Source organism: Pseudomonas sp. CG7 (genome assembly GCF_023701885.1).
Taxonomy (GTDB): Bacteria; Pseudomonadota; Gammaproteobacteria; order Pseudomonadales; family Pseudomonadaceae; genus Aquipseudomonas; species Aquipseudomonas zanjanensis.
Genome location: NZ_JABAEE010000011.1, coordinates 1 through 57,671, shown reverse-complemented (window position 1 = coordinate 57,671; position 57,671 = coordinate 1). Strand labels below are relative to the sequence as shown.

Genomic DNA, 57,671 nt, shown 5'->3' with positions numbered 1-57,671 from the left:
TGGCCTGCTGCTGGGCGTTCCTCTAGCGATCGCCACCGCCTCCATTGCAGTGGCGCCGACCAGCATGATCGCAAGCATGGCGGTGGTGTTATTTGTCGGTGGCACACTACTGCGTCGGGCCAAACGGGCTCGCCCCGAGACCTGGTTGTACCGCAAGCTCGAATGGACACTCGCCAGCCGTTGGCGCCTGGGTCGCAGCAGTTTGATTCTCCACTCCGGCGCCTGGACGGTCCGTCGTTCGCGTCGACTGCGCCCTGCCCTGTCCCGGTGGCAGCCATGAGCCGATTTCGGAACAAGGTGGACGCCCAACAGGCCCATATCTTCAGCCTGCGTCTGGCGGTAATGATCCTCGCCTTGGTCTGCGCCGGACTCTGGTATGGCTGGCGCTCGGCACCGACCGATCTGACCGTGCATGTACCACCGGATCTGCGCTCGGGCAGCACCCGCAAATGGTGGGATATCCCCTCAGAGAATGTTTATGCCTTTGCCCTGTACATCTTTGGTCAGCTCAACCGCTGGCCCTCGGATGGCGAGAAGGACTATCGCCGCGCTATCTATGGCTTGCAGTCTTATCTGACACCCTCCTGCAAGACCTTCCTCGACGGCGACTACGAATACCGCAAGGCCGCCGGCGAACTCCGCCAGCGGGTGCGTGGCGTCTACGAAATTCTGGGCCGAGGCTATAGCGAAGATCCGGAACTCAGGGTCAAGCAACTCGATCGCGACAGCTGGCTGGTCACCCTCGACCTCAACGCCGATGAGTACTACGCCGCCGAACCGGTGAAACGGGTTGTGGTGCGTTATCCATTACGCGTGGTGCGTTTTGATCTGGACCCCGAACGCAATAAGTGGGGGCTGGCACTGGACTGTTATCAGGGCACGCCGCAAAAAATCGCTCTGCCTGGAGGTGAGCCATGAAGCGGATTTCTACCCCGGGGCTCGCCATCGTACTGATGCTATGGGGAGCTGCAGCGCAGGCCGTCGAGTTGATGCGCTGGGAACGCCTCCCTCTCGCAGTCCCGCTGGTGATCAATCAGGAACGAGTGGTCTTTATCGATGAGGATGTTCGAGTCGGCCTGCCGTCAACTCTGACAGGCAAACTGCGTGTGCAATCAACCGGTGGCACGCTGTACCTGCGCGCGTCCGAAGCCATTGCACCTACGCGATTGCAACTGCAATCGGTCGCGACGGGCGAGATCATCCTCTTGGACATCGCAGCCACGCCTGGCGATCAACAGCTGGAGCCCGTGCGTATTCTCAAGAATGCTTCGGTGCAGGCTGCTGAGGCAGAATCTAAAAGCGTCCCTCTTCCAGAACGTACGCCAATCCCAGTCGCTTTGACGCGCTACGCCGCGCAAAGCCTGTACGCGCCGCTACGCACCGTGGAGTCCCTGCCTGGTGTGCGTCGCGTCCCGCTCATGCTGCGTACCGAACTGCCAACCCTGCTGCCAACCGAAAACGTGTCCAGCACACCCATCGCCGCCTGGCGATTCGGCGATTACTGGGTGACGGCGGTGAAGTTGCGCAATCGTGGTTCAGAGACGGTGCAACTCGATCCACGTCGACTGCAGGCCAAGCTATTCGCCGCGGCTTTCCAGCATGCTTTTCTCGGACCTGTCGGCAGCGCTGAAGACACCACGATCGCCTACCTTGTCACCCGCAGTGCCGGCCTTGAGCAAGCCGTGCTGTTCCCGGCCGTTTCGCGAGGTGCTGGCGATGAAAGCTAACGCCTTGCTCAAATGGCTGGTACCGGCTGCGCTGCTGGGCGTGGTGTTGATTATCCTGAAAACTTGGGTCGCGGGTGGCAGCAGTTCCTCTCCAGAGAAGTCGGTTGATCAAGGCAATCTTCAGTTATCCGCCGAGCAAGCCAAGTCGCTCGGTATTGCGGGCGATACCCCCCGCGATACGGTCGCCACCCTGGTCGGCCAGGTGAAGGCCATGCGCAGCGACATGCTCGGTTTGAAGAAACACAACGATTCGTTGTTGACGGAGAACAACCGCCTGCGCGAGCGGGAAAACAGTGTTGATTCGCGTATCCAGACGGCGCTTGGCAGCGTGACTCAACAGGTCGACGAAGGTCGCCGACAAGCCAACGAGGCTCGACTCAAAGCGGAACAAGACAGTCGCCTGGCCCGTGGTGTGCTGACGCAATTGCAGGAGCAGCTGTCGGGGCTGACCGACAAAGACAAGGATATGCCTATCGGACTGGGGGTTGAGCCGGGCGACGGCGCCCAATTTGAACGGCAGCATTCTGCCAATGATGCACTGCAGTGGATTGAGCCCTCGGATGCTCTGTCCACCGCCCCCCAGGGCAAAACCAAGACCGCGTCCGCTCTGAGTCTGCCTACTGCCTTCAGCTCATTGGAGGGCTTGAAGGACAATGCCATCGACCGCAGCCAGAAGCAGTTACGCGAGGTCACCAAGGGTGAACGTGACCTGACACGCTCCGCTGATCGTACCGAAGGCGCGAAGCCGGTCTACACCATTCCAGAAAACGCGACATTGATGGGCTCGGTCGCCATGACCGCGCTGATCGGCCGGGTCCCGGTGGACGGCACCGTGAATGATCCCTACCCCTTCAAGGTGCTGGTTGGTCCGGAGAACCTGACAGCCAACGGCATCGACCTGCCGGACGTCGCAGGGGCCGTGATGAGCGGCACAGCCTCCGGCGACTGGACCCTGTCGTGCGTACGCGGACAGGTCGAGTCAATTACCTTTGTGTTTACCGACGGCACCATTCGCACGGTGCCTCAGCCGAAGGCAGTAGCCAGTCGCAATGCCACCACCACCCAGAGCTCAAACACCGACAAGATTCGTGGCGGACTCGGTTACCTGTCCGATCCGTATGGCATTCCTTGCATTGCCGGTGAGCGCCGCTCAAACGCTCAACAGTACCTCGGCAGCCAGAGCTTGATCACGGCCGCTGGCGCCGGTGTCGCCGCCTTGCTCGGGGATGAGCAGAACAACAGCAGCGTGATCAGTTCGGGCGGCAGTACGCTCGGGGTCGCCAGCAGCAGTGGCAATAGCGCGCTGAATTCAATTCTCAGTGGTGGGGTAAGCGACATCCGGGAGTGGATCAACAAACTCTATGGCGAGACCTTTGCTGCCGTATACGTGCCACCGGCCGCCCAAGTCGCGCTGCACCTCGACCATGAGATCACCATCGACTACGAGCCCAAGGGCCGGAGCGTTCGCCATGAAAAAGACCATGCCTCTCTGCCTGACATGGATTAGTGTGTTTTCCTTGGTCCTGACAGGGTGTTCCACTGACAAGGACACGCTGCTGCCCCATGGCGAGCAAACCATGCTGGACATCTGGAACGGTGCAGGGTCGCAAGGCACTCAGCAGCAACTGCTGGATGCTCGGCAGCAGTTACGCCGCCCGCTGGCTCAGGCAGATGTCTCCGCGGCTCTCCAGGAACCGTACACGCGCACAGCGGCGAACGAGATCCGCAACTTGTTCCCTCGCCTGCCCAATCCCGATCTGGTGCTGTACGTGTATCCGCACCTGAGCGGTACCGAGCAGGCACCGATCCCAGGTTACTCCACCGTCTTTCCGTTCTACCAACGGGTGCAGTACGCATTGCCGGGTGAACGTCAAGAAGACCTGTAGTGCGTACCGCCGATTCGGGCAAGCGCACTTCTGCGTGGAAGGCCTGGCGCAACCCATTGCGCCCTCGAGCGACCCTGGCCGATGAAGCTGCACTCTACGCGCACAACCCCAGCTTCACCGATCACCTGCCTTGGGTCGAGTACCTCGACACCGAGCAGTGTTTTCTGCTCGATGACAATCGCTCGGTGGGCGCGGTGTTCGAGTTGCTGCCCATCGGCACTGAAGGGCGCGAACCCGATTGGCTTGTGACAGCCCGCGATGCCCTCGAAGACGCCCTGCAGGATAGCTTTGACGAACTGGACCAAGCGCCTTGGGTGGCGCAGTTTTTCTGCCAGGACGATAACGATTTCACCCCCTACCTGACGCGGCTCACCGATTACATTCAAGACAGCGCGCGAGGCACGGTCTTCACCGAAACGTTTTTGGAACTCAGTCGTCGTCACCTGAAGGCCATCGCCAAGCCGGGAGGTCTGTTCGAGGACAAGGCCGTCACGCGCCTACCCTGGCGCGGCAATAATCGACGGGTGCGCCTGGTGATCTATCGCTGGATTGAGTCTGGCGCCGAGGAGATGGGACTCAGTCCAGTGCAATCCCTGCAGCAGGCTTGCGAACGTATCGTGGCTTCGTTGCAGGCATGCGGGGTGCAATCGACGCGAGTCGATGGCCAAGGTCTGTATGCCTGGTTATTGCCCTGGTTCAATCCGGCACCCAGGCTCACCGACGAAGACCCCGAGGAATTCTACCGCCGCGTGGCCTATCCGGAGTCGGGCGACGGCGGGTCGCTGGAACTGCCCTTCGATCATGACTTCGCCGAGAGGCTGTTCTTCAACGAACCGCGCTCGGATGTCCAGCACGGGCTCTGGTTTTTCGATGATCAACCCCATCGGGTCATGGTGGTGGACAAGCTGCGCCGAGCGCCCTTGATTGGTCAACTCACCGGAGAAACTCGCAAAGGTGACGCGGTGAATGCACTGTTCGACCAGTTACCCGAAGGTACAGTCATGAGTCTAACCTTGGTGGTCAAACCGCAGGATGTACTTGAGGAGCAGTTGAACCGCCTGGCGCGCAAAGCCATCGGTGAAAACCTGGCCTCGACCCAGACCCGTCAGGATGTCGAAGAGGCTCGCGCGGTCATCGGCCGCCAGCACAAGCTGTACCGGGGAACCCTGGCCTTCTACGTGCGTGGTCACGATGAACAGCAACTGCACCAGCGCTCGGTCAGTCTGGCCAATGCACTACTGGGTGCGGGCCTGCAGCCGGTACGTGAAGGCGACGAGGTTGCCACCTGTAACAGTTATCTGCGTTGGTTACCGATGGCCTACAACCCGGCCCGCGACACGCGCAACTGGTACACACGCCTGATGTTCGTCCAGCACCTGGCAAACCTGGTCCCGGTGTGGGGTCGCAGCACCGGCACCGGCCACCCGGGCATCACCCTGTTCAATCGTGGTGGCTCGCCGTTGAGCTTTGATCCGTTGTCTCGACTAGACCGGGCTATGAACGGCCATCTGCTGCTGTTCGGTCCGACCGGCGCCGGTAAGTCGGCCACCCTGGTCACCCTGCTGATGCAGGTCATGGCGGTGTACCGCCCTCGCCTGTTTATCGTGGAGGCCGGCAACTCATTCGGCTTGCAGGGCGACTACTTCGCAACGCAAGGCCTGTCGGTCAATAAGGTCCAATTGAAACCTGGTACCGCGATCAATCTCACCCCGTTCGCCGATGCCTGGCGCCTGGTCGAACAGCCGGATCAGGTGGCAAGTCTGTCGATCGATGAGTGGGACGATGAGGTAATAACCAGTCGCGAAGCCCAACGTGATGTTCTCGGAGAACTAGAAATCACCGCCCGCCTGATGATCACCGGCGGCGAAGCCAAGGAAGAAGCGCGCCTGAGTCGAGCCGATCGCAGCTTGATCCGCGAGTGCATCCTAGATGCGGCACAGACCTGTGTCGCAGCGGAGCGCCAGGTACTGACCCGCGACGTGCGCGACGCGTTGCTGCGCGTCGCCGCCGACCCGCACTTGCCAGAGAAACGTCGCGAGCGTGCCCAGGAAATGGGCGAGTCCATGGACCTGTTTTGCCAGGGTTGCGAGGGTGAACTGTTCGATCGTGAAGGCACGCCTTGGCCAGAGAGCGATGTGACCATTGTCGATCTGGCCACCTACGCTCGCGAAGGCTACGAGGCACAGATGTCCATCAGCTACATCAGCCTGATGAACACCGTGAATAACCTTGCCGAACGAGACCAGTACCTGGGCCGACCGATCATCATGGTCACCGACGAGGGCCATATCATCACCAAGAACCCGCTGCTGGCACCCTTCGTGGTCAAGGGCACGAAGATGTGGCGCAAGCTCGGCGCGTGGTTCTGGCTGGCGACGCAAAATCTTGCCGACTTCCCCACCGCCGCGCAGACCATGCTCAACATGATCGAATGGTGGATTTGCTTGAACATGCCGCCCGCGGAAATCGAAGAAATCGCACGGTTCAAGAAACTCACGCCGGCACAGAAAGCCTTGCTGCTCTCCGCCAGTAAGGAGCCGGTGAAATACACTGAGGGGGTCGTGCTATCGAAGAAGCTCGAGACGCTGTTTCGGGCCGTGCCGCCAAGTCTTTATCTCGCCCTGGCCATGACGGAGCCCGAGGAAAAAGCCGAACGCTGGACACTGATGCAGAGCACCGGCTGCTCGGAACTGGAGGCGGCTTACCGGGTAGCTGAACGGATCGATAGGATGCGAGGAATTAAGTGAAACGGAGCTGATCCTAGGTTTCGATCAACCCGGCAGCAAATCCTTGAAAACCTTCTCCACGTAGGCTTGCATGAACCAGTCAGGGATCTCATCAGCCCTGAACTCAAGGTCAGTCCCGTCTGTTACTTCAGCGAGCAGCACCAGATCAGCGCCGGAGTTATCAAAGATATAAGCCCGGTTCGAGGCTGCGATGGCTGCTGGCAATAGGTTCAGGCAACGACCGTAGCGCTGCACAATTTTTTCCGTGGGGACTGGGTGCCCACCTGCCGCAACACGGTTCTTGACCCTGTTGATATTGATGTCAGGATCTTCAGTGGCGACAAAGTAGAGGTAGGTTCGATATCCCGACGCTTTTGCCTTAAGCATAAAAGCGACTTTGTCCTCGCTAGACATCACCGTTTCGAAGGTGAAAGACAACTGGGCTTCAAGGAGCTTGTGCCGCATGAAATCAGAGAGCACGGAAGCAAAATAGGAATTCATCGCGACGGACTGGAAATTCAGGCCGTTATTGCTGAAGTCTATATTGGATGCCTCTTCAACGAGCTGGGTCGACCGAATCAGTCGGTGCGCCTTGATAAAGCCGAGAACCTCGTCGCCTTCGACTTCCAGTTGAAAATCGCTGAATTCCAGGCGTCCGCCCTCTTTGGCAGCCTTTTCGATTTCATCCGGGTTGATGTAGATCCCGATCAGGTGGGAAGGGACGGCACTTTTCATTGTGCTTTTACCGGAACCATTAGGGCCGGCAAACACCCTCAGCCGAGGGACGGTCATGAGCAGCGGTGCACCTTGATAATCCCGCCCAAGGTCACTTTATGCTTGGGCTTGGCCACTCGAATAACCTTGTGCTTACCGTCGGCAGTCGTCTCAACGAGCTTGCCGTCCATCACTTCCATCACGCTGCGTCCGGCCGCCAGCGCGTTGATATAGGCCGTATTGATCGCACCTTCAGCCATGGCTGGGATTTTACCCTCCAGTCGGCTCACCAGATCGTCACTCAACACTTGGTCGGCTTTCATATCGCGCTCCACGTTCTCAGAGCGTGCAGAATCTGCACTTATCAGAATCCCAGCTACGTAAATCTGTTTGTCACAGACCAACGCCACTTCTGTCAGATCTCCATTCTAGAGGAATGGAGCCTGGAACCATACCTTCCAGTAAATTTTCCCGTGTAGGCCATATCGTCAGGGTTGGAGCCGCACGGCTACGGTGAAACGCCTTGAAGCCGTTGCTGAACTCTCAATAAAAATCCTGCTTCGAAAGCATCCTGAGATTCTCCTGCCGGACAAGTCTTCCGAGACTGCGCCAGTTCCCACCACAGTGGTACGTCACCGGGTGTATTAAGCCAGGCCTGGGCGCATTGCACGCCACGTTCGATCATAGGCGCAAATTCGCTGCCCCACGGTGTCAAAAGGCTCGGGCAGCCGTCCGCCGCCGGAATTGAAACGTAATTTTCGTCCATAGACACCTTAGCTTTCGATTATTTATTAATGCTCGGTCTGTTCTAAGCAGCATAGAAACAAAATTGACACTCGGCTTAAGCATCAAAAAAGCCCGAATCAGAGCCAATGTAGACTATATCCCGTGGATTGAGAGTCCCTCAAGGCGCAGTTTGCGCGCATGACTCAAGACTTCGAACAGCTCCGTCTGCAACTCGCGGAAAATATCCGCTCGATGCGACGCGTGAAGAACCTTACCCAGGAGCAATTGGCGCTCATGGCCGAGGTGGATCGTACCTACGTGAGTCAAATCGAACGAGGGGTAGGCAACCCGTCGTTATTGGTCCTCTGCAAACTCGCCAACATTTTCGAGATCAAAACGGATCAGTTGCTCATTGAGTCTGACGTGCTTGCTCGTACACTGAGCGCTGAATGACCCTCTGCTGATCTAGAAGATCGCTATAAACCGACAATTCTGCGTTCGGCTTTCTCACTGACACCCCTCTCTCAATTATTGAACCTGTCCAGGCCATACACCCAGAGCCTGGATCATGTCTGCTGCCTGCCCGCATATTTCGCCCCAGAAGTTACATCCTTTAGTGCTGAGCATTCTGCTGGCATCGGGGCCAAGCGTAGCGCTGGATACTGGCAGCATTACCGCCTCCGTGCTCTCTCCGGACTGCCTCGAATACAAGGTCGTCGGCATCTGCTTTTGGTTGCTCTGCACACCCTTCGGCTGCACCGTGAAAACCTCAACCAAAGTTCGTCATTTCATTCCTGAGCTGGTGGTCTCCAGCTATGCCACCACCGGTGCCAATCCTTGGACCGAGATGGCCGCACTCTCCTCTCCCATCAGCGGTGCGGAAGGCGGTGGTAACCTGATCACGCTAAACACGCGACGTGACAACCTGCCTCGTTTCAAAAACGTTGATGGCATCGGGCATCCCGGTGGCTGGGCCGCCACGCAACTTGCCTCGCAATCCGGCTACGCCTGCGCCAGCGGTGCCACTGCGTTCATGCCCTACTACCTGAGCACTTTGGACTCACTGGCCTGGCGTCATGGCATCCCGGAAAGCCTTTATCCCGAGTCGCTCTTACCGGGAGTCCGTGAGATCGGTCGTCAGCTCGCGGGAAACATGTGGGGCAACGTCTATCCCCGGCAAGGATTTTTGGTGCAACCCGACGACTTCAAAGCCGCTGCGGTGATGGCGCAGCGCGCGGGTGACGTCATGACCCGCAACGGGCTACCGCACGTGTATGTCCCGCTCACACCCGTACCACGCGATGGTTATTGGCCGCCTGGCCCAATCGTTGAAAACGACGCTTCGACCCACAAATGGCAATTGCTCTCCCCCTTGGTTCAACCCACATGCGCCATCTTCCCCAGCGATCCGGTGCAGAGCGCGGATGGCGGCTACGCCTGGTCGCTGTGGCGTCCTTATAGCTGCTGCAAGCGTGAGGGACAGACCTTCCTGTTCAGCATCAACTTCGAAGGTGGTGCTGCATGAGTCGGCTTCTTGCAGAACCATGGTTAAGCCCGATGACTTTGTTGCTCTGCGGACTGCTCGCCGTGACCACGCATGCCCACGGAGCCGAGGACGATTACCGCCTAGGCACTCAAGGCGAAGTACTGGACGACCGGGTGATGTACACCATCGGTGGCGGCTCGGCAGCGGGCTCGCCGAGCTCGCTCTATCGCCCCAACGGGCTCGGTGTCGGCGCTTCATGGCGAGCGAACATGATGTGTGGAAACATGAGCCTCACCAACACCCTGCAAAACCAGCTGAACGGCGCTACCGAAGGCTTCCAGCAGATCATGGGCAGCATCGTGCAGAACGCGACCCAGGCGGTGATGTCGCTGCCGGCGTTGATTATCCAGCGCGCCAATCCCGGCCTCTATGAGTTGTTGAGCAACGGGGTGATGCAAGGAAGAATCGACTTCGACCGTTCCAAGCTGACCTGCCAGGCGATGGCCGAGAAGATGGCGGACAAGGTCGGTCAAGCCGGCTGGGGCGCATTGGCCAAGAACCAGGAGATGCAGGGCAACCTCGAACAAACCGGAGGTGATGCGGTGGCCGCAGTGAAGAACACCGAGGCCCGTAACGGTAACAATGGAGTGTCCTGGGTCGGCGGGCAGAAGGCTGGAGGTAGCGGACAAACACCCATCCGGGCAACCTCCGATGTGGTGCGGGCGGGCTACAACCTGCTGCATAACCGGTCGGTGGATGACAGCACCTCGATCAGTAGCAGTGATTGCCTGGGCGGCGCTATTTGCCAGGCATGGACCTCACCCCAAGAGGAATCCGAATGGGCCGTTCGAGTGTTGGGCGAGACCGAAGTCGCGACCTGCGACACCTGCGAAACCCTGCGTGCGACCGCAGGCAGCGGGTTGACGCCGCTGATCCAGGAGGCCTACAGCGAACGCCTCCAGGCCCTGCAAGGGCTGCTGTCGGGTTCACTACCGCCTACCCCAGACAACCTGGCGAAAGCCTCCAGCCCGATGCTGCCGGTCACCCGCGGTGTGATCGAAGCCCTGCGCGACGATCCTGATCAGGAACTCCTGGCGCGGCGCCTGGCCAGTGAGACGGCCTTGTCCAGTGTGCTCGACAAAGCGTTGCTACTACTGCGCACCCTGCTGGCGGGCAGTCACGAGCCGAACATCGCTTCCGCCGAACCGGCACAACCCGCCTTGACGAACAGCATCGACACACTGGAGCGCGAGATACGCCTGCTACAAACCGAGTTGCACGTCCGGCAGATGCTCACAACCAATAGCGCCAGCCTCGTGCTCGATCGACATGCCGGAGGTGCCGATGCGTCGCGCACCGTCGAGCAAGGCGACCCCGAACCTGGCCGACTCAACGACGCTGACGCCAGGCGCAAGTGAGTCATGAAACGCTCACCGCTACTAACTTTGCTTTCGAGTCTGGGGATTGCCGCAATGATGATCCTGATCGCCGCACTGGTTGCCTGGATCGGCCGCACTGCGCTGGGTAGTTTCGAGATCTGGCAGCAAGCCTTGGAATCGATACGGCCTTACCTGCGGTGGTGGCGTGCCCTGCTTTACGGCGTCCTCTTAGCACTCTGGTGGGACCTGCTAAGGCGCTACCGAAATCGACCACAGGACCGATTGCGCGTGAAGCGCGCCGGGACATTAGGGCTCTTGCTCTTTACCTGCGTCGAGCTCACTCGATTGTGAGGTAAGAACCATGCTCATGAGCACCAACAGCTACCTGGAGTTTTACCTCTCCCTCCTGGCATGGATCATCAACAACGGTATCTGGAACGTCCTGTCCGACACTGGACTGTTCGCCGCACCCTTCGGCGCGATCATCTTGCAAGAGTGGTTGTCGGCGCGTCAGCAAGGCGCGGATGAAGGCAACAAGGGTTTGCTCTCTGTACCGCGGATAGAGAACCGGCTGTGGCTGGCCTACATCGTCGTCTTGTTCGGCTGCGCGCCGGTCTTTCCATTGAGCCTCACGTCAATGACGTTCGATGATGCAGCGAGCCAGCGCTGCGGTATCAGTGTGGCTAAGCCAGCAGAAACCGCCTGGGGGATCACCTTCAATACCATCGGCGAACGGTCCGCCAACGTGCCAATTTGGTGGTTTCTGGTGCACGCCTTGAGCAAAGGGGTGACGGCGGCGGCAACCGGCTCCATCCCCTGCGCACCGGATATCCGGCAGATCCGCATGGAGATCGACAGTTCGCGCATCGATAACCAGGTTTTGCTACAGGAAATCGCCGACTTCACTCGTGACTGCTACGGCTACTCCCGCTCTCGGCTGTTCACCAATCGTCCGCAGCTGGACAAACAGCAAAGTCATGATGCGTCCTGGATCGGCTCAAGCTATTTTCTCGACACCCCGGGTTACTACGACACCGATCGCTCACGGACACCGCGAGGCAGTTGGCCCTACGATGAAACCCGCGATATTTCCTTGCCACGGCTGGAGAATGGCGCGGGCTACCCCACTTGCAAACAATGGTGGAGTGACAGCGGTATCGGGTTGCGAGCACGATTGATCGAGCAAGATGACCCTTCGCTGCTGACTCAGCTGAATGGCTGGTTGACTGGTCGCTCAAGCAACGAGATCGAGGATGCCACCCTGCGCGAACTGGTCCGCCCGCGCCAACAGGCGATGTCCATGTCGCCCGGACAGGTGTACCAGGATTATGGCTCCAGTGCCCGCGGTGGGTCGAGCAATCAGGGGCTCAATAACCTGGCGACCAACACTGGGCTAGCCCTCGGCTCCTTCAGCAACTTCCCGGCAATGAATGCACTACGTGCCGCCCTGCCGATGGTGCAGGCTTTCCTGATCATGGGCGTCATCATCAGTTTGCCGCTGATCCTGCTGGTCAGTACCTACCAATTGAAAACCGTCATGACGGTGACGTTCGCGCTGTTCACGCTGCACATGCTGACCTTCTGGTGGGAGTTAGCCCGCTGGGTCGACTCCAGCATGCTCGATACCTTGTACAACCAAGTCTCGGCGTCCAATCAGGTGCTGTTGTCGCTGCCGACATCCGGATTTATGGATGGAACCGTCACGGCACAGGTGATTGAGTATGTGATGGGGGCGATGTTCATCGTACTGCCGATGGTCTTTCTAGCCGCAATGAGCTGGGCTGGGTATAGCGTAGGTTCAGGTGTAGAAGGAATGCTCAGCCGGGGAACCCAGGCTGCGCAGACAGCGAGTTCTAACGGGACCTCTCAGTTGATGAGCGGAGCAAGAATAGTTTCAGGTAAATCGGGCTCAAAATAACCAGGGAGGTTACTTCAGTGAACCCCATTTATCGTACCGCTCAGGCCAAGACGCTCTGTGAATTGGATCATCGAGATCATCAATATCTGGAGTGTCTGAATCTTGAACTGAGATAGCCGCTAATGCGACGAATGTGCACACCAGCAGAAACAACCAAAAGCTAACAAAAAGAAGTGCACCGAACAGGGCCACCTGGGCAAGCAGAAAGATCCCGCGAACGAGTAAATTACCCGCAGGCAAACCTGCCGTCACTGCACGCTTGGCCACACGAGACTCAAACCCTTTCAACCTGCGATAACCACGTTTGGCGAACATACCGCATGCATATGCCCAGCGGTGTGCGCGGGAGATTGGAAGTGGCTGCTGAGCCGGCATGGTTGCGCCCTCTTCTGAGCGTGTTCCTGTGGAAATCGAGATTACAGACTACTACTGAAAAACGCCCATGCTTAACCGTTTATCAGCTTATTCGGTCGAAAACTCTTCACTGGAAGACAGAAGACGCACCTCGTACAACAGCGCCTCTAAGGCCGTTGACCCATCCCAATCATCCAGCTACATAGAGGATACGGATCGCTGTTATCGACAGCACCTTCCCAGGTAGCCAGAGCCTTTGAGGCTACGTCACTCCGGTGATGGTTCCCCCCAAGTGCGATTAGCGTTCGGTGGCTCGCACGGTCACGCTTCACGGTGATGAACGCCTACTGCTCTCCCGAGCGTCTTTCGAGCCCGGCTCGTCCTAACCCCTCTTGTTTTTCTTCAACCCACCGCGGGAAATTCTTTCCCCTATGGGACAGGTTTCTTCGCGCTATCAACGGAGGCACCCCATGTCCGACTCACTCACAAGCGAAGCACTGAACACTCTGCACTTGCCCGTTGTGTTCACTCCAGACGCGTGGCAACACGCAGTACTGCTCGATGGTTCAAATTATTCTGAAAAACTGCAGCTCGATAGGCTGAGCAACATCGTACGCGCAGCCTTCAAAGCACACCTGGCCGATCCAAACGCACCCTACGTGGTGTTTGAGGTAGCCAAGTTCGTCTCAGCGAGTGATGCAGAACATAAACCATTGCTGCGACTGAGCCTCAGCCTACTTCAGGCATCAGACCAGCCTAACGCCTTACTGATAGCGCTTGCGGAAGAGCAGCAACGCTAAACGCAAACGGCCATACACGGCCACTGATCCAACTCAGGCTATACGCAGTCCTGCACCAATCCAACCAACACCCACCGGGGAACCCTCCCCGACGGGAAAGGCGTTCCTCCGTTTTCTACGAGGAAAATGCCATGCGCAATATCTACCAAGACGTGACTGACAAGATCGTTACCGCGTTGGACCAAGGCGTAGCGCCCTGGATCAAACCCTGGTCCTCAAGTGGCTCAACTGACGTCGGTCATCACCAACCCTATCCCATCAACGCCGTCACGCAGCGTCCCTATTCGGGCATCAATTTACCGTTGCTCTGGGCCGAGGCCAGGTTGCAGGGGTTTACTCAAGATCGCTGGCTGACCTTCAATCAAGCCAAAAAAGCCGGCGGGCACATTCGTAAGGGTGAGCACAGCACCCTGGCAGTGCTCTACAAGCCGATGGAGCGCGAGAAACAAACCGAAGCAGGCCAACCCGTACTCGATGAAAACGGTCAACCAAAAGTCGCTCACTTTGGCATTCTCAGGACGCATTTTCTGTTCAACATCGAGCAAACGGAAGGGCTCGAAACGCTTAATGAAACCGTGCTCGAGACGGAACCGAGCGATCCCGTATTCCCCAACGCTGCTGCGGAAAGTTTGTTGCTAAGTTCGGGCGCAAATATCATTCATCGATTTGCCGACGAAGCCTTTTACCACCCGATCAGGGATCTCATCCAACTGCCGACAAAATCGCAATTCCACGATCAAGGTGGATACTACGCCACACTTCACGAGCTGACGCACTGGACCGGACACCACTCTCGATTGAAGCGCGAAGGCGTGACCTCACCTTGCCCATTCGGCTCGCCAGACTATGCATTTGAAGAGTTGATCGCCGAAATGGGTGCCGCTTTTTTATGTGCCTACGCCGGTATACAGGGAGAGCTTCGGCACGAGGGCTACATCGATTCCTGGCTCGGCCTGCTCAAGGCTGACAACCGCGCCATCTTCCGCGCCAGTGGCCAGGCACGATGCGCTTCGGAGTATGTGCTCAACCTGGAGCAGCAACAGAAGCAGATGGTAATGGATAACTCGCGATGCATGAACGATGGAGCTTGATCGTTACCTCACTGCTGCAAGCGCTTCACAGGGTCCAACACGAGTTGGACCCTTTTTCTGTTCCCAGAGAAAATCCCAGCACCGTGGAGTTCTGACGCAGAGAACGGGAGGTACTTCCATAACCGCAGAACGCCGTTACGTATCCAGGTTCTCCGCCAGGTAATCCACCAGCTCGAGTGGACTTCGGCTGTCGATCACCTTGTAGATCAGATCACGTTTGCTGCGTGGTAGCTTCTTGACCACGCTCTTCGCCGAGGCCCTGACGGCTTCGTCTGTTCCATGGATACGTGCCGCGAGCAGCAGTATGAGCGTGGCGTCAGTGAGGTTCATGGCAAGACCCGATAAAATTCGCACCGCAGTGTACCGACACTTGCCTTTTTCGCACCAGCACACGCATCCAACAAAACGGCACCAGGACAAATCGATATTCCGATTGCCGCACAAAGGGAAACGCGTCAAAAGGACCGGTAAGGGTTGGAAGGGAATGGGGAGTCAAGGGTAAGAGCCCTATCCGAAAAGGCTAAAAGGCCACTGACTCTGCCAGTTCCCAGGAGGACCATGATGCTCAGTCTGTTTCGGCACAAAAGCCAAAAGCCTCCTCCGCCACCAACCGTAAACGTCGCCAATGGGTACCTGCTCATCAAATCGTCCCAAAGCTTGTTAGCAGCCGAGCATCGCCGCCAGTTGCTTGATCGCATTTGGCAGTACACCGCCCTCTCCCATCCGCAATTCAGCCAGCTCTATTTAAATCCGATCCATCGCTACGCCGAGCTGGTCCAGCAGCTTCCAGCCAGCGAGACGCACCACCATGCTTATCTTGGCGGCATGCTAGACCATGGGTTGGAACTGGTCGCTTGTAGTTTGAAATTGCGTCAGTCGTATCTGCTTCCCACCGGCGCCGCACCCGAAGACCAAGCAGCCCAGACCGACGCTTGGTCCGCTGGCATCGCCTATGGTGCATTGCTCCATGACATCGGCAAGATCGCCGTGGACCTGCTGGTCGAACGCCAGGATGGCCGTGTCTGGCATCCTTGGCAGGGCCCGCTGGATCAGCCTTACCGTTTTCGCTACTTCAAGGATCGTGACTACCACCTGCACGGCGCAGCCGCGGGCTTGCTCTACACCCAGATTCTCGACCGCTCAATCCTCGACTGGCTCAGTGGATTTCCATCACTCTGGGCCAACCTACTGTATGTCCTAGCAGGTCAGTATGAACGTGCCGGCGTGCTCGGTGAGCTGGTAATGCAGGCAGACCGTGTTTCCACCGCGCAGAACATCGGTGGTAACCCGAGCAAGGCACTGCAAGCACCGATTCATTCGCTGCAACATCACTTGATCAGCGGACTGCGTCATCTGGTTCAGCACGAACTGAAACTCAACCAGCCGGGTGCCGCGGGATGGCTGACCCAGGACGCGCTCTGGCTGGTCAGCAAGACGGTCACAGACAAGCTGCGAGCCTATCTGCTGTCGCAATCGATTGAGGGCATTCCCTCGTCCAACCTCGCGGTGTTCGATGAGCTGCAATCGCATGGGCTGGTCGAGTCCACCCCGGAAGGTAAAGCCATCTGGACCGCGCTTGTGGCACAGGGAAATTGGCAGCAGAGTTTCACCTTTCTGCGCCTTCAACCGGCGTTGATTTGGGGGAGCGAAGACCGGCCCGAGGCTTTCAGCGGAACGGTTAGCATTGCAGCCCATGACCACTCAACTGACACCCAGATACCAACACCAGCGCCCGAGACAGTCACTGCACGATCAGGTCAAAGCCAACCGCAGCCGGATCCCACGGCGCTAGAGGATGCCGACTATCTCGGAACGCTACTGGATATGTTCGACTCGGCAGAACCTGAGGCTCGCGAAGAACCGTCAGAAAGCGCTCTCGGAATTTCACATCCAACTTCGGACAACCCTGGCCAGGCATTCTTGAATTGGGTCAAGGAAGGCATTCTGAGTCATAAGCTGATCGTCAATGACAGCAAGGCCAAGGTGCACACGGTGAGTGGAAACGTATTTCTGGTCACGCCTGGCATTTTTCAGCGCTATGCTCAGGAGTTTCCGGGCATCTCAATGGGTGCCGATCACGAAGGTGAAGAATGGCGATGGGTGCAGAAACAGTTTGAGAGGCTGAAGATCCACAAAAAGCGGGACGATGGTTTGAATATCTGGCTGTGTCAGGTCGAAGGCCCCAGGAAGAAGGCAAAACTCAAAGGCTATATTCTAGAACACTCAGGACTATTTTTCGAATCTGGGTCCATGCCTTCCGATAACCCCTTTCTTAAACTCGAAAAATAGTCAGTTCTCGGTGACACCGAGTTCAAAGCTAGCTTTATAGCCGCCAAAATCATCGCATACCAGCTTGCCCTTCCAGTTTCGCAGGAAGTTGCGGGGGTGTTCTCCGGCTCGGCTGGGGCTGAAGTCGTAAACGACCGCTGCCAAGTCCTAGACTGGCTGGTGGCGTAGGGCCAGACATCGGCCTATGTTTATCGTTAATATCAGAAACAGTCTAAATCACAGAATGTAAGAAAAGCCGACCAACCTTACCCCCATGCGCAGCAACGACACTCAGAGCGCCGAGTAGAAACACCAGTAAATCCTGAGTTAGAAACCGCGCTGACTGAACCGCAGCAGAACTTTAGAATTAAAGAAGCCTAAAAAAATCAGTCTACATAGTCTGAAAGCAGCTTACCAACCCCAGTTTTGAATTGCGTATAAAAGGGTGGCAAGACCAGTTCAGTATATGTATCAAAAAACTCTTGATACAGCCCTGGCTCCAAAAGCTCGCAAATTAACTTTTTTGAGAACTTTAACAAATCCGCATACCCATCTTGATCAATATCATCGACCCCGTGAGCTAGTCGAGAATGATTTCTAATAGAGAGAAGTGTACGCGCTTCAACAACCCAATCCTTAACTCTTTCAATGGAAATATTTGTCTTGATAGACCGATTTTCCACCAGGCTTATAATCTTTCCACACCCCTCGAGCTTTGAACTATTAAAATAAATCTCACCATGCTCATCAAATACGGCAGCCTTGCAATGCAGAGCTTGGGCTTGCAAAGATAACTCAAAAGCTCTCGTCAGACACAATGTGCTAGACGAAGCATTTGTAGGCGAGCGAAGATTTATAGCCATCCTAAAGAACCAACCAGCAGAAGCAACCAACAAAAACGGCCAAAAAACACTAGTATAATCAAAGTGCCTACGTGCAGCACTCATGTAACATCTAGATAATAACAAGGCAATTCTATCAAGCCGCCTTCTTAATACATCCGAACCACACAACGGCTGCCACTGGTTATCCTCTAACAGAAAGCGCCAACGCGTACCGATAGAGCTTGCTATACCCGCAGATCTCAGTTGCCCAGAGCTCCAGACGCCTCCACCCATAACATTATTATAATAATAAACATAAGGAGAATAAGTCTTTTTAACTTCCATCTGAAAAGCGAGACCTAACTCGCCTATATCAGACAACCTACTATCGGCAAGGAGGCTGGTTAGATCTACAAAATCCAGATTTCTGATACGACTCATCTCGACAATACGCAAAATTTGAGCAAGAAGTGACAACACCCTCCAATCCAGATCATCGTCAATCTTCTGACCGGACTCAGATTCAGCGAAACAAATGGGAGCCGAGTAAAGACCCAGCTCTTGATATGCATGCAGCATAGCGAGAAAAAAACGTTGAAGCTGTCCTTTGAAGGCTATCTTCAGTGTAATCATGTCAGTTGGACGAACCCCCGGGATCACTAAAGAGTGATCACGAGGGCAAACGATTACAGATCCGGTGTAATCGTTTGTTTCTAGCTTCTCCGCAACTAACATTTGTAGATATTCCAGATCCTGGAACTCTGCCAAATCTAGAAGTTTCAATCAGATCTCATCCGCGTCTGAAATTTCGTCAGAGGTATTTCTCTCCAAAAGATCTCCAGTTATACCTAGAGATGACCGTAGGTCTCTCTTCGCCTCAACGAAATAGCCGTCAATATAACGAGCCACCTCAATATCAAAGCGCCGCACTAAGCCGCCCTCGTCGCGTCGATTCTCTTTGACATCTCGCTCCATTGCTCGTTGCTCGAGCTCTTTCAGGCGGAGATCCTCTCGTTCCTCATTAGTCAATGAGTAGTCAAGCTCATACCCTTTTTTGAATGATTTAGCCCGCTCTTCTCGGTAGCGCCCTAAAAACTGCCCTGCGGCAGAAAATCCTTGATCATTCAAAAATGTATCTAGCGGAGAACCAGGTGGCTGTGAGAATCCCTTCAAAACCTCTGCCCGGACATCTGCCCTCAACAGATGGGCTAGCATCAAGTCCCTCAATGCAGCTTTAGTCTCGTCACGTGTACGGATGCGCTTGTGTTCAAAGACTGTATATTGCAGATAAGTTTTCTCAGTACTGAATACGTCACTGTTTTTTTGGAAAATAACATTCAGCATCGATACTGCGGTCTTAAACGCCACAACAGGTGGCACAGCATACTCGATGCCAACTCTAACAAAGACACCCGCAACATTAAAGAATGCTCTTTGAAACAGAGCATATCTAACTACACCGTAAGTGCTACCGGCGCGCTTCGCCTCAATTGATTCCTCAAAAACCAACCATCGCTTTTTAAAATCAGAGTCTTTATCGTCAAAAGGCTTGTATTCCAAAATCGATTGCAAAATAGCTTGCGCAGAGATTGCTGATCGGCCACCCTTCGGAATATCAGCCTTGAGCCTATCTATTTCATTGATAAAGTGACCATGCAAGGCCTTAAACGGCACCGACTCGAAGTACAACTCGACCAATAGAGGCGCCAGATGATCTTTTATCCTATGCTTTAGAGCATTTGACTGAGCATAAGAAAATTTATCCCACTTAACCTTAGGAAAGTAATCATCTTTATCAGCACCTACTGGGAAAAGATCTTCAGCAGCATCAGTGATACCCAAGATATAGGAAACCACCATATCCGGTTTAAAGTTCTCCTCAAGACCTCGCTGCAGCACCCCTATACTGGTAAGAGAATGAACCTTAGTCACATTATACGACTGGCTTCGAGTCCTTGTATTCCACTCAACGCAAGCCAACCCTTCCTTACCATATCTGGTTAGCACTTCATCGCAGAACACTCGACATGTCATATCCCCAACATTCTTGTCTGAAAGCAGGATATTAAAATGACCACCAACTACGGTCATTGTCGAGTTAACATCCACAAATAAATTTCGGAATACCCTTGGCACAGAAGGAATATTTCGCTTATCAGCGTTATCACTGTGAGAATTTGGAGCATACATCACGCAAACCGGAACAACCAAATCTCTAACTTTATCGCGATGCTCTTGCCATAGTCGCTTGAGAGCCCTCAATCTATGCTGACCATCAATTACGATTAGCATGACGCCGTGAGGATCAAGCTCAGATGTCCTCAGATTAAGTATCGCCTGCTTTGACTTAATTTTCTCCCCTCCCTGATCAGACTGGAGAGCGAGACCATCAGAGCTGGAGGTCAACTTACCATAAATCTGAAAATGCCCAGCCCACGAAACACCCGCAAAGTTAGCTCTTGGAGTTATCTTTGTTCGTACCCCATAGTACTCTTGTATTTTTTCATCCTTTACAGGGACAATAGCCGCCAACAATGGCGGAAAAAACAATGGCCGCGTAACGGCAGTTGCCTCATCCTGTTGCAGGTAAGGCATGATATCTTTTTCGACCCGATTCTCATCAATATCGCGCTGCATGAGCAGGTCAAAATTAATGTCATCCATTTGAACATCACGCGCAAACTTCAGGTACTTATAAGCTTGCGCCATAGGCATAGAAGCCATAAAGTACTCGACAGGATAAGATCCTGAAGATACAAACCTACCAAAATTACCTAAAAGTTCAACATCGAACTCTTGCTCTTCCTGCAAGTCTTCAAAATCATCAGCCATGTCATCACCCGGCACTTAGCGATCAGCAAAAAAATATAACTCTAAATTAATCAGAAGCCAACGCCAATTAAATCCGAAAACAAAAAAACTTTTATGCGCAAGTAGAAACCATGAAGCGCTTCCTTCTCTTTAGCACTTATCTAATTTAGGGCATCAATGAATCGTTAGAGAGATCCTAATCAAACATTTTTAACCCTGCCAAGCTGAGAAATCTAGCACAATCTTCCTTAGCCTCAGGGACTTTACTAAGAAATTCAAAAATTTGAGCTAGCCAGGACATCAGATATTATGCCTCAGTCACATGCAGGCGGCACCTGTCCTGGAACCTCCAGCCCGCCCCCCTTTGCAGCAACCTTCCCTGACCAGGCTCAGCACTGGCGGAAATAAGTCAGAAAGCGGAAATACCGACACGCCTTAGGATCACCTCTTATGACGCGCCTCACCTCAAACACTGCGCTCCTAGAGGTCGGAGCGACCGAACGAAAACGTGCGTACGAATACGCCAGATCACAAGAAGGGAATCACCAAAGGTCAGGGCGGCCTTGCCTGTACGTTAAAAATATGCAAAATGACGTACTCATAGTAAAAAAACGTTCTTAGCCATGAATATTTACGTCCACTCCTTCCCATGCGTCAGGGGCATCCAGGCCGGCCGGCCTTGCTACATTGCGATGTGCCCCATGCGCCTTGTGCCCAAAATATTCATTTTTAACGAAGAAAATGTGCCAGCTGATCTGCGTGCGCAGCGCATATTAAACCTCGCCAGAGTGCCGGAGATCTCAGCCTATTTGCTCGACAATCGCGACGATTACACCCTATCAGCGATCACGGCATCAGTAGATGGCGTTGTCCAATTCACCCCGGCTTCCGACACTGGCCTAGGGCAAAGCATCGGCACGCTCACAATCCCCATGGAAGCTCCGATCCTGATCAACGACGGCCAGCATCGCCGCGCAGCCATCGAGCAAGCAATTCGTGAGAATCCAGAGCTTGGCCACGACAACATCCCAGTCCTTTTCTTTATTGATGAAGGGCTCAATCGCAGCCAGCAAATGTTCGCCGACCTCAACAAGCATGCCGTACGGCCGAGCAACTCAATCAGCACCCTGTACGACCACCGCGATCAGATTTCTGATCTGGCCAGGTATCTGGCAAAAAATGTAGACGTCTTTTCTAGGATGACTGAGCTGGAGAAGTCCAGTCTCTCCCCTCGCAGTTCCAAGCTCTTTACTCTCAGCGCCATCAAAAATGCGTCCCGTGTCCTCTTGAAAAAAGGGAAAGGTGATCTCATCGCGCAAAACGAGAGAGAGCTCGCAAAATCTTTCTGGGAAGAGGTATCTCTACAGATGCCCGATTGGATAAGGGCCAAAAACAAAGAGCTGTCGACGTCTGAGCTACGTGACAACTACATCCATGCCCACGGCGTGATGCTGCAAGCGATGGGACTCGTCGGTGCTGAGCTGATTATCCGCAAAGAATCCGAGTGGAAAAAAAACATCAGCCAACTGCGCAGCATCGACTGGTCCAGAGCCAATCCTGAATGGGAAGGCCGGGCCATGGTTCACGGCCGGATCTCCAAAGCCACAACGAACGTTGCACTCACCGCCAGTCTCATCAAGAAGAAGCTTGGTGTCCCGCTGTCCACGGTTGAACGCGAGTTAGAAAACAGGTTTCCTCAAAAATGAGTAATGATCAATTTCTCTATCCATCACACGATGACTTCGTCCAAGAAGCGATCATTGCTGGTAGACCTTTAGCGGACGCTGTCCGCGAGCTTCAGAGCATTTACAAGGCAGATAATCGTCCTTGGGTGGTAGGGTTCAGCGGCGGTAAAGACTCCACCGTGATTCTCTCGCTCACATACTACGCCTTGAAGATGTTGCCGCCTGAGGAACGCCATAAGCATGTGTACGTGGTTTCCTCCGACACTCGAGTGGAAACCCCTGTAGTCGTCGACATGATCCGCCAGGTGCTTGATTCGGTGAACGCCCAGGCGATTCAAGATCAGCTCCCCATGACAGCGCACTCTGTCACTCCTAAAGTCGGCGAGACGTTTTGGGCCAACCTCTTGGGTAAAGGCTACCCTGCCCCAACCAAAGCATTCCGCTGGTGTACTGAGCGGATGAAAATTGACCCAGTGAGCGAGTTCATCAAGGACAAGGTAGCTCGCTTCGGCGAAGTCGTGGTTGTGCTTGGCTCCAGACGAGAAGAAAGCTCCACTCGTGCTCAGGTAATCACACGCCACAAAATCGACGGTTCTGCATTGGGTCGACACACGACATTGCCCAATGCCTATACCTACATGCCTATTGAGCTGTGGCACGCGGATGACGTCTGGGAATACCTCATGAGCGCTGCCAGGCCATGGGGCGGCTCTAACCGAGTACTGTTTGAGCTCTACAAAGACTCCAATGCTGGAGAATGTCCGCTCGTCATCGACACTAATACACCATCGTGCGGCAACTCGCGTTTCGGCTGCTGGACCTGCACAGTCGTGACACACGACAAAGCGATCGAGGGACTCGTAGACAGCGGAGAGGACTGGATGCTACCCCTACTCCAGTTCCGTAACCAACTGCACGCCAGCTCCCTGCCCGAAAATAAAACTGAATATCGTAATTATAAACGTCGTACGGGCAAAGTGACCTTCGCAAGAGGGGCTATCGATGACGACTCCAATGCCGCCACCAAGCATGTGCCTGGTCCGTATTGGATGAAATATCGCCGTGAGTGGCTGAAGCTACTTTTGGAAATTGAGAAAGGCATTCGTGAAACGGATCGCGAGATTGAGCTGATCGGTCGTGATGAGTTGCAAGTGATCCGCCAGCAGTGGTTGAAGGATCCAAATGAACCGGACTGGATTGATTCACTTCCTAAAATCTACGGTGAGGTTTACCCCGAAGATACGGTCGAATGGATCAAAAATGATGCCGGCGCGTTTACTGAACCTGATGCCGCCATTCTCAACGCACTCGAGGCTGAGCGCGGCGTACCAGCAGTTCTGATCATGAAGCTCATAGATACAGAGTTGTCGTTCTCAGGGCTCTCGCGCCGAAAAGGCATTCTGGACGAGCTGCAGAAAGTCCTGGAGCAAGACTGGGGTGGATTGAACGAAGCGATGGAACGACGCGCCATACCTACAGTTAACGATACGTATAAGACCGCTTTCGAATCTCTGAAAGCCGACATAGATGGCTTGCTGCAATGATTATTGACTCCCTTTCAGTACTAGATTTCCGAGTGTTTAGCGGCGCCCACGACTTTGACCTGGTTCCTAAGATCAAAAGAGGCAAAAACGCGCCTATCGTTTTATTTGGCGGCCTAAACGGCGGCGGCAAAACAACTATCCTGAGTGCGCTGAAGCTTGCCTTGTACGGTAAAGGCGTACTGGGCTCCGGCGCAACAGTTGCCGAGTACCATCAGTATCTTCGTGAATGCATACACAGAGCTCACAACAGCATCGCCAAGCCTACGCGAGCAGCTGTCGAGCTGACCTTCCGCTATGCACAATATGGCGTTATTTCGAGCTATCAACTGACACGTGATTGGTTTGTTGATCACGCTGGCAAGGTAAAAGAAGGCCTGATCATTTCAAGGGACGGACACCCCCTGACCGAGCTTTCCTATGATCAGGCACAAGCTTTTCTCAACGAGCTGATCCCGATCGGCGTTTCTGAGCTATTTTTCTTCGACGGTGAAAAAATCGCGAGCCTTGCCGAAGAAACATCCGGAGATGCTTTGCGTGAGTCCATCAACAAGCTCTTGGGCTTGGATCTCATCGATAGATTGCACTCCGACCTCTCCGTTATGATTAGAGGGCGCTCGGTCAAAAAGGCTTCTGCAGATCGCAAGCAAAAAATTGCTGAAGCAGAACGGACATATAACGATCTGAACGAGCAGTTGGCAGAAGTACGCGAAAAGCTTCTCCTCATGCGCGTGAATACTGTCGAGGCCAACAAGAACCTTGGCAACATCGAAGCGAGCATCAATGCACGCGGTGGCGCCTGGAGCGCCTCCAGGCAAGAGGAAACGGCCAACCTCGATGCATTGGTTAGCGACAAAAAAGCTATAGAGCAAACCCTGCATGACATGCTCAGCGGCCTGCTACCTTTCTCTATAACTCAAAGTCTCAACGAGAAACTGCTAGCGCAAATAGACGCTGAGCAACGCGCGGAAAAAGCACAGGTACTCTCCGAATACTTGCGACGTCAGCAGAGCAATTTTCTAGCAGAAGTCGAATCTGCCTTCGCTATGACAAAGGATCAGCTCCCTGCCCTTCAAGATATTTTTCTGAGGACATTCGGCTCAGAGGTCTCGAACAGCGCTGAACAACAAGCTCCAGTACACGAGCTCTCGGATACTCAACGATTCAGCATCACTCATCGCCTACAGAACGATGTTGGCTCGCTCCAACAGCGTGCTGCTGACTTAGTGATGAAGCTTCAGGAAACCGATAGCCAGATCGAATCCGCCCGGGAAAATATCGCTAGAGCGCCCGACGAAAAAGTACTGATCCCACTGTTTAACGAACAAGGGCAGCTACAAGGAAGGCTTTCCGCTCTTGAGGAGCAGAAATCGGTAATGGCTGACGAGGCAAAGGCCCTCCTCGCACGTCTGTCGGTGGCTGCACGCCAGTTAGACGATCTCTACACCGAAATAGCGGAGTACCAGGAGCAGGAGCGCCTGACCGGTCTTGCACAGAATGCCAAAGATGTATTGAAAGAGTTCTCTACTCGCGCTCGAATTGAAAAACTCAAAGAGCTCGAGTCGCAGTTTTACACCTCATTCAATGGCCTGGCTCGCAAAGAGGATCGGAATCTCAGTATTCAGATCGATCCGAACACCTTCGAGGTCGTACTGATCGACGATGAAGGCGTAATACTTCGTAAAGAAGAGCTGTCAGCCGGCGAGAAGCAAATCTTTGCGATCTCTATCTTGGAAGCGCTGGCCCGCACTTCAGGGCGAAGCCTGCCAGTTGTGATCGACACACCACTAGGTCGACTGGACTCGGTTCATCGGAAAAAACTCGTGGAAAATTATTTCCCTAAAACAAGTCACCAAGTCATCATTCTCTCGACGGATACGGAAATTGATTACGCCTTCTATGAAGGCCTACAGGGAAGTATTTCGCACTCTTATCATCTGGTATACAACCCAGAAACTCGGTCCACTCAAGCAGAGGAAGGCTATTTCTGGCGGTGGGCACAAAACGCATGAACGTATTTCCGCACAAATTTAAAATATCTGCCTCATCCACTGCGAAGCTGAAGTTCCTAAAATCGAAGACAGGTCTGACGCCCAATATTTTGAGTAGATTTGCGATCGCGCTTGCACTCGCTGACGAGAATGGGCTTGGCAATGCCAGTGTGTCAGACCTGGATGGCCAGGAATTCAACGCCCCAACTCTATTTGGCGAGCACTTGGATATCTACGAAGCACTGCTTAGGCAGTTCACGCTTCAGAGTGCTCTAGAGTGGGATCCCGTCAAGCATGTCGCGTCTCTCATTGAGGTAGGATTGCATAAAATGGGGCATGTACGCTCCCTGAAAGACGTAGCCTTGCTGATAGCAAGTAAATAAAAAGAGCCCACCTTCAAAGGTGGGCTCAACCGTTTACGGGTCTATATGGCGTTAAGCTAAATTGAAAAACATTAAGACTGCATTCTAATGGGTGCTTTCTAAATATAATTTATGATTCTGATTTTCTGACTATCGTGTTCAACCATTGAGTTTCACTTCGGCCAGCCAAATCTTTTGAAACTTTTTCCCTACGTCACTCCCACGCCACCGGCAAGCCGCACTGCACTCTGCAGTTTTGGAGCCGGAGGCGTCCTTGCCTCCATACCGATGCCGGACTTTAGGCACCCAGCGCGGTAATATCATCTATGATCGTGTGCTCGGCCTGCTCATCGAGAATCAGGCTGATGATGGCACTTTGGGCATCCAGCCCCGGGTCGATGATAGTGCTTTTGATGATATCCAAACCGCCGCAGGCGTATTCTTCGAAGAGCTTGATCTTGGTGTCAAATTTGTCGCCCTGGGGCTCCAGATAACCGGAATCCTGATGCTCGAACAGGGCAAGCACGTTCATAAAGGCTTCGTCGTACTCCCCACGAAACACCGACAAGGGGATGGGCTCGCTGGACTTATCGAACGCCACCGACTTCTTTCTGGAAAAGCCCAGGGCCGCGGCAAACACCATGATGTCCTTAAAGGAGGCGAAGACACCCACGTGATCCTTCAGATAGCTTAAGGTGTCGGTGTGTTTAGCTGGTTTCCGGACGCGATCAACCATGGAACCCTTCCTCCAACTTTGTGTACTCGAACTTCTCATCACTGCCTTGGTCAGGCTTATGGTATTTGAGCGTGTATTGCTTACCCAGGCGTTTGGATAACTCGCTTTCCACCTCGCCGCGCCACTGAGATTTCGACACCATGACGATTACCTGATCGGCCAGTGCCGGAATGAAGGTCGCCACTTTTTGGCGATACTCAGGGTCCAACGCACCAAACGGAGAGTCCATCACGATAGGATAGATGCCGCCCTTTTGAAACACACCCGATTTACTGGCCCGCTCTTTTGCGCTGTTAACGATGCTGCTAATAAAACAAAGGCTTGTAACCTGGTTCTCACCGGTGGATTTCTCCCACACTGGCTGTTTACCGTGCCCTTCGATATTCTTAAAGATTTTGAGCGTAAAGTCCTCATCGATCTCCGCCCAATAATCTTTCCTCATGATTTTCCGGAAGGTGTCATCGACTTTTTTCGACAAATCTGAGCGAACCTGGTGTGCCATTGCTTGGTGTAATTCGCCAATGGTCCCTGCCACTTCCTTAGCCAGCTGTTTTCTGCGCTGACTCAAATCCGCCTGATTGGAATTGGCGAGTTCTTTTTCAATCTCCTTTTCTTTTTCTTTGAGCTGGTCTTCCCAAGCAGATTTCATGTGCTCGCCGATGGCGCAGTTGGCGTTGAGTTCTTGGCTATTCACCTTTAATCCCGCCCGTCGCTCCTCCAAATCGGCGGAATCCTCAACACCTTTAATCTTTTCGCCCAACTCATCAATTTGACCCATAAAACTCTTTCGCCGGTCGGCCAGCTCGGTCAATTTAGTCATCGACTCATTGATGTTGGCGAACAACGCTTTACGTTCGGACTGCAAATGGGACATGACACCGAACAGCGCCATGAACTGCTCTTCAACGCCATTATCCTTGAGGGTAGTTTTGTAGGACTCCAGGGTATTCACACAGTCACTTCCCGGCTCCAAGGGCTGCCCGCAGATGCACTTACCCAGAACGATCAAATCATCGATGAAGGTGGCTTTTATCTTGCTGGGCATTTCCCCACGGATCCGAATTTCATCCAGATACTGTTTTACCACGGTAATTTGCGATTCAATAAACGCCAGGAATCCCCGTTCTGTGATGTTTTTGTTGAGCGCAGCCGAGGCGTCACCTTTATCTATTTTGATTTGCTCGAGCTGCTCCTCAAGCACCTTTCGCCGCTTTTGCTTTTCAGCGATCGCCTCAATCGACTGCAACCGTTTATCGATGGCTTCGATCTCTAGATCAATTTCACTCCGAGTGCTTTTCCAGCCTTGGATCTCGTCTTCTTTTTGCTGGATTTGATCCGTCAACTTCGATTGTTCTTCCAACAGCACCGTCATATTGCCAGAAGAACTCTCTTTAGCTTCTTTGTTAAAATGCCGGATCACCGAACCTTTTAGCTGCTTTTCGGCACGTTCCAGAATATTCATGCCCATCAGGCACTTAATGGCCTCTCGTACCTGAGTGGAGGCACTGTTGTAGGCTAACTTTTCGATGCGTTCCCCGTTAAAGAAGAAATAGCCGTGCATGTCTTCCGGCAAGATTTGATTCAGCTGGCTGCCCGGGTTCGACGAACGGCCGGACAGGCCTGCAGAATTAATCCAAGTGAGTAACGGTACAGAGGGGCCCAAGGACTCCGCGTGCAAGCCCGTGCCCTTGGCAAACTTTTGCTCCCGGTGCGCGGTGTAGGCGACGCCGTCATCATCAAATTCCAACGTCACCGACATGACGATCGTGCTGTCCTGGGCCGCTTCGGCAATGGCCTTTTCACTGAGGATGTTTTCGTTGTTGGTATCGAAGTCGGTAGTTCCGTAGAGCACCCATTTAAAGGCGTTCAACAGGGACGTTTTACCGGCACCGTTTTCTCCGTGGATGACCGTGACGCTGGCCTTATCATCGGTTGAAAAACTGATCGACACTTCGCCATAGAACTGCCGGAAGTTCCTAATGGTTTGTTTTTTTAATTTCATCCCTTCACTTCGTCCTTAATCACCTTGATGATGCGTTCGCAGAAGTCCCGCTCCATATCCCCTGGAAGATCTCTATAATGCTTGCCTTCTTGATGAATTTTCAGGACTTGATTGATGACCGACCGGACTTCCGGAGAAGCAGCTTCGATGACCTCATTGGGCTTCTTCATATTAAGCACCTAACAGTTTTAGTTTTTTTCGGATGTCGCGTAAGGTGGAAAGGGTGTGTCCGTAGTTTTCGGAAATCTCGGCAAACTCATTAATTCGATCAAGCTCACGCTCAACCATGCTCTTTTCGATATTGAACGTTTCTTCATCCTCTCCCAACTTGTCCAGGGGAGGAATCGCGATAAAGTCATAGATGGAAGCATGGCCCTTACCATCGTACTGACGCAGAACCCGTCCCCGTCGTTGAATGAACTGACGGGGGTTGGTCGAGGACGCCAAGATGTAAGCGGTTTTCGTTTGCGGGATGTCGACCCCCTCATCGAGGCACCTAATGGCAACAATGGCGTCGATGTCGCCGGCCCTAAAGCTGCCCAAAATCTCTGCGCGTTGTTCTTTGCTTTCTTCGGCCGTGAACTTGGCCACGCGCCATTGGCAGTCCCTCCCGGCAATCTGAACAATCCGGTCGATATCCCGTTTGCCGTCGTTTATGGCCTCACTGGAATAGATCAAGGTGTGTTGTCGGTCCTGACTGTCGCTCAGCAGTTGTTTCAGTTTGCGTTTTTTGCCCGCACTGCTGCCGGTGAGTTTGGCGCGCTTGATGAGCTCGAGCTTTACGCTGGTGGAAATATCGTCTTTATCCCCCATGGCCATGAGCCGGGCTATCTTTTTGCTCAATCGGATGTATTCGTCCAGCTCCTCCGGATCCAACTCACAGACGATCGGGTAATAGTTGTACTTGCACAGAAAGCCAGCGTCGATGGCGTCCTTGATGTCAAACTCAATGACCGGCTCACCGAAGTAGTCAAAGATGGCCTTGGTGCCAAAGGGGTCGTTGTGGCGAATGGGGGTGGCCGACAATCCAATTCGGAATCGCGCCTGTTGGGGTAGCTTCTGGGCAATGTTCTCAGCGCCCATGTTATGCACCTCGTCCGACACCAACAACAAGTTGGTCCGGACACCATCAAGGAACGACTGGAACTGGCTGTTCTTGAAAGTATCATTGACCGCAATGGCCACCATATGGTCACCGTCCCCGGACAGCAGCTGATTGTAGGCGGACTGTAGCGTACCCAACCACTTGTCTTTGCCCCCGTAGCATTTAATCGCGTCGTAGCCAAAGAACGCCGCTTCGTCCGCCCACTGCTCCCCCAAGTGCAAGTAGGGGACGGTGATAATGATGACGAGCTTGGCTTGTTGAGTGCGGAAGTAGTCCAATAGCCGGGTGGCCGCGGTCAGGGCGGTGATGGTTTTGCCGGCCCCGGTGGCCATACAGAACAGCCCTTGCCCATTCTGAGCAAACCAGGCTTTGATGGCTTTTTCCTGGTATCCCCGGATCTTCCCCTCATCATTTTGAATGGCTTGGGGGACGGCCGGGCGGCCAGATGGTAAGCTGTATGGGCGAGAGCCCGTAGTGGCATAAGCTTTGATTTTATCCAGCGTCGTGGATGTGGGTGTAAAAATCAGGAGATTGGGGTCTCTACCTTGCCAGGTGCTCTCGAATTCGTGCTTCTTCTTTTCGCACCGCTGGCGACCTTCCTCACTGGTCCACGACCGATAAATGTCAATGGTTTCCCAGTTGGACGACGCTCTGGAGGTCAAATTGTACGAACCGCTGAAGGCGATATCGTTGCCCGCCTCGTCCGAAAAAATGCCATTTTTCGCATGGTAAATCCCACTCAGCTTATTGGTGGGCACTGCCACTTTCAACTCGACAATGCCATCCCTGATTAGCCAAGCCAGCGCTAGACGGGCGTCCTCTTTGAGCGCCGAGAACACCTGATCCACCTCTTCCTCAAAAATCCGTTTGGCCTGAAACTCCTTATCCGCCATGGCTTTCGAATTCACGATGCAGTCTAGGTCCTTCTCCTGCAACTCGTGGCCGACAATCCATCGAGCTTTACCCCGGGACCAGGCGAACTGCGAGATACCCTGAGCGGTATCCGCAATCCAGCCGGAGGTAAAATACCCCACACCTACGTCGTAGGTGACTGCTCTCTTTAGAACCGGGTCGAAGAAAACCGCGTTAGGATCTTCGGAAGACGTATTAATTGACAGCGGAAGATCGATGTCTTCAAACATACAGATCGAATTCCTTTTTCAATGCATCCAGAAGTCCGTATCAACAGACTTTTTTCGTATAGCTACGATAATCCATTTGCCATAATGTGGTTGGCTCGCCGCTCGCGTACTAATGCTCAATCTCCGCATCCGTTCCATCAAAGCGAACACAATCCCGCCCTAAGGCGATGTCCGGAAGGCCCTGCTCCAACTCGTTCATGCACAGCACTCCGTAGCCGCCTACTATAGTGCGGGGCAGCCCTATTCAAACTGGGTGGTTGTTAAGGTGGCGCGGTGGTGTGCGACGGTTGCCGCAGCACATTCGGAGTGCCATCCCTGGTATACCGCAAGCTGCCATTCTCCCATGCCTTTCAACATGTCTACCGACAAATCGTGGGTAAAGCCAAACGCGCCATTTAATCACCAGCCAGCTTCCTTCAACAGGCCAGCATCCCGCCGCATGGTTTCAAACAGACTGAGCCCATCACGCCAGGCAGGCCAGACAGGGCTCGACAATAGGCTTGCCACCCTGCATGGTCAGGCCCTCGTGCACCAGCGCCCCGTTGTCACCGGTATGCGGGTTGGCGCTCCAACGCAGGTTTAAGGCAGCCAGTATTCCGAGCCAAACCCGTCATCTATACGCACTCGTGCCATAGGAGCTTGCGCCTTTCAGAAAATGGCACAGTGCCAGCAAAATTAGTAGCATAGTCTCACATCTGGCAAGTGAGATCGATAGACGAGAGTGAAGACAAGGACGTTTCGTGCCCAGATGATCTCAGCCTGACCTGGCCGTTTCTCCTCCTTCAGCCTATTATTCCTTTCTCCGAGTCTTCCCGGCCGCACTGGGGACTTACGATTGGTAAAATAGCCTTGACCTTCAGGCTAGCTCACTAAATTACTCGTTTTTCTCACCGTGAAGACTGACAACTCTAGGGCACTACTGCAGATGCCGCTTCGCTGGAAATTTTCCTATGCAAGGAGTTCTCGCGTTATAATTTTCTGATTTTTAGAACTCAATTTAAGTATTCTTTTTTGCTTAGGTGACCAAATTTTATTTGCCAACACCGAGCCACCAAGATACAAATCTTTCGCAAGAACCGCTTTAATCATTTCTCCCATTTCTATGCTGCCGAACCCTAATCCTCTGATTACAATATCAGTGTATAAATCCCATCCCACTGGCCTGAATAAAAGATGACCACCATTATCGCCTCCTCTGTAATCAGAGACTGACGCCTTATAATCTAACACTTTGCTCAATTCAAGACAGTGCTTGAACGTATACCTGAAGAAATCCACTACCAGCGTCAGGACATGCTCATTGCCCTTGAAGCGGTACCGATCCAATTCTGAAACCTTGACACCAAGCTTGTAGGCGACTATTTTCTGGACGTTATCATATATATTGACAATTGAAGTTATACTCGCACTATCCCTCACTGGCCCGGAGCTAAAGGAAACATTATTTTCGCTAAACCAAGGGTATTCATCCGATTCAATCAATGCCCTAGTCACACGGGCAGAAATATCATCTTCATCCAATGCGATAATCGCGTCTTTACTAACAAGCTTTGCCTTTTTATTGAGAGTGGTAAAAAGCCTTCTCGACCTAACTTTTCCATCCGGAGTATTCGAATGCGCAACTATAATTACGCTAATCAAATCATTGCCGATGAGCTCATTGCTATCCACCGCAGACTTAATCCCAGCCAAACGATGCTGCCCGTCCAGTGCAAAAAGCTTTTCATCTCTAGTTATTGATAAAAAGCCCAAACAATTTTCAGCGTAATCAGGAATTTCCAGAGAAGATGCCTCTTCATTGTTAGGGCGTATACTTTCCACTTCGTGCCAATTTGGATCGCCGTCATAAATTGCCACAACCAAAGAATTGAAAAATCTATCTTCATTATTTATCAAATAATCAGATATTTCTTTAGCCCGATCGTCATTCAATTCTCGTTGAATTTTATCTGATAGCTTACCAATCTGATGAAGTTCGTGAGCAAACCCAATAAGATCAGCCGCATCCGAGAGCCTCATCATGCAGCTATAAGTAACCCATGTGCCTAAATATCCACGCAGACACGGCAAAACCAAGCGCTTACTCATATAATTCGTACTCCACGCAACAAGCTCCGAACTTCGCCTGAGAAATCCATCACACAACAAGGGGGAACAAAAATATCAGCTAGCGCCTGCTCCACTACTGAAGTGGCAGCACCATCTGGCAAAACTGAATAGTAATAAAAAAGATGTTCCGAAAAATATTTTAATAGCTTTTTAACTTTTGGTCTTTTTTTGTATCCAGAAACATTGACATAATCACTAAATCTTTTGGATATTGTATTAGATGAATCTGTATCGCCTGCCTTCCCAACATACATGACGTAAGAGTTTGAGGGCAGCTTTTGACTATCAACGCTAACCATAAACATGTAAACACCCTGTTGATCAGGAAAAACATGCCCAGCATGGTCGCTATATTTAACCTTTACCCAATTTAGATTTGGAAGGTCATCGTTCCGCCGAAAAAGAGCAGGACATAATAAAAAAGGAAATGAGTTTTTGAAAAATCCCAGATAAGCCTCCCTTTGCTCATTCTCATCAAATTGTTCTGCGCCATCGTCTAGCTCTTCATATATGCTGACCACTCATTCACCTCATACGCATCGAACAACCAAATAAAAAAGCCTACCCAAAAAACCATCAATCATATTATTAATTAATGGAGCGTCCGCGACATAGTTTTTCTGCCTGATCAAGTTCAAACCTTCGAACAGATTTGAAGTCAATCAGCAATCATTTGGTGCCGCCAGCAAACTTAATCCCTACGTAGAGTTACCGCCCTACACCTCCACTGTCAATGCACCTCCCTTGCCGCATGTCGCTGCCCTTGATCAGGCAACACCGAGGAATACAGCCCCCCACAGCCCGTAGCTCAGCTGCTTGCTGAATCTGGGCTTTCTTGTGCATGCCCAGCGGCATCACATCGCGGCTGAAATTGGCAACGTCCAACTGACGCCTTAGCAAGCTGGCCTCGGCAGAGGCTTCCAGACGCAAGTAAGCGACCAGTTGCTCGGCCCTGACATAGCGCACCTGTACCTCGCTTAAGGAGCGGGACTTGCCTTCATGGGCATGACGACTGGCCAGCATCGCTACCATGAAATGCTCAGCGCGGCTGGTCACCTTAGTCAGATTGACGATCAACTTGCGCCCCACAGCGCTCCATAAGGATTCACTGGCCAAAAGGTCTCTACTGCCTTTAGGGCGCAGCCTTTCATCCAGCATAGAGAGAACTGTAAGCATTCACATACAACCTTGAGATAGTCCTTGAACAGGTCAAACAACGCTGCTGACGTCGACAAGGTCATGAGCCGTGCGATAAGGGCCTTGAGGACGTATGGTCGAAGCGCTGCAGTGCTCAGGGCGTGGCAACCACCACGTGGCCTCGGCCACTTGTTGGACCTAGTCAGCCGACAGGCATGAGCCGATCGTCTGCTCCACCGGGTGAATCCAGCGGCCGAAACAGCACCATTCTCCCGCGGCTTCGTCAACTCAATGCATTTTTCGACCATCTGGGAGCACAACATGTCAGAAGGCACCAACACTCAAGCCCTGGTCTGCAATCCAGCGATAAGCTGTCCGAACATTGTGTGGTTTTTCCCGGTCCCGGATTGAGGAGATGCGCCCCCAGTTGCAATAGATATCTGCGTGCTTCCCTGCTTTAAAGGCCATTACGGTTACCAGAGTGAATGAGGACTAGCCTTTCTCATATAACGGCCACATGCCACCAAGACAATACATACGCGGTGTAGTCCAGCCAGCCACTGGGCGCCCTGCAGTGGCAACCAATCATCCAAACATCCCCCACGCCAACCGGGACTCCAAGGGTTGAGGGGGAGCGTTGGGCGCCAGCCAGCCAATACTGACAACCTGGCATCCGTGCTCGGTCCGCAGAGGCCCCCTGAGTCGAGACGCCGAGCACCAGCATTGAGGCTTACACGCCGCTTTCGAAAGACGCCAAAAGACTTTGGTCTTATGCCCCACAGGTAGATGGCATATTGCCCGCAAAATGAGTAGCATCGACGCAAACTTGATGTTTGTCAGTTGAGATGTAGAACAAGGAAGTCTCATGTCCCAAGCGAAAATTACTCTGCCCAGACTGTTCGCGTTGTCACGCCTGATCCCCACCTCAACGCATCCAGTTCCGTACCCACTCGCCAATAGCGATATCCAGGATCAGGCCTGAGGATTCCCTGTGGACATCCCTCAGTGACGCGCACCATTTTCATTTCACCGGGCGTCATGCGATGTAGGACGCATCGACATGGATGCTATGCCCATCCATTTCATAATTCTCAAGGAGTCTTGCCATGAGCAACACCCCATTCGACCCGTCGAAATTCACGGTGCCGAAGGCCAAGCCGCTCCCGGTCATTCTTCTGCTCGATGTCAGCGCCAGCATGAGCGGAGATAAGATCCGCAATCTGAATGATGCAGTGCGCGACATGCTGCATACGTTCCGTGGCACTGAATCCAGTGAGACTGAAATCTGGGTCTCGATCATCACCTTCGGATCGCAAGTCAATCTGCATCAATCCCTGGCCAGTGCCGGCGATATCCAATGGCAAGCACTTTCCGCCAGTGGCACCACGCCGCTCGGCGTAGCGCTCGACATGGCGAAAGCGATGATCGAAGACAAAGATGTTGTGCCATCACGTGCCTACCGTCCCACCGTTGTGCTTGTCTCCGATGGGCAGCCGGACAGCGGCTGGAAGGAGCCGCTGAACAGGTTCGGCAGCGATGGCCGTTCCGCGAAATGCGATCGCATGGCGATTGCCATCGGTGTTGACGCTGACAAGGCGGTACTCGGCCAATTTATCGAAGGCACGCAGAACGATCTCTTCTATGCGGAGAACGCCAAACAGCTACGGGACAGATTCAAGTTCGTCACCATGTCGGTGGTGATTCGTACGAAGTCGCAGACGCCTAATACCCTGCCGGCCGCGAGCGAGATCGAGGATCGTCAGGCATCGCTGGAACCACAGCCACAGAACACTTCAGACGACGATGGGGGCTACTGGTAATGGCACAAGCAATCGGAGACCCGGACGAACTGGAGCGATTCGCGTATGCGTTGCAACAATTCATCGACTCGCTCAACGACTCAGTAGGCACACTGGACGGTGCATTCGCGTCGCTTGGTGATAGTTGGCAAGACGAGAAGCGCTTGCAGTTCGAGGAGGATTACCAGTCGCTCGTTCAGCAATTGCATCAGTTCAGTGCACATGCAACGGAACAGGTGCCGTATCTGGCCGCACTTGCTTCGCGTCTGCGCGACTATCTGCAGAGCTAGGGAGCAGGGGTCGCGATGGCACAAGTTTCAATCGGCAAAGTGGAGAATCTGGAAGACCTCGTGCGCGATATGCAGTCAGTACGCGAGGCGCTGGAGTTCTCCTGCCACGCCCAAATTGCGGCGGTGGAACACCAATGCGAAGACACTCGCAACGAGTCGCAGTGCAGCGAAAACCTGCTGGAAAGTGCTATCCAGCAGGAACAAGCGGCCCATCAGGCGCTTGAAAGCGCTCAGCAGGCCCTGGATAGCAGCCAATCGTGGATCGGTTCTGCCGAGTCCTCGCTGTCGGCCTGTCTTGCTCAGCCGGATGCCAACGACGACGGGGCAGGCCCAGACTGCTCGTGGGAGTACGCTTGCGTTGACGAAGCGCAAGCGGATACAGACCAGGCCCAGAGCATGCTGGAGTTGGCACAGGCCGATTTCGAACGGGCCACAGAGAACCGTCAGGCCATGGAGCGACGGGTAGATCTGACAAAGCAGGCTCTGGCGATGGCGAGCCAGGCGTTGGCTCAGGCGTTGCTGGAATGCAATGCACGACTCCTGTCCGTGACGCAGGCCATCGATATCGGCATCGCTCGTTTGGCGGCTGCGCAACAGGCACTGGATGCCTACCTCGCGACGAATCCCAGCGCTGCTGACTTCCATGCCTGGCTGAAATGGGACCCGACGCAACACGGTGGCCCTATCACGCCGGATGTACTGCGAGACCGGATGAACCTGTCGGCAGAGCACCGACACTTGCTGCAGGAATATCTCTACCAGCGTAATCCTGATTACCGCAGGCTGATTGACAAGTATCGCGGCCAGTGGGTCACCGCCAATGGCGACGTAGAGCGCAACATCGTCGCACGTCGGGCACGGATACACCTGTGTGGCGAGTTCGGCGAGCAAATCGTTCGACACGCACTTGCTCCACTGGGAGGACGGATCGAAACGCAAGGCCGGACGTTCGTTGGCGACAACGGGCGATACACCAAAACCGACCTGCTGATAACGGACTTGCGAGTGCCGGTGATTCTGGGGCGTGGCGAGGGTATGGGCGCGCCGGTGGGCGGTTCGATGGCATTCGAAGTGAAATGCGGCAAGGCGCAGTACCTGTATGCGCAGAAGGACCACATGGTTTTTCAAGCCGAGGGCCACAAGCAGGCGGATGCGCAATGCACGCTTTGCTCGCGAGACGTCCAGGACCTCTCACCGCAGAAGCAGAAAGAGCTTCGCGACGCCTTGCGGCAGGCCGGTTCGCCGATGGTGGGGATGCTGCCGAGGAAAAACGACATAGATCAGTCCTGCCTGGATTTCATTCGCCAAAGCGAGGAGGAACGGCCATGAAAGTACGATTTGCCATTGTTGACCCCGACATCCTCACGCCGGTCCGGGATGCCGTTGACCTGCTTAAACATGCGGTCAACAACGGCCACATGGATGACATTGACGCGGCCACGGCGCAACTCCTGGCATTGACAGCCGATTGCCAATCGATCGACTTGTCCGAAGAGGATTGGCGAGCGTTCCTGAATGGGATCTGGAAAGGCAATCCCCGGATCAAATCCAGTTATCTATTGCCGGGCGCGGTATGTGTATCGCTGTTTCCGACAATCGCCGCGGATGCTCAGGTTCTGGAGTTGCCCATGGATGATGAGATGGGAGACGCAAATGTTTGACGATGTCATGGGGCTGATGAAGGTTTGCACTGGCAGGTTCACCGAAGGAGCTACGGATGCATTTGCCAGCTCTATTGTCGCCGAGGTGCTGACCCCGATACTCAAGGATATCGATTCACTGCGCAGTTTCAGCGAGGGCTACCAACGGCAGGTGCTGATCATCGATGGCATCCTGGAAGAAGCGCAAATTCTCCAGGCGAGATCAGAGGGACCAGAGACATGAACGGTTCCCTGAACACCCACGACCACACCATGACCAGGATCACCGAAGCCCTCGCTGATTACCGCGAAGGACTGGCGCGCATCAATCGCGAATTCGATGCCGCCGCGCGGACGAAAGATCGAGCTATCCTCGATCTGCAAAAAGACATGGCGAAACACCGGCCCCCCTTGGATGAAGACACGGTGTACCGCCTCATGGCCGAAAGAAAGTATGAGGACGCCAGCCGGGATCAGCGCAAATTGAGTTGGCGATCAACGCTCACCCGCAAATGGGAAAGCATTGCGGCCGAAGCCGTACACTTGAATGTACGACTTCGCCGACACCAGCCCGCGCTGATGGATTTAGCGCCGACTGCTTCGTTGGCAGCGACAGAAATACCCACGAACATTTCATTCGGCGCGTATCGAGTAGGATTCGAGGACCTTGCCTGCTTTGTCCCTCACGTCCTTCCCTTCCCGTTCCCCCATGCCCTCGCCCTGTCGGAAGACAACCCGGCACACAAAAAGTGGGCACATCAGCTGCTCTTGCGATTGCTCTCGGCTTTGCCACCAGGACAACTGGAGTTAACACTCGTCGACCCGCTGCGCCTCGGGCAATCGCTCGAGCCGTTTTTGTCTCTGCTCAAAGTCGAACAATTGGTACCGGAACAACGAGTGCTCACGCGCTCGGACGAAATCGAGGCCGCGCTTGGCAAATTGCAGGATGAAGTCGAGCAACTGATTCAACATCGCTTCAATGACCTGTCGTCCAACTGGTCGGAACATAACGCAAACAACGCCGACAACCCCCTTCCTTACAAGGTGCTGGTGTTGTTCAACGTGCCGGAACAGCTCTCGGACAAGAGCCTGTGGTTCCTCCAGCGGATTTGCGAGAACGGCCCGCGTTGCGGGGTCTTGCCCATCATCGCGATTGACGGCGCACGCCTTCAAGACCCGCGCTACGAGAAATTTCGGGCGACGATAAACGATTCTACCACGGCATTCGACACACTGTTCAACGCCGGGAACAGCGAGCATTGCGGACTTTCATTGACGTACCAGCCCGAGCAATGGCCTCGGCAAGACTCGCTGGGCAGCTATTTCTCTGCGCTCGCCGATCTGTATGCCGCGAAAGCGCGGTTAAGCAAATCGATGCCTGATCTCTGGACGGATTTTGCCAAAGGTGCGACGACCTGCGGCGGCTTCGACATCCCCATCGGCTGGACCAGCGCCGGAGGTCCCACGCCTCTGATCCTCGGTGCAACAACCTCCGAGCACCATGCACTGCTCGCCGGTAAAACCGGGTCCGGAAAATCCAACCTGCTGCATGTGCTGATCCACACGCTATGTGAAAGATACTCACCGGCAGAAGTTGATCTTTACCTGCTGGATTACAAGGAATCAACAGAGTTCAACATCTACGCGGACCCGCCGCTTCCCCATGCCCGGCTTGTCGCTACGGAGAGCGATCCCGAATACGGAGTGACGGTGCTCCAACACCTCGTGGGCGAACTGGAAAAGCGGGCATCCATGTTCAAGACTGTAAAAGTCCGCGACTTCGTCGAATATCGCGAAGCCACCAAGGCTCCGTTGCCGCGAATTCTTCTGGTCATAGACGAATTTCAGGTTCTCTTTGCAGGTAATCGCCCGGTCGCGGAGGCAGCAGAGCACCGGCTCTCGCAATTGTTGAAGCAGGGTCGCTCATTCGGCATTCATATTCTTCTCGCGACGCAGACCCTTAAAGGCATCAATGCCCTGTCGCTGGGAAGCATCATTACCCAACTGGGCTGTCGCATAGCACTGGCCTGTGGCCAGGAAGACTCCGCAATGATCCTCGGTGCGAACAACTGGGCGGCAACCGAGTTGCGTAGCCCACCACAGGGAATCATCAATAATGCCAACGGTGCCAAGTCCGGCAATTTGAAGTTTTCGATTCCACTGGCAGAAAGCAGCTTCTGCCGAACACACATCAGAAGGCTGGCGGATTACGCGACAGCGCGGGGCATGTCGGGCAAAACGAAAGTGTTCAGTGGCTCCCACATGCCCGAGCCGCCAGTCGCGATCGACTATCAGTCGGCCTGCGCAAAACAAGAGGTGCTGCTTCTGGGGGAGCGGCTGACATTTGATGCCGACAAACTGACGGTCCCACTTGTCCACCGCTCGGCATTCAATGTGCTGTTCAGTGGCTACAACGACCCTATCCATGACGGCTTGCTCACCACCACCCTTTCCAGCCTGGCTGCGCTCGACAGTTTCGATGAGGTCATCTATTTCAACGGCCGTGGCGTCACTTCCGACGGCGGTTTCCTCGATGCCTCCCGGGCACTCGGCACACGCTTGAGAGTGTTCGACAACGTCGCTGAGTTACCGCTGCAAGCAATAGCGAACGGTATCGGCACTCGCCGTGTCGCGTTGATCATCGATGGCCTTGATTCCGAGAAACAACTGTATCCATCCGCCTCGTACAAACCGGCGAAAGCAGGCGAACCGCCCTCTCCTGGCGATCTCCTCAAGCGCATTGCCGAAGATGGACCGCGCAAAGGCGTGTTCGTTTTCGCCTTCGTGGAGCGATGGCAACGCTGCGCTGCCCTTTGTAAGGATCTCTTCGCCTTTTTTGAGCTGCGCGTAGCGTATTGCATGAACGAAGACGACGCCGGATCACTGCTGGCCAGTGGAGGCATTGGCAAGTTCAAAGGTATCGAAAAATCCAATCGCGCCGTTCTGATGAACAGAATGACCAATGAGACTTCATGGTTCCGGCCCTACGTTCAGAAGAGTTCCCTATGAAGAAATCCCTGCTTACCTGGTATGGCCTCACGGATTTCCGCGCCTCACTGGGGTTCGAAAACACCATCGGTCCGATCGCCGGAGCCCTCGAGGCGGAGGACTACTGTGAAGTCGTTATCCTTTGCTATACACGGACGGATGACGAAACCGACAAGCACGCCGGGAGTCAGGGCGACCTGGCAGAAAATCTGGCGTTGATCCACGACTCGAACCAACAACATGAATACAGCGTCACCAGCGAGTTTGTGTCGACTTTTGCCAACACTCCTGCGGCACATGAACACTATGCCCGCTGGCTGAAAGATAAGCTGCAGGCTCTCGGCAAGCGTACAGACATCTCCCTCAAGAGCGAGAAGCTGCGCGAACTCAACGATAGCGAAGGCATCTACGCTTGCGCCATGCGTGCCTTGGATTCTGTTGCGAAGACAGCCGGAGACAAACTGGTCACCCTCTATTTGAGCCCGGGCACACCGGTGATGGCCTTCATCTGGGCCTTGACGGCACTCGCACATCCAACCCTTAAAAAGCGCCTGATCGTTTCGCCTGTCATTGGCAAACCACCCGAAGCCATCAGCTTGCCTGCGGAGTGGCTTGAACGGCATGGTGTCAGCCAGAGTGCGGCACGCAACGCCCATGACGGTTTCGATGTGACTTTTCACCTTTTTGGCGAGCAACGCATGCCCTCTTTACTCGGCATCCGCCAGTTTGCATCGAGCCGGCATGTTTTCGTCAACTCGAAGGACTTTCCGGCGGCCTGCATGCGGGCATTCATTCACGACGCAAACTTTGACGAACTGGCCGTCGATCCCTGGGATGCCCACGACGTCCAGGAAAAAATCATCGGTCATGCGAGGACTTTGCCGGCAGGCGCGCGCATCGGCGTCAACCTGCCGGGCGGAACGAAACTGATGTGCGCCGGGGCGCTCTCCGCAGCCCGTGCGCTGGGGGGCATCCCGTTCTACTTTGACAGTCGCAACCAGCGCGTGACGTATGTCGACAGCCTTCGCCGCGACACCATCAGACCGATTGACTCGGTCGAAACGTTTTTGCTGCTCAATGCCGATGGACTGAAACTGTCCTCCGTTGCGCCGTTACAGGAGCTATCGTCAGACCGCCGCCGCCTGACCGAAATGCTCTGGAAGCACCGTCGCAAGCTCTCAAAAGACTACAAAAAATTGTGCAGCTTCAGCAGCCAACACGAAAAAGAGCAGCAAAGAAATGCGCCGCTCACGCCCTTCGTTATCGAAAGCAGTGGATTCGTTTTCAGCTTTGCCAAAGGCAACGTCGCCTCCGTCGTGGGCAACGGACTGGATCTGCGTTTCAACGACTGGGCCGACTTTGCGAAATACCTGTCGGGCGGTTGGTTCGAGGAATACGTCTATCTGCGCTGCAAACCGTACGAAGACCGCGGGATCATCAAGGACCTGCGCATCAATCTGACGCTGCAACTGAATCGGGCAAGTGCCAATTCATTCAATGGCAACGTTCCACATAATGAACTCGATGTCACGTTCACAGACGGTCGTTCGCTCTACATAGTGGAATGCAAGGCGGGCTACGTAAGCCAGGAACAAGTGATGAAACTGCAGAACCTGGTTCGCTACTACGGTGGCGTCGAGGGGCGTGGAATCATTGCCTGCTGTTTTGCTCCCCAGTCGGAGTCGGTGCGCAAAAAGATCGACGATGCACGTTTGACGCCCTGGTGCGGAGACACCTTTTCAGCGCAACTCGACGCGCTGATGACCGCGATCGCGCAACGTACCAAATCGATAAGAGCGTCTGTATGACGCTCTTTGTGGTGTGTGACATCTCCGGCAGCATGGCTGATCTAGCCAAGCCATTCATCATGCGAACAACCGTCATGACGATTGCGCAGTGGGTACGTTTGGGTTATGGCCGCACACCAATCAGATTGTGTGCCTGGGCCGGCGAAGCGTACTTCCCCGATTGGTCCGAGAATCAGGAGTATCCGGCGCAACTGCTTGCTTGCCGTGGAACGTCTAGCGTTGCAGCCCTGATTCAGTTGCTCGGAACGCAACCTGAAGGGAAAATCCTGCTGCTTTCCGATGGGTTCTGGTCTCACGCCGATACGAAACTACTGAAGCAATGGTCCGCGAGCCTGCCGCCGGACACGCTACGCATTATCAAAACAGGCGCAGATGCGAATCCACGACTCAAAGGCCCCGATGTGTTTGTGACTAATGAGCTCTTCGCCGCGCTCGACGGCTGGCTGGAAGACTGTTCAGCATGATGCTCTGGAAAAGTTTTGGTGCAAGCGTTCGAGGCCCGGCACATATAGCCTCGCGGACTCCCAACCAGGATGCCTGGGCATCGTTCCATCATAACTGGGGGGATGGCATCGTTGTTTGCGACGGGCTCGGCTCCAAGCCGTTGTCCAATGTTGGCAGCGCGGCTGCCTGTGTTGCAGTGGAACGCGCGGCACACGCCTGCCGTGGACAAAGCGAAATAACCCCTCGACTCCTGTCGCAATGTATCCAGTCCAACTGGTTATCACTTATTGCGCCGCTTGAACCCCGCGATTGTGCAGCCACCTGCCTGTTCGCATTCCGGCTTGGAAATGGCGTCATCCACTTAGGAATGCTGGGCGATGGCTTGCTCGCCGCCGTCAGGTTCGACGGCTCGATGTTGGCGCTTAGCGAGGACAAGTCACAGAGCTTTTCAAACATCACGGCCGCACTGTCATCGAGCGACTCCGGGAGGGACTGGCAGATTACATCGCTGCCAGAACAAGACTGCCTGGGCATCTTGCTCTGCACCGACGGTGTCGCAGACGACCTGGACGATGTCGACGGCTTCGTGACCGGCGTAATGGAGGCACATCGTTCTCTCGCCACGATGACTGCCAACCAGCGTTTGCAAGAGATGCTCGAAAACTGGCCAACACCAAAGCACAGCGACGACAAGACTATCGCCTGCCTTTGCTGTGAGGAGATCAGCCATGGATAAGCCCGCACGAACCGCTCACACAAAACCACTCTGCGATGACTACGGCAATCAGCATTACCTCACTGAAGAACTTGCCAGAGGTGGCCAGGGCGTCGTGTACCGTACGCGAGATGCTGATCTGGCGATCAAGCAACCACTCGACACCTCGGGTGAGCCGGACACAAAAGCCGACCTGCGCCGTCGCTTCCAGAACATCCGTCTGTTGCCAATTCCGTCGCGCATTCCTGTTTCTCTGCCTCTGGCCATTCTGCGAGATGAGCCTGGCTATGTAATGCGGCTATTGAACGGCATGAAACCCTTCAATTTTTTCGATCTCGACGGCGATGCGAAAAAAGCGCTCGAATCTCAGAACCCTGTACTTCCTCGGTGGCTGGCAGCCGTTCCTGATCGGGAGTTGGCATTGCGTCTGTGGCATTACGCCAACACAGGCTCAACCCGGCGCCGCCTGTTTGCGTTGGCGGAATGTGCATCAATCCTCGCGCGTTTGCACAGCGCGGGATTGGTGTACGGCGACATCTCCGCGGACAATGCGTTCATTGCCGAGCACGCAAGCGATGTCTGGCTTATTGATGCCGACAATATGCGTCTGGAAATGCCTGGTGAAGGCACTTCCGTCTATACGCCGGGTTATGGTGCTCCGGAAGTTGTTCGGGCAACCGATTCTTCGCGCCCGCGATCGGACTGCTGGGCATTTGCCGTGATGGCATTCAAGACACTCGCACTCTGCCATCCATTCATCGGCAAGAAAGTGCTGGAGCCCGAGGATGAAGACAGCGGTTGGGACGCCGAGCCGACGACAGACGAGCGCCCTGCCGATCTGCAGGACCAGGCCTATGCCGGGTATTTCCCTTTTATCGATGACGAGGACGACGATTCGAACGAGGGTGATACCGGTTTGCCCCGCGAACTGGTCGCGACGGCTGGGCTGCGGCGGCTTTTCCACGAAACCTTCGGCGCCGGGAGAAATCAGCCGCATCGCCGTCCGACGATTGCGTTCTGGGCGCTGGAATTGAAGAAAGCCTTCGACCTTTCGCTGCAATGCCATGCCTGCGCCATGAGTTACTTTGCCGATAACCATACGCAATGTCCTTTTTGCCGTGCCCCCCGACCGCCCTTTGCCCGCGCCATAACGCCACGTGGGGAAATCGTGATCCCGGCCGACGCAAAAGAGTTTTCCTTGCCGCACCGTTTGTTTCACCCATTTTCATTCGAGCATAACAACGCGCAAGCGTACGAGGCCGTTCTCGACTTCGACGACAAGACTGCACAGCCCGTGCGAGGGACGAAAACCTTTCCCGACACCCTGGTTTTCAAATTCGCAGGAGCAGAGAAATGAAGTTCGACGACATTCCGGCCGAGATCCTTACGATCCGCGTCAAGCAGCCTGACAGCGCGGTGGAAGGCTTGCAGGGTCGCGCAGTCCTTTCGATTGAGACCAGTGCGGCGCGTCCCGACGATTTCGATCTGCGTCTCAAAGACTCACTCGTCTGCGTGCGGACCGTCGCGGCCATCGACACCCGTCGCCTCAATGCGGAACTCGCCAGCGGACGCGCAATGCTGGCGCGATTGGTCAATCCTGCCGCCGATGGCAGCATGGAGTTGCAAATCGCATTCTTCTCAGGTGGGTGCCTGGAGATGGGTGAAGTCGACATCGGGGTGGACGAATATGTGGAAACCAAGATCAACGAAATCACCGGGCGCAAGGGTCAAACCAAAGGTGAACGTCTTTACAGACTGCTTGATGAGTATTGCTGCTTCCGACAAGACGGCAGCTCATTCTTTTTCTTGATCGCTGGCCCCGCAATTGATGAAGCGTTGAAGCCGGAGCCTGCCGTGAACAAGACGAGCAGCGACAGTGACGCTCACTTGGAGCAAGACCCGGAAACCGCAGATGAGGACGATATCGCGATTGGCCACGCAGCCCTCAGCCAGGACAAACAGCCGACCCGCAGCAATTCCTTCTGTGTTACTGGCGATGGCATTCGCTTTGTTGCGACACAAACCTCGCTGCCGGAGGGTAAATCGATATTCTTGACCACGCGCATGACCAAGTCCCGAGGCAGGACGGATCGCGCACTGCGCCTGGTCAAAGGCACGCTGCGCTTTACTGATTGGTCACAGACAGGTCAGATCAGCGCTTTCGCCAAGGCGCAGTTAACCGAACTGACGCAGGACGATGTCAGCTATCTGAAAAAATGGGACGAATTCGGCGATCTCGAAGGCGAATTGCTGCTCAAGCGAGCACGGACAGTCGGCGCCTTGCAGTTCTCCGACATGGCCGAGAAACGCGACGGAACGGTCTCTGTTCGCATTTCCCAAGCCAGCGAGACTGCTTTGAAAGCCTTGGAGCAGGGCCTTGTGCCCGAAGTCAAATTGATCGAACAACTCCCGGATTACCTGGAAGACGCATCACTGCGCTTCAAGGATTTCGCGAGCGGAATAGAGCGAGCCGTAGAAAAAGAACAGCTTCTTCAGCAAGAAGAGCGGAAAAAAACAAACACCCATTTCAAGGTGATCGCTTTCGACAAGGAATCGAAAATACTGACGCTCAAGACTGAAACCTTGCCAGCGCCGTCGGGCCGTTTCATCCTTTCGCTGGCGGGAGAAATCACCCAGATCAAGCGACGGTTATCCGCCCGGCACTCGATCAGTGAGGGCCGCGCAGCCAACCCGCAACTCGGGTTGCTGGTAGAGGAAAAAGGGAAAATCGCACCTGCCCGCAAGCCACCGTCAATCGCACCGCGGACGGCATTTGTTCGCCGCAAGGTGTTCAAGGAAGACCCCACCCCGAAACAACTGGAGGCAATTAGTTGCGCATTGGAAACACCCGACATTGCGCTGATTCAAGGGCCACCCGGGACCGGCAAGACCACCGTCATCGCCGCGATCCTCGAACGGCTGAACGAGATGGCCGACAAACGCGGCGCGAGTATAAAAGGCCAAGTGCTGCTGACCGGTTTTCAGCATGACGCGGTCGAAAACATGATCGAGCGAATGTCGCTTAATGGTCTTCCCGTTCCCAAGTTCGGCACGCGCTCCAATACACCGGTGGAAGAATTAAGCATCTTCGAAAAGAGGATGGACGAATGGTGCGCAAAGCTTGCAACTGAACTGCGCGAGCGAAATCCGCAAATTGCCGAAATCGAGCAGGAAACGGAAATCAAGCTTCTGTGCCTACACTATATCCAGACGCCTACGCGTGCATTGGGTGCAGACCTTGCCGAAAAAATTGCTTCGCTAGGCATTCGGGTTCTCGGCGAAAACGGTGCACGTCAAGCCGTGAATCTCCTTAACAGGATGCGCCAGGAAGAACAGCTGAATGACAGTTCCGGTCAATGGCTGGATGTCGTGCGCCGTATTCGCTGCCGTTTCGAGAGTTTCGCAGACGATGGACCGGATCGAGCCGCTGACGCATTGGACGACTTGCGCGACATGCTTGATCAGGCGGATCACGATTTACTGGACAACGCCAGCCTGTGGCGCAGCGAAGATGGACCGCCGCCATTTCTCGAGGCGCTGGCAAACCTGAAGAAAACACTGCTCGTCCGCTTCACCACTCCTCCCGTCTTTCGCGTAGAAAAACGCAATGACGCCGTCGTTGCGCTGGCAGAGTTGGCCATCAAACGTATCAAGTCCGTGGGACATACTGCCAGGGACAAGCGGTCTGCCGCGTTGGCCGAATTCCTCGCTGAACTCGACAGCAACCCTTACAGCATGCTGGAGGCAGTGTCCGATTACAGTTTCGCGTTCGCGGCCACCTGCCAGCAGAGCGTGAGTGGGAACATGCAAAAACAGAAAGGCATCAGGGGCGATGATGAAAACGACAACCAACAGAGACTGGAATACGAGTATGTGATCGTCGACGAGGCCGCACGAGTCTCGCCGCGCGACCTCATGGTGCCGATGGCACAGGGCAAGCGCATCATTCTCGTCGGCGACCACCGCCAATTGCCCCACATCATCGACGAAGAAGTGGCCGGTCAGATGGAAACCGGCGAAACAGGACCGTCAGAATCCGAATGGCTCAAGAAGTCGATGTTCCAGTACCTGTTCTCAGAACGCCTGAAGACACTGGAGGACAACGACAAGATCCCGCGGCGGGTCACGCTCGACAAACAATATCGCATGCACCCGACCCTCGGCGATTTCATCAGCCGTAACTTCTATGAGCATTTCGATCCATCCGAGAAATTCAAATCCGGGCGGCCTGCCAGCGATTTCGTCCATGCCCTTCCAGACACCGACGGCAAACCCGCGGTCTGGCTGGAGGTGCCCGCGGAAAAAGGGAAGCATCTGCGCCGCGACACCAGTTGGATACGTCCGGCCGAAGCCACTGTCATCTCACGCCAGTTAAGGGCGTGGATGGATTGCGACGCTGGCAAGGATCTGTCGTTCGGGGTGATCTCGTTCTATAAGGCGCAGTCCGAACTCATCAGGGAGCAACTCGGTGCGTTTGCGGAAATCGAGAAGAGGCTCCGTATCGGCACTGTGGACTCGTTCCAGGGCATGGAATTCGATGTCGTGTTTCTGTCGACCGTGAGGACCTTGCCACAAGATTGGAAAACCTCTCTAGAGAGTCAAGAGAAGCAGGCACGATCCCTGTTCGGTCACCTCTGCCTCTATAACCGCCTCAATGTCTCGATGAGCCGCCAGAAAAAACTGCTGGTGGTGGTCGGCGACTCAGGTCTGCTGCACGGAAAGCTGGCCGCCGAGCATATCCCGGGACTGGTGGATTTCCATCGTCTCTGCCAGGAACAGGGAGTCATTCTGCAATGTTGAAACTCCTGGACTACGGCACACCAAAGCCGTTCGGTGCTGCCATTGGCGGGCAACGCGATCTGATGTGGCCAGTGAACACTTATCGCGTGACCCTGCCAAAACCCGTTGCAGATGGCGAGCGCCTCAACGCCTTCGAACAACTCATTCTCAAGCTCCTCGCGGTATCCGGTGCGATGGACGCTCAGGCACTGGCGGAGGAAACCCGCATTCCGCTCGACCTGATCGAAAGCATCCTTCTGCGCTTGCAGGACAAGGCACTGATTGATCCATTCAACGTTATTGTCGAAAAGGAAGATGTCGGTGCGAACGACGATGAGCAAGTGCCGGTTTTTGCCACCGCGCTGGTGTTTCGCGAACTCGTCACCGGACAGATGCTGCCATTCATGCACTGGTTGGACGACAACAATCCATTGCAGAAACAGGAAGAGAACAAGCGCTATAGGCGCATCCCACTGAATGACGCCCACACGCATAGCCCTCCCACTCAGCGCGATATCATCAGCTTAGTACGCGTGATACAGAGAAGATCCGCGGCTTCGGGACGGGAGGAAAATATTCCGCCGATTCAGAAGATCATGATCATCGATAAAGCAGAACGGCATTTCCTCCACTGTCCGATTGCAATCCAGAAAAGCGATGGTGAATTCCGTATCGCCGACCCGTTCGGCAATGGTTTCTCATTGATCCTTGAACGGGCATTCGAACATCTGCTTGAACAAGATGAAGCGCAGGCCAACTGGTTGAAAAACTGGAAAGCCTCACTGAGCAACCCGAAGGCGCACAACCAGGACGAAAAGCCGAAGGAGGCATTCGAGACCGAAGACAATTGGCTGCGCTTCCCAAAACTTCTTCACAGTCTGCGCCTGCGGCCCAATGCCCCCTTTCACTCTATCGCTCAGATCTACTCGGCCCTGGAATGGGCCCTGTTTTACGCATGCATCAAGTCTCCCTATGAAAGTGAGTTGGAAGGGCTCAAGTTCACAGAGCCTAAAGAGCATTGCGCCTTGCTCGCGCAGGCCGCGACCAAGATCGGCCTGACTGCGCCGCGATCTGGCTTCAGACCCATAAGAGAAGGCAAACTCATCGATTTTCAGAATGGTAAGGCGGAACTGGAGACCCTCCTCGCCATCGCCATCCTGCAAGCGGAAGACGATGAGTCCAATCCCTTGCGGCGCCTCGCGAAACAGCAACCAGAGCTCATAAACCAGCTTCTTCACATCAAAAAGCAGCGCGATGAAAAGGGCCACGGCAAAGGCAAGGCTGACGCCCCGGAGATGGAACTGTCGGACGCAACGTTGATGCGTGAAATCATCGAGACACTGCGTGTGCAGATCAAGTTTTCACAGACTCTCGCGTCCACCTCTCCTTCCGACACAGACAGCGATTTTCGCGCAGACTCGTTGCTGGATGCCCGCGCCAGCCTGCAGAGCGAGTTCGGCTACAAGACATTCAACCGCTTCGGGGCCAACCTGCAAGACCGGCTCGTTCATGTCGAGCGCGCCTTTCTGTCTTTCAAGGACGGGGACGATGCACTCGCATTCGTTCGCGATCTCTACGCAGCTTTGCAGTCCGTCTTCGAGGTGTCGCTGATCTATTGGTTACCCCCTGAGGCCGACGATGCGCAGCTTATCGCGGTCGCCGGAACCAGAGCTGTCAATGCCGGCCTCTGCAGCAAACTGCCTGAAGGTCTGCGCACGGTCAGGCCTGCAGCGGTGCGGCAAACCTTGCAGGGTGTCGGACAGTCGCTGGGGGCCTGCGTGATCGCCCTTCTGCTGATGGCTGATGAGGACGTATTGAAGTCAATTGCCAGTACTGCCCCGTCTTTCGTGGACGATATGACAGCTGTGATTACCAAGCGGGGCCACGGCAATGAACCGCTGCCATTGCTAAAAGAGCAAGTCGCGCAACTTCGCAAAGCATCTTATAAAATACTCAAGACACTGATAGAGGTATAGGGAATGGAGCACTCTGGCAAATTGGAAGATGCCGCGAAGCAGGATGCCGCTGAGCTAATCCGAGAAACCGAAATAGCTGCCCGTGAACAGGCGCTTGCCAAGCGTCAACAATCCTTTGATGAAGAGAAACAGCGCACAATTGCCAAAGTGAATCAGAAGGTGGCCGAGCTCAATCAGCTCGAGCAAAAACTCAAGGCCGATGAACAAAAACGCGAGGCCGGATTTGCCAACGAACGCGCTGCGCTGGCAACTGAATTGCGCGACAAGCGCACCGAACTGGCAGTTGAATTGAGCGATAAACGTACCGGACTGGAAGTCGAACTGCGCGACAAACGTGCCGCGCTCGAAGATGAATTGCACGATAAACGTGCCGAACTGCAAGTTGAGCTGCACAATAAGCGTGTCGGGCTGGAAGTTGAACTGCGCAATAAACGTACCGGCCTGAGCGATGAGTTACGCACTCTGCGTGCCGACGCCGAACGAAAGATTGCCGAAAACCGTGAACAGCAAATTTCCTCCCTCGAAGAAGAGATCGCCAAGCTGAGGGCCAAACGCCTGTCCGAAGTTTGCGATGCCGAAAACGTTGAGCGCGACCGCATCCGCACCGACATCGCCAAAGAACGCGATGCCTGGGCGAAGCATCACGAAGACGCCCGCGCATTGCTGGACAAGGAATATTCGGAGCTTGCGAAACAGAAAGCCGCGCTGTCTGCCCTGCAAGGCGACATCCACGGCCGAAAAATGGAGCTGGAAATTTCCGAGCGGAATCTGGAGCGCAGAGAGCAGCGGCAGGAGCAACAATGGAGCAGACGGAACGACTTACTCGCTGAGGAACTTGCTGAGAATCTGGAAGAAGCACACAAATCACTGAACAAGCACAAACAATCCTATGTCGAGGATAACCAGCGCCTGCGGGACAGCCTCGCTACACAAACCGACCTACTGGGCGTATTTGAGCAGTAGAAACGTCAGCTTGGCGGTAACGACCCGGCCGAGGTCCTTCGCGAGTTGAACAGCCAGTCCGATGAACTCAAGCGTCTGCGGGAAGATCTCGCCACAAGGCCCACCGAAGAAATGCGTCTGAGGACCCAGGCGCTCGAATCGGAGTACAAAACTCAGAAGGCCCGAGCAGACGAACTGTCCCGACAACTCGAGCGCAACAGCGCCGATGTTGCGGAGGTCGGCGAGTTGCGCCGCAAAAACGCCGAGTTCCATGCGCAACACGTGTCCCTGTCGCATAGGGCTTCTATCTTCGAAGGTTCGGCAAACGAAGCGCAAGCCGAACTCAACCGCCTTCGCGCTGCTTACGAACGCCCTGCGGAAGTCGAGGCGCGTCACAAGGAAATCGAGATTCCGCATATCGCTGCAGAAAAAGTCGTGCAGCCTGCGCAGCGCGAAATCAATGAAATGAAATGGCTCACGGACATTGGCAACGCATGCACCGCCTACGGGTTGAATTTCAATCCGCGCATCCTGAAAGCCTTCCATACAGCGCTGAAAACGTCCGAATGGTCTCCGGTTACCGTACTCTCAGGCGTTTCCGGCACCGGTAAATCCGAACTGCCGCGCCTCTACTCGCACTTTGGCGGCATTTACTTCGAGCCGCTGTCGGTCCAGCCAAACTGGGATTCGCAGGAGTCGATGCTTGGCTTCTTCAATTCGATTGACAACAAGTTCGACGCTCAGCCGGTTCTGCATTTGCTCGCGCAAAGCCAGAAGCAATGGAGTGAAGAATATCCGGGGTTGTCTGACTCCGTCTGCCTGGTACTGCTTGATGAAATGAACCTTGCTCACCCTGAACTCTACTTTGCCGAGTTCTTGAGCAAGCTTGAACTGCGGCGTGGCAAGAAAGGCAAGGATGTACCGTTTCTGCCGGTAAAAATCGGCGCGGGAATGGAGCCTTACAAACTTCCGCTAGGCCGTAACGTCCTGTGGGCGGGAACAATGAATCAGGATGAAACCACCAAATCACTTTCTGACAAGGTGATTGACCGCTCGATTATCATCAACTTCCCGCGTCCGACCGAGCTTAAACGTCGCCTGAAACTCAAGCCTCTTAATGAGAGTAATCGTGGCAACACGCTACACAGAAAGACTTGGGATGACTGGCTGACCAGAGAAAGCATCTTCTCGGAAGAACAAATCAACCCCTTCATGCAGTTCATCGAGAAACTGAATGAGGCGTTGTCTGTGTCCGGCCGGGCGCTTGGCCACCGGGTCTGGCAGTCCATCGAATATTACATGGCCAACTACCCGGACGTCCGGGCGGCTCAAGACGCTAAGGACGAAACCCTGCTGGCCGAGGCCATGCACACCGCCTTCGAAGATCAACTTGTGCAGAAGGTCATGCCCAAGCTTCGCGGGATAGACACTCGCGGCAAGAGCCAGACTGACTGCCTCGATAAAATCCGCAACCAGCTCAATACGGGGGTTTTTATCGGTAAACCATTCAATCTTCGCGAAGACTTCGACCTCGCCTGTGAACTGGGCTACGGCCAGTTCATCTGGCAATCGGCAAACTATCTGAATACGCCAGTCTCGCAATCGCCGACAGAGGACAACAAACGAGTCGCGAGTTCGACCACGGCCGCTGAAGAAACCCCTCCAACCTTGTACATGAAAGACGAGGTCGATCAGAACAAGCGCCACAAGATGTGGAACGGGAAGTCTGCTGAAAAACGCGATGAGTTGCGCAGACAACTGGAGGAAAGCGTAAAGGCCGGGAGAATCGTCGGCAATGATATCTGACCTTTCATCACCGGCGGACATCTCGCTGTCCGGGCTTTACGCCGATAACCGAGGCACGCAAAAGGACAGCGACGTCATCCGCACGTTGCTCGATCAGTCAGACTGGTTTTGCCATGCCGTCGAATTCGACCCGAGAAGCGGACAAGCGCTGCCTCAATCGCTGTCATCGGTGCTGGCAAGAATGTCCGGGTATTCGCCGCCTTCTGCAGGCCGTCCGGTTCGCGACCGCCTCTGGCGCGTCGTTGAACACAGCCGCCACTCGGTTGAGCGCCTTTTCCGTGGGCTTAACGAAGCGCCTCGTCGCGAACAGGCGCTGCTGCCGGTTCATGCCGTACGCGAACTCGATGCCAACAGTTTCATCAAGCTCAGTAACCGCCCAGGGCGCAATATCCGAGAAAAACTGGCAGGTAACCCTTACCTGCAGGGCGTTCGTCGGTTTCAATCGATCAACTTGCCAGAAAACCGCCTGCTAAAAGCCTTTGTCGAGCACCTCGCGCAGCTACTGGAGCTACGCCGGGATATTCTCGGACACGAAGATGAGCTGCTCTTGCAAATCCTGACCTGGCTACGTTCCGGCGAGGCCCGCGACATCGGTCGCTGGGAGAACCTGCCGCCGAACAACACGCTCCTGTCGCACCGCGACTACCGCCGTGTATGGGATGCCTGGCGCTTGCTGCAGTCGTTGGAGGATGACCTCTCTGCCGATCATTCGAGGCTGCCGGAACGTATCCGGACCAAACGCTTGTGGAACACCTATGCCCAGATGTGGCGGGACGGTAGTCACCGCTTCGCGGACATGCCGGTATTTTTCGATTACGACCGCTTCGAAATTCGACCGTGGTTCTCAAAAGTCGTCGTTCAGCGAGTACCGGAGACAATCAACCGCAACGTCAGTGTTGAAGATATCCGTACCCCGGTTTGCGTCGATTTCGCCACCCTGCGCCCTCGTTATGCCACGGGCACAACCGTCAGATCTCTGCCCGATGCGTTCCTCTGGCAAAAATGGCGCGATGCGAATACCGCGGTGGCACTCGACCTTTTCACGTCCGATGCAATTTATGCTCATGCGCAGGCGACTACCCTGTCTTCAGCAGATCTTTTTTTCTCCAGAACCGCTCCCGAGCAACTGGACCCTGCCGCCCGCGCATTTGCCTCAAGACTACACAGCGTGTTCAGGCACGAGACGCTGATCTGGCTGGTTCCCGACGCCCTCATCGATTTCGAGCTTGACGTTACCCGCCGCAATGTCAACGCCCGGTTCCAGAATGCGATCCCACTGCCCCGCAGCATCGCCGCGGCCTTTCTGCGAGCTGATTACTCGAAAATCAGAAATGACTCCGCGATTGTGGTTATCGATAGTGTCGGCGGAAAAACTTGCGTCACCAAATTGATTGCCAGGTTAGACCCGGAGCTCAAGAAAGTCTTGCCCGAAACGAACGGGTTTTATTGGGAGCGCCATCCTCCAGTCATCATCTCGAACGCATCGCCAGAGATGCATGAAGAAAAAAAATACGAGATCCCCACACTAGACGATCAAGGGCAATGGCGTGAAGCACCTCGCGCAACAAAGCCCACCGTGGTCGACGCCGCGGCCCTGAGAAACGACCCGCGCATCGGGCAATTCGCATTCGCGATCAACTTGACGAACAGTCCGGTGACGGGAGGCATACGTCTTCATTCGCTGCAACAACGTGCAGGGGGTATCGCACTGTGGCGCGACCAGATTCCCGAACTCTCGATCAAGGCCGTCAGGGACGGACTCCATCGGCGCTTCCACCTTGTTTCCCGTGGTACGACCGTCAAACCGCTGCGTGGCAGGCCGGTCGCTGTTGAGGTTGGTGAAGATTTCACGCTCCCCGCTGGAAGAACTTTTTATCAGTTTCCTTTGTTTCTGGGCGACAGTACCGAAGACCTCGGATATTCGGCCCGTTTGGAATCGCCGGCGTTTCCACTCAACAAAGACGTTGTATGTAAACTCCACCTGACCTTTGAATATGGTGCGGACGATCCTTACAAACTGATTTTCGTACCACAAAATGGATCGTTCCATCCGGTAACCGCTACATGGTGCCGCACTGCAGAAGTCATCATTACCGACGCCCCTGCCCCGCAATACCCTGCCCCGATGACATGGGCGGATCTGCACCACGTGCCAAGGGATGGCGGCGATGAAACCGCTGATCTGCTTGACTGGATACCAAACGCGATTGCACAACTGGATCAGGATATCTATATACGCCCCCGGGAAAGGACAACCGGTGTCATCAGTACGACATGGCGCCAGGACAAGAACGAAGGGCATTTCACCTTTGCCAACACTGACCTTTCTGCAAAAAAAGTCTTCATTCATCAAAAAAGCTTCATTGATGGAATAAACCACGCGGACTTTCTTGAAGGCAGCAGGATTTCATTTGAAGTCATCGAGCGCGCTGGCAAGTACTCCGGCCGAAATATTGCGGGTGAACATCATCAGGAAATAGAGCGCCTCAAGGATTTCGATGAAGCGTCAATCGGTATACCGCTCAACAGAATACGCAAAGCCCTTTATTACCCGGTGATCCAAACCTGGTGCGATGGACGTTCGATCGACGATGCAGACTGCCCCAAGGCTTTTGCCGACGCTGCCCGCACCAACATCGACTACCTCGCGTCCCTGTTGCATGAAAGTCAGCTTCCGGAACAGGTAAAAGACGAAATCCGTTTTTTGATGTGCTGTATGCACAGCGATGCTCCCGATGAATGCGTTCAGTGGATAACCGAACAGGTCAGCAAGGACAGGATTGACAACCCGCGAGCAGTCGGCTTTGCACTCGGTAGTGTTGTCGAACCGTGGCAGCAATCCATATTGTCCGGGTTTATGGAACGTCCGACGGAGAGCGCCCTTCGCGTGTTTGCTTACGCTATCTGGCGAGACAGGTACTTTGTTGAACAATTTGATGTGGAGCAAATGACGGCAATTCTTGATTCGCTGAATACTGTCCTAAGTCAAATCAAGCCGTGCCCGCCCAGAAAGAAGATTAATGACAAAAGGACGACCCTCAACTGGCTCCAATCAACCACCGAGCCGCTTGAGCTTTTGCTGGGCCTGCTTCGAGCACGTAACTCCCCGGACGCTCAGATCAGGATGCTCCTTCAGCCCCATCAGAAAGTCACCAAGGAGTTGGCCAATCGTGTCGAACGGGTGACGGAGTTCGTTGCGCAGTCGAATGGTTGCCTTTATTCCCGTATACAGATCAACATCGAGAAGCCCCACGGCGACCATACCCCTGACTTGCTTTTCGCCCTGCGGCTGTATCTGACTGGCGAAGATGGCGCAAACGCGATCCATATCACCAGCGTTTCCGATAAAAATGACGAATGAGCAACAGAAACCCGATATCAGATTTCATAAACTCTTGGGAGTCCGGCCAGACCAATCTGCGTGTACAAGGTCGTGTGTAATTCGTGTTCATTTTCGGTGAGGCGCCGATCGCGATCACTCTTGCCGCGCGAATGAGCTTGCATGGTGTACAGAGACTTCGGGGCGATTCAGTCGGTGCTGGATGAGATCAATGGGCGTTGGGGGAAAGGGAAGCTGCGGTCGGATAGTGTGCCGGATAATCCTGTTTGGGGGATGCGGCGGGAGATGATGAGTCAAAGTTATACAACGCGGTTGGATCAGTTGTGGAGTGTCTCGTGCGAGTAATACTCGCTTTCGAGTATTTCATCCAAGGTTCTCCGCAAAATGAGTCCAACCACGATGACTGGATCCAATATGCAGACTCCCATATACAATGCGGGTCTCAGCCTCTGCCTTTTACAGCTAAAACCAAAAAGCCATCACGCCCTCAAACCCCGCCTACACTGAGTATCTCCTAATTGGTTACCTTCATTACGTAGGTGCTTAAATGACATGGAACAATCCGGTCACCGGTGTCATCGTCTTTTCAACTCTCCTAGCAGGATGCATATCGAGCCCAAACTT

General features: G+C 54.4%; 47 protein-coding genes and 2 pseudogenes (1 of these 49 running past the window's edge). 34 read left to right on the top strand and 15 right to left on the bottom strand.

The window, feature by feature from the left end; translation table 11 throughout:
• The 6 genes in view from HGO40_RS06910 to HGO40_RS06885 are tightly spaced (each overlapping or abutting the next) and all read left to right on the top strand, a layout consistent with a single transcriptional unit that may run on beyond the window.
• Positions 1–280, top strand: partial view of a TIGR03750 family conjugal transfer protein gene (locus HGO40_RS06910; protein WP_250962412.1) — the 3' portion only. Its footprint begins 134 nt before the window's first position; only the last 280 of its 414 coding nucleotides appear in the window; its start codon lies off the left edge, out of view; it ends in the stop codon at positions 278–280.
• On the top strand, positions 277–918 hold the full coding sequence (locus tag HGO40_RS06905; RefSeq protein ID WP_250962411.1) for a PFL_4703 family integrating conjugative element protein: 642 nt from the start codon (positions 277–279) through the stop codon (positions 916–918). Before HGO40_RS06910 ends, HGO40_RS06905 begins: the two co-directional genes overlap by 4 nt.
• Positions 915–1,727, top strand: a complete 813-nt coding sequence (locus HGO40_RS06900) for a TIGR03749 family integrating conjugative element protein (protein WP_250962410.1) — start codon at positions 915–917, stop codon at positions 1,725–1,727. The genes HGO40_RS06905 and HGO40_RS06900 overlap by 4 nt, the downstream gene beginning before the upstream one ends.
• Positions 1,717–3,234, top strand: coding sequence for a TIGR03752 family integrating conjugative element protein (locus HGO40_RS06895; RefSeq protein ID WP_250962409.1), 1,518 nt, complete (start codon positions 1,717–1,719; stop codon positions 3,232–3,234). Before HGO40_RS06900 ends, HGO40_RS06895 begins: the two co-directional genes overlap by 11 nt.
• Positions 3,197–3,613, top strand: a complete 417-nt coding sequence (locus HGO40_RS06890) for a TIGR03751 family conjugal transfer lipoprotein (RefSeq protein WP_032833227.1) — start codon at positions 3,197–3,199, stop codon at positions 3,611–3,613. The genes HGO40_RS06895 and HGO40_RS06890 overlap by 38 nt, the downstream gene beginning before the upstream one ends.
• Positions 3,613–6,360 carry a conjugative transfer ATPase gene (locus HGO40_RS06885; protein ID WP_250962408.1) on the top strand — a complete coding sequence of 916 codons (2,748 nt, stop codon included), beginning with the start codon at positions 3,613–3,615 and terminating at the stop codon, positions 6,358–6,360. The genes HGO40_RS06890 and HGO40_RS06885 overlap by 1 nt, the downstream gene beginning before the upstream one ends.
• A gap of 24 nt (positions 6,361–6,384) precedes the next feature.
• On the opposite strand, the gene HGO40_RS06880 is transcribed toward HGO40_RS06885, so the two are convergent.
• The 3 genes from HGO40_RS06880 to HGO40_RS06870 all read right to left on the bottom strand — a co-directional run bounded on the left by HGO40_RS06880 (position 6,385) and on the right by HGO40_RS06870 (position 7,819).
• A complete protein-coding gene (locus tag HGO40_RS06880; protein ID WP_025214491.1) occupies positions 6,385–7,131 on the bottom strand; it encodes an ATPase in 747 nt (248 codons plus the stop codon).
• Positions 7,128–7,376, bottom strand: coding sequence for a hypothetical protein (locus HGO40_RS06875; RefSeq protein ID WP_017529804.1), 249 nt, complete (start codon positions 7,374–7,376; stop codon positions 7,128–7,130). Before HGO40_RS06875 ends, HGO40_RS06880 begins: the two co-directional genes overlap by 4 nt.
• Before the next feature lie 185 nt (positions 7,377–7,561).
• Complete coding sequence (locus tag HGO40_RS06870) at positions 7,562–7,819, bottom strand: LasR-specific antiactivator QslA (RefSeq protein WP_080712583.1); 258 nt, start codon at positions 7,817–7,819, stop codon at positions 7,562–7,564.
• A gap of 158 nt (positions 7,820–7,977) precedes the next feature.
• Between HGO40_RS06870 and HGO40_RS06865 the strand changes: the two genes are divergently transcribed.
• The 5 genes from HGO40_RS06865 (at position 7,978) to HGO40_RS06845 (ending at position 12,562) form a co-directional block, all read left to right on the top strand.
• Positions 7,978–8,232: a helix-turn-helix domain-containing protein gene (locus HGO40_RS06865; RefSeq protein WP_027912527.1), complete on the top strand. Its 255-nt coding sequence runs from the start codon at positions 7,978–7,980 to the stop codon at positions 8,230–8,232.
• Between the two features lie 115 nt (positions 8,233–8,347).
• On the top strand, positions 8,348–9,304 hold the full coding sequence (locus tag HGO40_RS06860; RefSeq protein WP_250962407.1) for a TIGR03756 family integrating conjugative element protein: 957 nt from the start codon (positions 8,348–8,350) through the stop codon (positions 9,302–9,304).
• Complete coding sequence (locus HGO40_RS06855; RefSeq protein ID WP_250962406.1) at positions 9,301–10,683, top strand: integrating conjugative element protein; 1,383 nt, start codon at positions 9,301–9,303, stop codon at positions 10,681–10,683. The genes HGO40_RS06860 and HGO40_RS06855 overlap by 4 nt, the downstream gene beginning before the upstream one ends.
• Before the next feature lie 3 nt (positions 10,684–10,686).
• Positions 10,687–10,995 carry a hypothetical protein gene (locus HGO40_RS06850; RefSeq protein WP_213624588.1) on the top strand — a complete coding sequence of 103 codons (309 nt, stop codon included), beginning with the start codon at positions 10,687–10,689 and terminating at the stop codon, positions 10,993–10,995.
• 10 nt (positions 10,996–11,005) lie between these two features.
• A complete protein-coding gene (locus HGO40_RS06845) occupies positions 11,006–12,562 on the top strand; it encodes a conjugal transfer protein TraG N-terminal domain-containing protein (RefSeq protein ID WP_250962405.1) in 1,557 nt (518 codons plus the stop codon).
• A gap of 9 nt (positions 12,563–12,571) precedes the next feature.
• Here HGO40_RS06845 and HGO40_RS06840 read toward each other — a convergent pair whose 3' ends face one another.
• A complete protein-coding gene (locus tag HGO40_RS06840) occupies positions 12,572–12,937 on the bottom strand; it encodes a DUF3742 family protein (protein WP_080627558.1) in 366 nt (121 codons plus the stop codon).
• 449 nt (positions 12,938–13,386) lie between these two features.
• Between HGO40_RS06840 and HGO40_RS06835 the strand changes: the two genes are divergently transcribed.
• Together HGO40_RS06835 and HGO40_RS06830 are read left to right on the top strand one after the other, a co-directional pair.
• Entirely contained in the window at positions 13,387–13,716 is a 330-nt protein-coding gene (locus HGO40_RS06835) for a hypothetical protein (protein ID WP_003235923.1), read from the top strand.
• A gap of 131 nt (positions 13,717–13,847) precedes the next feature.
• Positions 13,848–14,807 (top strand): ArdC family protein, encoded by a 960-nt coding sequence (locus HGO40_RS06830; RefSeq protein ID WP_250962404.1) that lies wholly within the window; start codon positions 13,848–13,850, stop codon positions 14,805–14,807.
• 135 nt (positions 14,808–14,942) lie between these two features.
• Here the strand turns inward: HGO40_RS06830 and HGO40_RS06825 are convergent, their stop codons facing one another.
• On the bottom strand, positions 14,943–15,137 hold the full coding sequence (locus HGO40_RS06825; protein ID WP_027912535.1) for a DUF7740 domain-containing protein: 195 nt from the start codon (positions 15,135–15,137) through the stop codon (positions 14,943–14,945).
• A gap of 231 nt (positions 15,138–15,368) precedes the next feature.
• Here HGO40_RS06825 and mobH point away from each other — a divergent pair, with 231 nt between their 5' ends.
• Positions 15,369–17,096, top strand: a complete 1,728-nt coding sequence (mobH, locus tag HGO40_RS06820; protein WP_250962441.1) for a MobH family relaxase — start codon at positions 15,369–15,371, stop codon at positions 17,094–17,096.
• 6 nt (positions 17,097–17,102) lie between these two features.
• Here mobH and HGO40_RS06815 read toward each other — a convergent pair.
• The 3 genes and pseudogenes from HGO40_RS06815 to HGO40_RS06805 form a co-directional block, all read right to left on the bottom strand.
• Positions 17,103–17,278 (bottom strand): annotated as a pseudogene (locus tag HGO40_RS06815) (IS66 family transposase); the annotation flags it as partial.
• 183 nt (positions 17,279–17,461) lie between these two features.
• On the bottom strand, positions 17,462–18,682 hold the full coding sequence (locus HGO40_RS06810; RefSeq protein ID WP_250962403.1) for a hypothetical protein: 1,221 nt from the start codon (positions 18,680–18,682) through the stop codon (positions 17,462–17,464).
• Entirely contained in the window at positions 18,683–20,731 is a 2,049-nt protein-coding gene (locus tag HGO40_RS06805; RefSeq protein ID WP_213624585.1) for a ParB N-terminal domain-containing protein, read from the bottom strand.
• Between the two features lie 602 nt (positions 20,732–21,333).
• On the opposite strand from HGO40_RS06805, the gene dndB reads away from it, so the two are divergent.
• Genes dndB through HGO40_RS06785 form a run of 4 tightly spaced genes read left to right on the top strand, consistent with a single transcriptional unit; the run spans position 21,334 to position 26,310 of the window.
• On the top strand, positions 21,334–22,416 hold the full coding sequence (dndB, locus tag HGO40_RS06800; protein WP_213624584.1) for a DNA sulfur modification protein DndB: 1,083 nt from the start codon (positions 21,334–21,336) through the stop codon (positions 22,414–22,416).
• Positions 22,413–23,939, top strand: coding sequence for a DNA phosphorothioation system sulfurtransferase DndC (gene dndC / locus HGO40_RS06795; RefSeq protein ID WP_213624583.1), 1,527 nt, complete (start codon positions 22,413–22,415; stop codon positions 23,937–23,939). The genes dndB and dndC overlap by 4 nt, the downstream gene beginning before the upstream one ends.
• Positions 23,936–25,948: a DNA sulfur modification protein DndD gene (dndD, locus tag HGO40_RS06790; protein WP_250962402.1), complete on the top strand. Its 2,013-nt coding sequence runs from the start codon at positions 23,936–23,938 to the stop codon at positions 25,946–25,948. The genes dndC and dndD overlap by 4 nt, the downstream gene beginning before the upstream one ends.
• Positions 25,945–26,310 carry a DndE family protein gene (locus HGO40_RS06785; protein WP_213624581.1) on the top strand — a complete coding sequence of 122 codons (366 nt, stop codon included), beginning with the start codon at positions 25,945–25,947 and terminating at the stop codon, positions 26,308–26,310. The genes dndD and HGO40_RS06785 overlap by 4 nt, the downstream gene beginning before the upstream one ends.
• A gap of 277 nt (positions 26,311–26,587) precedes the next feature.
• Here HGO40_RS06785 and HGO40_RS06780 read toward each other — a convergent pair whose 3' ends face one another.
• The 7 genes from HGO40_RS06780 to HGO40_RS06750 form a co-directional block, all read right to left on the bottom strand.
• Positions 26,588–27,025 (bottom strand): DNA phosphorothioation-associated protein 4, encoded by a 438-nt coding sequence (locus HGO40_RS06780; protein WP_213624580.1) that lies wholly within the window; start codon positions 27,023–27,025, stop codon positions 26,588–26,590.
• Positions 27,018–29,027, bottom strand: coding sequence for an AAA family ATPase (locus tag HGO40_RS06775; RefSeq protein ID WP_250962401.1), 2,010 nt, complete (start codon positions 29,025–29,027; stop codon positions 27,018–27,020). Before HGO40_RS06775 ends, HGO40_RS06780 begins: the two co-directional genes overlap by 8 nt.
• Complete coding sequence (locus HGO40_RS06770) at positions 29,024–29,197, bottom strand: hypothetical protein (protein WP_213624578.1); 174 nt, start codon at positions 29,195–29,197, stop codon at positions 29,024–29,026. Before HGO40_RS06770 ends, HGO40_RS06775 begins: the two co-directional genes overlap by 4 nt.
• A gap of 1 nt (position 29,198) precedes the next feature.
• Positions 29,199–31,274: a DEAD/DEAH box helicase family protein gene (locus tag HGO40_RS06765; RefSeq protein WP_250962400.1), complete on the bottom strand. Its 2,076-nt coding sequence runs from the start codon at positions 31,272–31,274 to the stop codon at positions 29,199–29,201.
• A 948-nt stretch (positions 31,275–32,222) separates the two neighbouring features.
• Complete coding sequence (locus HGO40_RS06760; RefSeq protein WP_250962399.1) at positions 32,223–33,362, bottom strand: DGQHR domain-containing protein; 1,140 nt, start codon at positions 33,360–33,362, stop codon at positions 32,223–32,225.
• Positions 33,359–33,904, bottom strand: a complete 546-nt coding sequence (locus HGO40_RS06755) for a hypothetical protein (RefSeq protein ID WP_250962398.1) — start codon at positions 33,902–33,904, stop codon at positions 33,359–33,361. The genes HGO40_RS06760 and HGO40_RS06755 overlap by 4 nt, the downstream gene beginning before the upstream one ends.
• Positions 33,905–34,091: 187 nt before the next feature.
• On the bottom strand, positions 34,092–34,559 hold the full coding sequence (locus tag HGO40_RS06750) for a hypothetical protein (protein ID WP_213624575.1): 468 nt from the start codon (positions 34,557–34,559) through the stop codon (positions 34,092–34,094).
• A gap of 1,067 nt (positions 34,560–35,626) precedes the next feature.
• Here HGO40_RS06750 and HGO40_RS06745 point away from each other — a divergent pair.
• The 16 genes and pseudogenes from HGO40_RS06745 to HGO40_RS06670 form a co-directional block, all read left to right on the top strand.
• A complete protein-coding gene (locus tag HGO40_RS06745) occupies positions 35,627–36,340 on the top strand; it encodes a vWA domain-containing protein (RefSeq protein ID WP_250962397.1) in 714 nt (237 codons plus the stop codon).
• A complete protein-coding gene (locus HGO40_RS06740) occupies positions 36,340–36,609 on the top strand; it encodes a WXG100 family type VII secretion target (protein ID WP_088235354.1) in 270 nt (89 codons plus the stop codon). Before HGO40_RS06745 ends, HGO40_RS06740 begins: the two co-directional genes overlap by 1 nt.
• 60 nt (positions 36,610–36,669) lie before the next feature.
• Positions 36,670–37,938 carry an HlyD family secretion protein gene (locus HGO40_RS06735; protein WP_250962396.1) on the top strand — a complete coding sequence of 423 codons (1,269 nt, stop codon included), beginning with the start codon at positions 36,670–36,672 and terminating at the stop codon, positions 37,936–37,938.
• Positions 37,935–38,270 carry a hypothetical protein gene (locus HGO40_RS06730; RefSeq protein WP_181115997.1) on the top strand — a complete coding sequence of 112 codons (336 nt, stop codon included), beginning with the start codon at positions 37,935–37,937 and terminating at the stop codon, positions 38,268–38,270. The genes HGO40_RS06735 and HGO40_RS06730 overlap by 4 nt, the downstream gene beginning before the upstream one ends.
• A complete protein-coding gene (locus HGO40_RS06725) occupies positions 38,263–38,493 on the top strand; it encodes a hypothetical protein (protein ID WP_096767012.1) in 231 nt (76 codons plus the stop codon). Before HGO40_RS06730 ends, HGO40_RS06725 begins: the two co-directional genes overlap by 8 nt.
• Positions 38,490–41,258, top strand: coding sequence for an FtsK/SpoIIIE domain-containing protein (locus HGO40_RS06720; protein WP_250962395.1), 2,769 nt, complete (start codon positions 38,490–38,492; stop codon positions 41,256–41,258). Before HGO40_RS06725 ends, HGO40_RS06720 begins: the two co-directional genes overlap by 4 nt.
• A complete protein-coding gene (locus HGO40_RS06715; RefSeq protein ID WP_250962394.1) occupies positions 41,255–43,045 on the top strand; it encodes a Card1-like endonuclease domain-containing protein in 1,791 nt (596 codons plus the stop codon). Before HGO40_RS06720 ends, HGO40_RS06715 begins: the two co-directional genes overlap by 4 nt.
• The gene (locus HGO40_RS06710) at positions 43,042–43,509 is read left to right on the top strand and encodes a VWA domain-containing protein (protein WP_213624571.1); all 468 of its coding nucleotides are present in this window, start codon (positions 43,042–43,044) and stop codon (positions 43,507–43,509) included. The genes HGO40_RS06715 and HGO40_RS06710 overlap by 4 nt, the downstream gene beginning before the upstream one ends.
• Entirely contained in the window at positions 43,506–44,225 is a 720-nt protein-coding gene (locus HGO40_RS06705; RefSeq protein WP_250962393.1) for a PP2C family serine/threonine-protein phosphatase, read from the top strand. The genes HGO40_RS06710 and HGO40_RS06705 overlap by 4 nt, the downstream gene beginning before the upstream one ends.
• Positions 44,218–45,561 (top strand): protein kinase domain-containing protein, encoded by a 1,344-nt coding sequence (locus HGO40_RS06700; protein ID WP_250962392.1) that lies wholly within the window; start codon positions 44,218–44,220, stop codon positions 45,559–45,561. The genes HGO40_RS06705 and HGO40_RS06700 overlap by 8 nt, the downstream gene beginning before the upstream one ends.
• Positions 45,558–49,004: a DEAD/DEAH box helicase gene (locus HGO40_RS06695; protein ID WP_250962391.1), complete on the top strand. Its 3,447-nt coding sequence runs from the start codon at positions 45,558–45,560 to the stop codon at positions 49,002–49,004. Before HGO40_RS06700 ends, HGO40_RS06695 begins: the two co-directional genes overlap by 4 nt.
• Entirely contained in the window at positions 48,998–50,959 is a 1,962-nt protein-coding gene (locus tag HGO40_RS06690) for a hypothetical protein (RefSeq protein WP_250962390.1), read from the top strand. The genes HGO40_RS06695 and HGO40_RS06690 overlap by 7 nt, the downstream gene beginning before the upstream one ends.
• A 3-nt stretch (positions 50,960–50,962) precedes the next feature.
• Positions 50,963–51,922, top strand: a complete 960-nt coding sequence (locus HGO40_RS06685; RefSeq protein WP_250962389.1) for a coiled-coil domain-containing protein — start codon at positions 50,963–50,965, stop codon at positions 51,920–51,922.
• Between the two features lie 45 nt (positions 51,923–51,967).
• A complete protein-coding gene (locus tag HGO40_RS06680) occupies positions 51,968–53,707 on the top strand; it encodes an McrB family protein (protein ID WP_250962388.1) in 1,740 nt (579 codons plus the stop codon).
• Positions 53,697–57,068 (top strand): DNA-binding protein, encoded by a 3,372-nt coding sequence (locus tag HGO40_RS06675; RefSeq protein ID WP_250962387.1) that lies wholly within the window; start codon positions 53,697–53,699, stop codon positions 57,066–57,068. The genes HGO40_RS06680 and HGO40_RS06675 overlap by 11 nt, the downstream gene beginning before the upstream one ends.
• A gap of 165 nt (positions 57,069–57,233) precedes the next feature.
• Positions 57,234–57,392: pseudogene (locus HGO40_RS06670) on the top strand (DUF4113 domain-containing protein); the annotation flags it as partial.
• Between the last annotated feature and the right edge of the window lie 279 nt (positions 57,393–57,671).

Coding starts and splice junctions, on each gene's coding strand:
- HGO40_RS06865 (WP_027912527.1), top strand. CDS start 7,978: ATGACTCAAGACTTCGAACAGCTCCGTCTGCAACTCGCGGAAAATATC.
- HGO40_RS06740 (WP_088235354.1), top strand. CDS start 36,340: ATGGCACAAGCAATCGGAGACCCGGACGAACTGGAGCGATTCGCGTAT.
- HGO40_RS06745 (WP_250962397.1), top strand. CDS start 35,627: ATGAGCAACACCCCATTCGACCCGTCGAAATTCACGGTGCCGAAGGCC.
- HGO40_RS06875 (WP_017529804.1), bottom strand. CDS start 7,376: ATGAAAGCCGACCAAGTGTTGAGTGACGATCTGGTGAGCCGACTGGAG.
- HGO40_RS06710 (WP_213624571.1), top strand. CDS start 43,042: ATGACGCTCTTTGTGGTGTGTGACATCTCCGGCAGCATGGCTGATCTA.
- HGO40_RS06725 (WP_096767012.1), top strand. CDS start 38,263: ATGTTTGACGATGTCATGGGGCTGATGAAGGTTTGCACTGGCAGGTTC.
- HGO40_RS06715 (WP_250962394.1), top strand. CDS start 41,255: ATGAAGAAATCCCTGCTTACCTGGTATGGCCTCACGGATTTCCGCGCC.
- HGO40_RS06880 (WP_025214491.1), bottom strand. CDS start 7,131: ATGACCGTCCCTCGGCTGAGGGTGTTTGCCGGCCCTAATGGTTCCGGT.
- dndB (WP_213624584.1), top strand. CDS start 21,334: ATGAATATTTACGTCCACTCCTTCCCATGCGTCAGGGGCATCCAGGCC.
- HGO40_RS06760 (WP_250962399.1), bottom strand. CDS start 33,362: ATGAGTAAGCGCTTGGTTTTGCCGTGTCTGCGTGGATATTTAGGCACA.
- HGO40_RS06770 (WP_213624578.1), bottom strand. CDS start 29,197: ATGAAGAAGCCCAATGAGGTCATCGAAGCTGCTTCTCCGGAAGTCCGG.
- HGO40_RS06785 (WP_213624581.1), top strand. CDS start 25,945: ATGAACGTATTTCCGCACAAATTTAAAATATCTGCCTCATCCACTGCG.
- HGO40_RS06675 (WP_250962387.1), top strand. CDS start 53,697: ATGATATCTGACCTTTCATCACCGGCGGACATCTCGCTGTCCGGGCTT.
- dndD (WP_250962402.1), top strand. CDS start 23,936: ATGATTATTGACTCCCTTTCAGTACTAGATTTCCGAGTGTTTAGCGGC.
- HGO40_RS06890 (WP_032833227.1), top strand. CDS start 3,197: ATGAAAAAGACCATGCCTCTCTGCCTGACATGGATTAGTGTGTTTTCC.
- HGO40_RS06685 (WP_250962389.1), top strand. CDS start 50,963: ATGGAGCACTCTGGCAAATTGGAAGATGCCGCGAAGCAGGATGCCGCT.
- HGO40_RS06845 (WP_250962405.1), top strand. CDS start 11,006: ATGCTCATGAGCACCAACAGCTACCTGGAGTTTTACCTCTCCCTCCTG.
- HGO40_RS06900 (WP_250962410.1), top strand. CDS start 915: ATGAAGCGGATTTCTACCCCGGGGCTCGCCATCGTACTGATGCTATGG.
- HGO40_RS06705 (WP_250962393.1), top strand. CDS start 43,506: ATGATGCTCTGGAAAAGTTTTGGTGCAAGCGTTCGAGGCCCGGCACAT.
- HGO40_RS06830 (WP_250962404.1), top strand. CDS start 13,848: ATGCGCAATATCTACCAAGACGTGACTGACAAGATCGTTACCGCGTTG.
- HGO40_RS06850 (WP_213624588.1), top strand. CDS start 10,687: ATGAAACGCTCACCGCTACTAACTTTGCTTTCGAGTCTGGGGATTGCC.
- HGO40_RS06730 (WP_181115997.1), top strand. CDS start 37,935: ATGAAAGTACGATTTGCCATTGTTGACCCCGACATCCTCACGCCGGTC.
- HGO40_RS06895 (WP_250962409.1), top strand. CDS start 1,717: ATGAAAGCTAACGCCTTGCTCAAATGGCTGGTACCGGCTGCGCTGCTG.
- HGO40_RS06860 (WP_250962407.1), top strand. CDS start 8,348: ATGTCTGCTGCCTGCCCGCATATTTCGCCCCAGAAGTTACATCCTTTA.
- HGO40_RS06765 (WP_250962400.1), bottom strand. CDS start 31,274: ATGTTTGAAGACATCGATCTTCCGCTGTCAATTAATACGTCTTCCGAA.
- HGO40_RS06840 (WP_080627558.1), bottom strand. CDS start 12,937: ATGCCGGCTCAGCAGCCACTTCCAATCTCCCGCGCACACCGCTGGGCA.
- HGO40_RS06720 (WP_250962395.1), top strand. CDS start 38,490: ATGAACGGTTCCCTGAACACCCACGACCACACCATGACCAGGATCACC.
- HGO40_RS06695 (WP_250962391.1), top strand. CDS start 45,558: ATGAAGTTCGACGACATTCCGGCCGAGATCCTTACGATCCGCGTCAAG.
- HGO40_RS06905 (WP_250962411.1), top strand. CDS start 277: ATGAGCCGATTTCGGAACAAGGTGGACGCCCAACAGGCCCATATCTTC.
- HGO40_RS06750 (WP_213624575.1), bottom strand. CDS start 34,559: ATGCTTACAGTTCTCTCTATGCTGGATGAAAGGCTGCGCCCTAAAGGC.
- HGO40_RS06855 (WP_250962406.1), top strand. CDS start 9,301: ATGAGTCGGCTTCTTGCAGAACCATGGTTAAGCCCGATGACTTTGTTG.
- dndC (WP_213624583.1), top strand. CDS start 22,413: ATGAGTAATGATCAATTTCTCTATCCATCACACGATGACTTCGTCCAA.
- HGO40_RS06690 (WP_250962390.1), top strand. CDS start 48,998: ATGTTGAAACTCCTGGACTACGGCACACCAAAGCCGTTCGGTGCTGCC.
- HGO40_RS06700 (WP_250962392.1), top strand. CDS start 44,218: ATGGATAAGCCCGCACGAACCGCTCACACAAAACCACTCTGCGATGAC.
- HGO40_RS06835 (WP_003235923.1), top strand. CDS start 13,387: ATGTCCGACTCACTCACAAGCGAAGCACTGAACACTCTGCACTTGCCC.
- mobH (WP_250962441.1), top strand. CDS start 15,369: ATGCTCAGTCTGTTTCGGCACAAAAGCCAAAAGCCTCCTCCGCCACCA.
- HGO40_RS06775 (WP_250962401.1), bottom strand. CDS start 29,027: ATGAAATTAAAAAAACAAACCATTAGGAACTTCCGGCAGTTCTATGGC.
- HGO40_RS06780 (WP_213624580.1), bottom strand. CDS start 27,025: ATGGTTGATCGCGTCCGGAAACCAGCTAAACACACCGACACCTTAAGC.
- HGO40_RS06870 (WP_080712583.1), bottom strand. CDS start 7,819: ATGGACGAAAATTACGTTTCAATTCCGGCGGCGGACGGCTGCCCGAGC.
- HGO40_RS06805 (WP_213624585.1), bottom strand. CDS start 20,731: ATGGCTGATGATTTTGAAGACTTGCAGGAAGAGCAAGAGTTCGATGTT.
- HGO40_RS06825 (WP_027912535.1), bottom strand. CDS start 15,137: ATGAACCTCACTGACGCCACGCTCATACTGCTGCTCGCGGCACGTATC.